The sequence below is a fragment of the Prosthecomicrobium pneumaticum genome (assembly GCF_014199915.1).
In the GTDB taxonomy this organism is placed as follows: Bacteria; Pseudomonadota; Alphaproteobacteria; order Rhizobiales; family Kaistiaceae; genus Prosthecomicrobium; species Prosthecomicrobium pneumaticum.
Genome location: NZ_JACHOO010000003.1, coordinates 224099 through 277806, shown reverse-complemented (window position 1 = coordinate 277806; position 53708 = coordinate 224099). Strand labels below are relative to the sequence as shown.

The window sequence follows — 53708 nt, the reverse complement described above, 5'->3', positions numbered from 1 at the left end:
CGAGGGGCCGGTGGCGCCGGCTGTGCGCGCATCGGCGGCCGCGGCGGCATCGCCGGCTCGTCGGCGACCGGCGGCGGCGCGGCGCGGCGCTGTTGCGGCGGCGGAACGTCGATCGGCTCGGCGAGCGCCTCGGCGACCGCTGCGGTGGCGCGCACCCGGGCCGGCTGCGGGCCGACCGAGGTCACCGTCACCTCACGCTCGACCTTGCGGATCGCTTCCTCGAGTTCGAGGCGCTGGCGGGAGATTTCCGAGGTCGTCAGCGGCGGATCGATCGCCTTCAACTGGCCGATCAGGGCGTTGCGCGCCTTGTCGTAGACGGCGCGCCGGGTCTCGCCGGTGTTCCGCTCGAGCCCGGCGATCGCCTTCTTGAGTACCGCGTAATAATCGGTCATCGTCTCGTTCTGCTCGGTGATCCCTCGGCCGACCCGTCAAGGTCAGCCTTGGAAGGGATCCTGCACCAGGATCGTGTCGTCGCGCTCGGGGCTGGTCGACAGAAGCGCGACGGGGGCACCGATCAACTCCTCGATATGCCGGACATATTTGATCGCCTGAGCCGGCAGATCATTCCATGTCCTCGCACCTCGCGTCGAGTCCCGCCATCCTTCCATCGTCTCATAGATCGGCTCGACCCGGGCCTGCGCCGCCTGGGAAGCCGGAAGATAGTCGATCTCGCGTCCGTCGAGCCGATAGCCGACGCAGATGTCGATCCGGTCGAGCCCGTCCAGCACATCGAGCTTCGTCAATGCGATACCATGGATTCCGCAGGTGCGCACGGTCTGCCGCACGAGCACGGCGTCGAACCAGCCGCAGCGCCGTTTGCGGCCGGTCACCGTGCCGAACTCGTGGCCGCGCGTACCGAGGAACTCGCCGACATCGCCGGTCTGCTCCGAAGGGAACGGTCCCTCGCCGACCCGCGTCGTATAGGCCTTGGTGATGCCGAGCACATAGCCGACGGCGCCGGGACCGAGCCCGGATCCGGTCGCCGCCTGGCCGGCCACGGTGTTCGAGGAGGTGACGAAGGGATAAGTGCCATGGTCGATGTCGAGCAGGGCGCCTTGGGCGCCCTCGAAGAGGATGCGGTCGCCGGCGCGCCAGCGCGCGTCGAGCAGGCGCCAGACCGAGTCCATGAAGGGCAGGATGCGATCGGCGACCGAGGCGAGCTCGGCATGCAGCGTCGCAACCGAAACTTCCTCCTGACCGAAGCCGCGGCGGAGCGCATTGTGATGTGTCAGGAGGCGCTCGATCTTCCAGTCGAGCGCATCGAGATCGGCGAGGTCCATCAGCCGGATCGCGCGGCGGCCGACCTTGTCCTCATAGGCCGGGCCGATGCCGCGCTTGGTCGTGCCGATGCGGGTCGCCGCATTGCTCGATTCGCGGAACACGTCCAGTTCGCGATGAACGGAGAGGATCAGCGCCGCATTTTCGGCGATCCGCAGGGTCTGCGGGGTGATGGTGATGCCCTGCTCCTTCAGCCGGTCGAGCTCGGCGACGAAGGCGTGCGGGTCGACCACGACGCCATTACCGATCACCGACAGCTTGTCGGGACGCACGACGCCGGAGGGCAGCAGGCTGAGTTTATAGCTGACGCCGTCGATGACGAGGGTATGGCCCGCATTGTGCCCGCCCTGGAAGCGAACCACCACGTCGGCCCGCTCGGAGAGCCAGTCGACGATCTTGCCCTTCCCCTCGTCGCCCCATTGCGAGCCGACGACGACCACATTCGCCATGATGCCTCATGTCCTGAACGGCTGACCGCTTCGCAGGCCGGGCCGGCGGAGCGGGCGGACTATATAGGGGAGCCCTCCGTCGCGCGACCAGCTATTTACGAAATCTTGGCGTCATTCTGGCCGTGCGCGCAGAAGAGGCGCGATGCCACGCGATATCGCCCCGCACGGGTGCGAAAGGCGCCGCCCCGGCTGGCGAGGGGCGGCGCGACGGTCTATGACCGGGGCAACCGACGCCGATCGACGCATGAACCGACGCTGACATGATTCGCCGCCTGGCTCACTGGTTCTGGCAGCAGCCCTATCTGCTCCTGCCGCTCACCTTTCTCGCCTGGGCGATCAACATCGTGGTCGGACGGGCGATCGCCGGCCAGATTCCGCCGATCGCCCTCGCCCAGATCCGCTGGCTCGGCGCGTCCGCGATCGTCGTGCCGCTCGCCTGGCGCCATCTCCGGCAGGACTGGCCGGAGATCCGCCGCCATGCCGGGCTGCTGCTCGCCCTCGCGGCCTCCGGCATCGGCGTCTACAACACGCTCGCCTATGCGGCGCTGCAATATACGGAGGCTCTGAACGGGCTGCTCGTCCAGTCGGCCTTCCCGCTCGTCATCGGCCTGTGGTCGTTCCTGATCTTCCGCGACCGGCTGTCGGCGGCGCAGATCGTCGGCATCGTGCTGTCGCTCGCCGGCGTGGTGACGATCGTCTGCCGCGGCGATCCCGGCCTGATCGCCTCGCTCACCCTCAACCGCGGCGACGTGATGATGCTCGTCGCGGTCGCGGTCTACGCCCTCTATTCGACGCTCCTGAAGGCGCGGCCGGCGATCCATCCGCTGTCCCTCCTCGCCGTCGTGATGGCGGCGGGTGCGGCGATGATCCTGCCCTTCTGGGCCTGGGAGATCTCGACCGGCTATGTGATCCGGCCGACGCCCGTCACCTTCGCCGTGCTCGGTTTCGTCGTCGTCTTCCCCTCGACGCTCGCCTATCTGATCTTCAACCGCGGCGTCGAGCTGATCGGACCGAATCGCGCCGGCCCCTTCTTCCATCTCCTGCCGGTGTTCGGCTCGGCGCTCGCCATCCTGTTCCTGGGCGAGAGCCTGCGCTGGTTCCACCTCGCCGGCTACGCGCTCATCCTCGCCGGCATCGTGGTGGCGCAGCGCCGCGGAACGCCGCGCGAGGCTTGAGCTCGGCGCGCCCCGTTTCGCGCGGCACGCCTCGCCCCCGGGCACCCGTCGACCTCGCGAAAGCGAGGATCCATCATGGCGAGCGGCCCTCTGCGGAATGACGGGTGGCGAGGGCGGTCGCAGCACATCGACCGAGGCGATCGGGGAGGCCGGCAGACGGTCGGGATGACCAAACCCGGACACCGACCGGCCCGATTATGGATGCCGGCACGGAGGCCGGCATGACGGGTGGAGAGGGGGTTCGGAGACGGCGCAGCGGGCGGTCCGGGCGCGGCCTTCTCCCTGGCCCTTGCGCGGGAGGGTCGGGGTTGGGGTGAAGACGCCGAAGCGTCAGGCCCCGCCTCATCGAGAACACCCGTCACCCCGGCCTCCGTGCCGGGGCCCATATTCGTGACGCAGGGCGGCCCGAGCACCATCGCCACCCCGAACACCCGTCATCCTCGCGAAGGCGAGGATCCATCAAGCCGAGCCGTCCGCTGCTTCATGGCTTCCCGCCTGCGCGGGAATGACGGGTGGCGAGGACGGTCGCAGCACATCGACCGACGCGTTCGGGGAGGCCGGCATGACGGGTGGAGACGTTCCTCCGGAGAGACGTCTCCACCCGATCCCAGCAACGCCTCAGAAGGTCAGCCGCTTCGCCTGGACGACGCCCTCGAGCGCCGCCACCCGCTCGATGACGCTGTCGGAGATCGGCTCGTCGACCTCGACCAGCGCGATCGCGTCCTCGCCCGCGGCCTTGCGGCCGAGATTGAAGGTGGCGATGTTGATGCCTTCCTGACCGAGCAGGCTCGCGAAGCGGCCGATGAAGCCGGGCTTGTCCTGGTTGGTGATGTAGAGCATGTGGGGGCCGAGCTCGGCCTCCATGTTGATGCCCTTGATCTGGATGATGCGCGGCTTGGCATCGGCGAACACCGTGCCGGCGACGGAACGCTCCTGCCGGTCGGTGATGACGGTCAGGCGGATGTAGTTCTCATAGGCCCCGCGCTGCTCGCGCCGCACCTCTTCCACCGTGACGCCGCGCTCGCGCGCCATGGCCGGAGCGGACACCATGTTGACCGTCTGCAGCAGCGGCTTCAGCACGCCGGTCAGCGCCGCGGCCGTCAGCGCGCGGACGTTCATCTCCGCGACCTCGCCCTCATATTCGAGCCGGATGGCCTTGAGGCCCGTCTCGGTCAGTTGGCCGGCGAAGGAGCCGAGCAGTTCGGCGAGCTTGACGAAGGGGGTCAGCCGCGGCGCCTCCTCGGCCGAGATCGATGGCATGTTGAGCGCGTTCACGACGGCGCCCTTCATGAGATAGTCCGCCATCTGCTCGGCGACCTGGAGGGCGACATTCTCCTGCGCCTCGGTGGTCGAGGCGCCGAGATGCGGCGTGCAGACGACGTTGGGCAGCGCGAAGAGCGGGTTCTCCGTCGCCGGCTCGACCTCGAACACGTCGATGCCGGCGCCCGCCACCTTGCCCGACTTCAGCGCCTCGACGAGGTCGGCCTCGACGACGAGACCGCCGCGGGCGCAATTGATGATGCGCACGCCGTCCTTCATCGTCGCGATCGCCGCGGCATCGACGATGCCGCGCGTCTTATCGGTGAGCGGCGTGTGCAGGGTGATGAAGTCGGCCCGGCGGAAAAGCTGGTCGAGCTCGACTTTCTCGACGCCGAGATCGATCGCCCGCTCGTCCGACAGGAAGGGATCATAGGCGACGACGCGCATCTTGAGGCCGATCGCCCGGTCGGCGACGATCGAGCCGATATTGCCGCAGCCGATCACGCCGAGCGTCTTGCCGGTGATCTCGACCCCCATGAAGCGGTTCTTCTCCCACTTGCCGGCGCGGGTCGAGGCATCGGCCTCGGGCAGCTGACGGGCGAGCGCGAACATCATCGCGATGGCGTGCTCGGCGGTGGTGATCGAATTGCCGAAGGGCGTGTTCATCACGATGATGCCCTTCGCCGTCGCGGCCGGAATGTCGACATTGTCGACGCCGATGCCGGCCCGGCCGATGACGCGGAGATTCTTCGCCGCGGCGATCACCTTCTCGGTGACCTTGGTGTTGGAGCGGATCGCCAGACCATCATATTCGCCGATGATCGCGAGGAGCTTCTCCTTGTCCTTGCCGAGATCGGGCTGATAGTCGACGTCGAGGCCGCGATCCTTGAAGATCTGGACGGCCGTCTTCGAAAGCTTGTCGGAAATGAGAACGCGGGGTGCCATGGCGGCTCACCTTCTGTCTGGCTCGTCATGGCCGGGCTCGGCCCGGCCATCCACACCTTCGTCGATGCCGATCAGGTCGTGGATGCCCGGGCCGAGCCCGGGCATGACGGTGGAATGGGTGGGAAAGAACGAGGCGGCTACGCCGCCTTCTTGAGCGCGGCCTTCTGCGCGGCGAAGGCCCAGTCGAGCCATTCGGTCAGGATCTCGAGATCCGCCGCCTCGATCGTCGCGCCGGCCCAGATCCGAAGACCCGCCGGGGCGTCGCGATAGGAGGCGATGTCATAGGCGACGCCCGCCTTGTCGAGCGCGGTGGCGATCGCCTTGGCGAAGGCGGCCTGCGCATCGGCATCGAGCGCCTTCACCGCCGGATCGACCACGACGAGGCAGACCGAGGTGTTGGAGCGCGTCTTCGGATCGACGGCGAGGAAATCGACCCAGTCGGTCTTCCCGACCCAGTCGGCGAGCACGGCGAGATTGGCGTCGGCGCGCTTCTTCAGGCCCTCGAAACCGCCGATCGACTGCGCCCAGGCGAGCGCGTCGAGATAGTCCTCGACCGCGAGCATCGAGGGCGTGTTGATCGTCTCGCCCTCGAAAATGCCGTCGATCAGCTTGCCGCCCTTCGTCATGCGGAAGATCTTCGGCAGCGGCCAGGCGGGCTTGTAGGTCTCAAGCCGCGCGACGGCGCGGGGGGAGAGGATCAACATGCCGTGCGCGGCCTCGCCGCCCAGCACCTTCTGCCAGGAGAAGGTGACGACATCGAGCCTGTCCCAGGCGAGGTCCTGCGCGAAGGCCGCCGAGGTGGCGTCGCAAATGGTGAGACCGGCACGGTCGGCGTCGATCCACTCACCGTCCGGCACACGCACGCCCGAGGTCGTGCCGTTCCAGGTGAAGACGACGTCGCGGTCGAAATCGACCTGGTTGAGATCCGGCAGCTTGCCGTAATCGGCCTTGAAGGTGCGGACGTCCTCGAGCTTCAGCTGCTTGACGACGTCGGTGACCCAGCCCTCGCCGAAGGATTCCCAGGCGAGCAGGTCGACGCCGCGGGCGCCCAGGAGCGACCAAAGCGCCATCTCGACGGCGCCGGTGTCGGAGGCGGGCACAATGCCGATCCGGTAATCGGCCGGCACGCCGAGCACCGCGCGGGTGCGCTCGATCGCGTCCTTGAGCTTCGTCTTGCCGATTTTCGCCCGGTGCGAGCGGCCGAGCGCCGCGTCCTTCAGGGCTTCGAGGCTCCAGCCCGGGCGCTTGGCGCAGGGGCCGGACGAATAGTTGGCGTTCGCCGGCCGGCGGCCGGGCATGGCGAGATTCGTCATCTGTCTACCCTCTCAGATAGGCGCCCTTCGGTGGGGAAGGGTGTCCCGCCGTCGCGTCTACGCCCGGCCGGGAGGGAAGTCAACGACGCTGCGGGAGGGATGCGCGGGCGAGGTGCGGCCCCTTCCTCAGGTGCTCAGCACGATCTTGCCGATATGGCTGCCGCCCTCCATCCGGCGATGCGCGGCGGCGGCCTCGGTGAGCGGAAAGGTCGCATCGATCACAGGCGCGACGGCGCGCGCCGCGAGGAGCGGCCAGACCTTCGCCTCGAGCGCGGCGGCGAGGCCGGCCTTGAAAGCGACCGGCCGCGGCCGGAGGGTCGAGCCCGTATGGGTGAGCCGCTTCACCATCAGGCGGGTGAAGTCGACGGTCGCGGTCGAGCCCTCGAGGAAAGCGATCTGGACGATCCGTCCATCCACCGCCGCCGCCTCGTAATTGCGGCCGACATAGGCGCCGCCGACCATGTCGAGGATCACGTCCGCCCCCTTGCCGCCGGTCTCCGCCTTCAGCCGGGCGACGAAATCCTCCGTGCGATGGTTGAAGGCGGCCGTCGCGCCGAGCGTCACGCAGGCGGCACACTTCTCCGCCGATCCGGCGGTCGCATAGACCGTGGCGCCGAAGGCGCGGGCGAGCTGGATCGCCGTCGTGCCGATGCCGGACGTGCCGCCATGGACGAGCAGCGTCTCGCCGGCCGCGAGGCCGCCGCGTTCGAAGACGTTGTGCCAGACGGTGAAGAAGGTCTCGGGCAGCGCCGCCGCCTCGACCATCGAAAAGCCGGTCGGCAGCGGCAGCGCATTGCTCTCGTGCACCACGGCATATTCGGCGTAGCCGCCGCCCGGCAGCAGCGCGCAGACCGCGTCCCCGGTCGCAAAACGGCCGGCGCCCGGGCCGTGCCCGGCGACGAGGCCGGCGATCTCGAGCCCGGGGATGTCGACGGGTGCACCCTTCGGCGGCGGGTAGCCGCCCTGCCGCTGCAGCACGTCCGGCCGGTTGACGCCGGCCGCCGCCACCCGCACCAGGATCTCGCCCTCGCCGGGCTGCGGCACGGGCCTGCGCTCGGGCACCAGCACCTCCGGACCACCGGGCTGCCGGATGACGATCGCGGTCATCGTGGAAACGCTGTCGTTCGCCGTCGGATTCATCTGCGCTTCACTCGCCTCTCAACGCTCCCTGCCGATCTTGCTAGTCTCGACGGAAGGGTCCGGCCGCCCTGTCGTCTCGCCGGCGAGCCGGGCCGAACGATCGAGGAGAAGGACAATGGGACTGTTCGACGAAGAGACGCCCGTCCGGCGGAAGGCAACCCACACGATCGGCGAGGATCTGTCCAGCCTCTCCGTCGACGAGCTCGGCGAGCGGATCGCCCTGCTCGAGGCCGAGATCGCCCGCGTCACGGCCGCCCGCGCCGCCAAGGCCGCCTCGCGCGACGCGGCCGCGGCCTTCTTCCGGCGCGAGTGAGGCCGGCCGTCAACCCTTCGTTAACCGGTTCGGCCGTTCCATGGTCGCGGTTCCGGCGTCCCGGCGAACCGCGATCGCCGGCCGGACCGGCCTCCCAGCCGACTTCGACGAGCCGCCTCGCGCGGCTCGCTTCTTGAGCGCGTTGCGGTGCACGACCGAGCGCCCGCAACCGGCCGGAGCTTGCGCGGCCGGCGGCGGGGTGATTCCATGCGGTCCGAGTCCGGACCGCGCCTCGCGGCTCCGCCGGACAGGGGATGCCCGCATGACCGACGAGGCCGCACCTCACGACACGCCGGCGCCGATCGCTTTCGGCCCGCGCTACGCCCATTCCGAGGTGTTCAAGGCGCTGTTCCGCGAAGGGATGAGCCTGGTCGAGGAGACCGCCGCCTATCTCGACAGCGACGGCCGGACCGAATCGCGCGCGCTCCCCCGAGCCGCGTCGCTTTCCTACGCCACCGAATCGATGCGGCTGACGACCCGGCTGATGCAGATCGCCTCATGGCTGCTTCTGCAACGGGCGGTGAACGAGGGCGACATGACGCTCGAGCAGGCCGGCGCCGAAAAGACCCGCGTCCGGCTGCGCGGTGGCGTGGCGTCGCGCAGCGCCGCCTTCGATGCGCTGCCGGAGCGGCTGCGCGGCCTGATCGAGCGGTCCGCCCGTCTGCAGGAGCGCGTCGAGCGCCTCGACGAGGCGATCTACCGGCCGGGTCACGACCTGCCGCCGGCGGACAATCCTGTGCTCAGCCAACTCGGCCGCCTCGCCGATGCCTTCGCTCGCCCCTGACGGCGGCGAGGCGGGCAACAAAAAAGCCCCGGCGCGGGCCGGGGCTTGTCGAAGTCCGCTCGACCCGACGGCTCAGCCGCCGAGGAAGCCCTTGAACTTGTTGTTGAAGCGCGACAGGCGGCCGCCGCGGTCGAGCAGCTTCTGCTCGCCGCCGGTCCAGGCCGGATGGGTGTTCGGATCGATGTCGAGGTTGAGCACGGCACCCTCCTTCGAATAGGTCGAGCGGGTGAAATACTCGGTGCCGTCCGTCATCACCACCTTGATGGTGTGATAGTCGGGATGGATGTCCTTCTTCATCGCGATGATCCTTCGGCCGGACGATCGCGTCCGGCGAAGCCGAGGCGCGGCGGAAGCCAGGCCGTTTCGGCGGGTGTTCGGGGAAGCGGCCCCAAGGCGGCCGCACGTTCGGGGCGACGATATAGCCCAGCGCCGATCCCCACACAAGGGCCGCCGCCGGCTTGAACTGCGGCGTCGCGGCAGGCATTTAGCGTCCCGTCAAAGGGGGTGACGGCAGGATGGCGAACGAGGACACGGAGCGGACGGGAGGACGGGCGGCGAAGCTGCGGCCGCTCGCCATGCTCGTGCCCTATCTGCTGCGCCGCAAGGCGATGCTCGCCGCCGCCGGCGTGGCCCTCCTCCTCGCCGCAGGCGCCACCCTCGCCATTCCGCTCGCGGTCCGCCGGATGATCGATCACGGCTTCTCGGCGAGCGACGCGGCGACGATCGATTCCTACTTCCTCGCGCTCTGCGGCGTCGTCGCCGTGCTCGCTGCGGCGAGCAGCGCCCGCTACTACTTCGTCACCATGATCGGCGAGCGGGTGGTCGCCGACCTGCGCGCCGAGGTGTTTTCCCACCTCACCCGGCTCGGCATCGACTTCTTCGATGCCGCGCGGTCGGGCGAACTCGTCTCGCGGCTCTCCGCCGACACCACGCAGCTGAAGGCGGCGGCGGGCTCGAACGTCTCGATCGCGCTGCGCAATCTCCTCCTCTTCGTCGGCGCGATCGGGCTGATGGTGGCGACGAGCCCGTGGCTGTCGCTCCTCGTCGTCGCCGCGCTGCCGGTCGTCGTATTGCCGCTCGTCGCCTTCGGCCGGCGGGTGCGCGGCCGGGCGCGCGCCGCGCAGGATGCGCTCGCCGAGGCGACCGCCTTCGCCACCGAGGCGATCGGCGCGGTGCGCATCGTCAAGGCCTTCACCGCGGAGAACCGTGTCGCCGCCCGCTTCCGCGACGCCGCGGAGCTGGCCTATCGTACCGCCCGCTCGACCACCGCGGCGCGGGCGCTGCTGACCGGCTTCGGCATCTTCGTCGTCTTCGCCTCGATGATCATCGTGCTCTGGTCCGGCGCGCAGGACGTGCTGTCCGGCCGGATGAGCCCCGGCACGCTCGGCCAGTTCCTCTTCTACGCCGTGCTCGCCGCCGGGGCGCTCGGCGAGCTTTCCCAAGTCTGGGGCGAGATCGCCAATGCCGCCGGTTCCGCCGAGCGCCTTTCGGAGATTCTGCGCGAAACGCCGAGCGTGCGCGCACCAGCCCAGCCGGTCGCCCTTCCGACGCGGGTCAGGGGCGCAATCGCCTTCGAGGAGGTCTCCTTCCGCTATCCGGAGGGCGAGCGCGGCGCGGCGCTCACGGACATCTCGTTCCAGGTCGCGCCGGGCGAGCGGGTCGCGATCATCGGCCCGTCCGGCGCCGGCAAGTCGACCCTCTTCAACCTGCTCCTGCGCTTCTACGACCCCTCCGCCGGCCGGGTGACGCTCGAAGGCGTGGACCTGCGCCGTCTCGACCCCGCGGCGCTGCGCGACCAGATCGCCATCGTGCCGCAGGACACCACGGTGTTTGCCGCCACCCTCGCCGAAAACCTGCGCTTCGGCCGCCCGGATGCCGATGATGCGGCGCTCGCCCGTGCCGCCCGGGCCGCCCATGCCGACGAATTCATCGCCGGCCTGCCGCAGGGCTTCGACACGCTGCTCGGCGAACGCGGCATCGCGCTCTCGGGCGGCCAGCGGCAGCGCGTCGCGATCGCCCGAGCGCTGCTGCGCGAGGCGCCCATCCTGCTTCTCGACGAGGCGACATCGGCGCTCGATTCGGAGAGCGAGGTGGCGGTGCAGGCGGCGCTCGACACGCTGATGCGCGGCCGCACCACGCTCGTCATCGCGCACCGGCTCGCGACGATCCTGAAGGCCGACCGCATCCTCGTCCTCGACGACGGCCGGCTCGTCGAGGAAGGCACGCACGAGACGCTGATCCTGAAGAACGGGCTCTATGCCCGCCTCGCCCGGCTGCAGTTCCGCGCCGACGCCGCCTGAGCGGCCGGCCGGACGCCCTCCCGCCTCAACGCTCGGTGAGCTTCAGCTCGATGCGGCGGTTGCGGGCATAGACCTCGTCCGTGTCGCCCTGTTCGAGCGGCTGGAACTCGCCGAAGCCGGCTGCGACGAGATGGACGGGCTTGACCCCGCGATCGACCAGATAGCGCACCACAGAGATGGCCCGCGCGGCCGACAGTTCCCAATTGTTGCGGAAGCGGCCGGAGCCGGACAGCGGCCGTGCGTCCGTATGACCGTCGACGCGCAGCACCCAGGCGATCTCGGCCGGGATCTGCCCCTCGAGATCGACGAGCGCCGCGGCGAGCTTGTCCATCTCGGCGCGACCGGCCTCGTTGAGGTCGTCCGAACCCGACGGGAACAGCACCTCCGACTGGAACACGAAGCGATCGCCGACGACGCGGATGTCGTCGCGATTGCCGAGAATCTCGCGCAGCCGGCCGAAGAAGTCGGAGCGATAGCGCGACAATTCCTGGACGCGCTGGGCGAGCGCGACATTGAGCCGGCGACCGAGATCGGCGATCCGTGTCTGGCTCTCGCGGTCGCGCTGTTCGGAAGCGTCGAGGGCGTCCTCGAGCGCCGCGATCTGGCGGCGCAGCGCGGCGATCTGCTGGTTGAGGATCTCGACCTGCGACAGCGCCCGCTGGCTCACCACCTTCTCGTCGTCGAGCGCCTTGGTGATGATGGCGATCTGGCCGTCGGCGGCGCCGGAGGCGGCCGTCTGGCTTTCGAGCGCCCCGCGCAGCCGGTCGCGCTCGGCCTGCGCGGCCGACAGGCTCGCCTGCAGCTGCGCCAGGTCGGCGGCGCTCTCCTGCTTCGCCGCACGCTCCATGGCGAGCAGCTCGGTCAGCTCGGCGATCTGCGTGTTGAGCCGGTTGAGCACGGCGTCCCGGCCGGAGATCTCCTGGCTCTGGAAGAATTGCAGCAGCGCGAAGATCGACAGGAGGAAGACGAAGACGAGGAGAAGGTTCGAAAGGACGTCGACGAAGGCCGGCCAGAAATCGGCGCCTCCGGCGCGGCGGCGGCCCCGGGCGAGCGCCATGGCGCTATTCCCCCGCCGAGGTCTTCAGGGCTCTTGCGAGCGTCTCGAGCAGCTTCTGCGTCTCGCGCTGCTGCTCGGCCTGCGCCTCCACCCAGCCGCGCACCACCTGCTGCTCGGACCGCATGTGCTGCACGAGGCCCTGTATGCCCTCGGCGAGATTGGCCATGGCGGTGGTGGCGCGCTGCGTCGAGCCGCCGGCGCCGGCGCTGTTTTCCTGCACGGCGAGCGCCAGACGCTCGATCGCGATGCGCAGCTCCTCGCCGCTCGTGCCGCCCTCGGCGCCGCCGGCGATCGCCGCGGGATCGAGATCGGTGACGGTGGAGAGCCAGTCTTCGAGCGCGGTGTAGAACTTGTTCTGCGCCTGGCCGGCCTGGAGATCGAGGAAGCCGAGGATCAGTGAGCCGGCGAGGCCGAAGAGCGAGGACGAGAAGGCCGTGCCCATGCCGGACAGCGGCGCCTGCAGGCCGGCCTTCAGATCCTCGAAGATGACGCCGGTATCGCCGGAGCCGACATTCAGGGTGCGGATCGCCTCGGCGACGGCGCCGACGGTCTGCAACAGGCCCCAGAACGTGCCGAGCAGGCCGAGGAAGACGAGAAGGCCCGTCAGATAGCGCGAGGTGTCGCGGTCCTCGTCGAGCCGGGCCGAGATCGAATCGAGGATCGAGCGCATCGTCTGCGTCGACACCGCGACCCGGCCGAGCCGGTCGCCGAGAATCGCCGCCATCGGCGCGAGCAGCACCGGCGCCCGATCGGGATCGGCGGGTCCCTCGGCATGCCGGAAGCCGTTCACCCAGCGCACCTCCGGATAGATGCGGACGACCTGCCGGAAGGCGAGCGCGATACCGATCGCGAGCGTCGCGAGAATCACGCTGTTGAGCGCCGGATTGGCGAGGAAGCTCTGGTAGATCTGCCGGTAGAGGATCAGCGCGACGAAGCCCGCGATGATCAGGAAGATCACCATGCGGACCAGATAGGCGGTCGGCGTCGCGAGCTTGTAGGGGTCGTAGTCACGCACCATGGATGGCCGCCGCCTGAGGCTTCATGCTTCGCACACCCTCGTGTCTAGCGTGATTTGCCGGGCGAAAGAAACCGCCAAATGGGGCGCCGGCGCGGCGGCGCCTCAACTCGCGCGGGCGGCAGCCGGCGGCGTAGCGCGCTGGAGGAGGGCGAGCAGCTGGCGCTGGATCGCCTCATTGCCGGCGACCACCTCGCCCGAGGTCAGCATGCTGTCGCCGCCCACCATATCGGTGACGAAACCGCCCGCCTCCCGCAGGATCAGAAGACCTGCGGCGATGTCCCAGGGATGCAGCCCGGTCTCCCAGAATCCGTCGAAACGGCCGGCCGCGGTCCAGGCGAGATCGAGCGCCGCGGCGCCGGCGCGGCGGACTCCCGCCACTTCCGCCATCACCGCGGCGAGGGTGCGCAGATATTTGCCGTGCTCGCCATGGCCGACGAAGGGAATGCCGGTGCCGATCAGCGCGTCGGGCAATTCGCTGCGGACCGCGACGCGCAGGCGCCGGTCGTTCATGAAGGCGCCGCCGCCCTTCTCGGCGAGGAAGAGCTCGTTCATCACCGGGTTGAACACCACACCCGCGACGATCTGCCCCTCCCGCTCGAGCGCGATCGAGATCGCGAAGATCGGGATGCCGTGCAGGAAATTGGTGGTGCCGTCGAGCGGATCGATGATCCAGCGATGGCTCTTGTCCGGCCCTTCGACCGCGCCGGTCTCCTCGCAGAGGAAGCCATAGCCCGGCCGGGCGCGCGACAATTCGGCGATGAGGGTCTGTTCCGCCTTCTTGTCGGCGGCGGAGACGAAGTCGCCCGGCCCTTTTCGCGACACCTGCAGGTTTTCGACTTCGCCGAAATCGCGCGCCAGCGTGCGGCCGGCCTTCATCGCGGCGGCAACCATCACGTTGAGGAGAGCGGAACGGGCCATCGATACGGATCCTGATCGGGCGAAAGGCGGCCTTCGGAGCACGAATGCGCCGAGGATGCAAGCGCCGCCTCCGATCGGAGCGTCAGCCGCGCCTTCCCCACCCGTATCGCATCACCGCGCGGCACGACGCCGCGCCCGAGGAATGCGGCCGGAACCAGCCCGGCCGCGCTCCGGCTCAGGCCGCCTCGCGCTCCAGCTCCGGCGTCCAGGCGCCGCCCGCGGCGAGACCGTTCATCCGGGCGCGGTGCAGGAAGGCGCGCTGGCCGGCGGCGACGTTCTCCGGCTTGCCGCCCCAGGCCTTGATGGCCGCCGCCTGCAGGGCGCGGCCGTAGGAGAAGGTGAGCGCCCAGGGCAGGGGCCCGGCGGCGTTCATCAGCGACAGGTGCTCGGTCGCCGCCTCGTCGCTCTGGCCGCCCGAGAGGAAGGCGATGCCGGGCACCGCGGTCGGCACGGTCTGCTTCAGGACGACGAGCGTCTTCTCGGCGACTTCGGCGGCGCTCGCCTGGTTCGGACAGTCCTTGCCGGCGATCACCATGTTCGGCTTCAGGATGATGCCGGTCAGATCGACCCTGGCGGCATCGAGCGCGGCGAAGACGGCGTGCAGCGTCGTGCGGGTCACGGCGGCGCAGCGGTCGATGTCGTGCGTCGCCTCTTCGCCGTCCATCAGCACTTCCGGCTCGACGATCGGCACGATGCCGGCTTCCTGACAGAGCGCGGCATAGCGGGCGAGCGCGTCGGCATTCGCGACGATCGCGTAATCGGTCGGCTTGCCCTCGCCGATCGCGATCACGCCGCGCCATTTCGCGAAGCGGGCACCGAGCGCGTAATACTCCGCGAGCCGCTCGCGCAGCCCGTCGAGCCCTTCGGTGATCGTCTCGCCCGGGTAGCCGGCGAGCGGCTTCGCGCCCGCGTCGACCTTGATGCCGGGGATCGAGCCGGCCGCCTTGATGATCTCGACGAGGGGCGTGCCGTCCCGTGCCGACTGGCGGATCGTCTCGTCATAGAGGATGACGCCCGAAATGTGCTCCCGCATCGCCGTATCGGCGCGGAACAACATCTCGCGGTAGTCGCGCCGGCTGTCGGCGGTCGAGGCGAGGCCGATCGTGTCGAAGCGCTTCTTGATCGTGCCCGAGCTCTCGTCCGCGGCGAGGATGCCCTTGCCCCGCGCGACCATGCGGCGCGCGATGTCCTGAAGGGTCTCGGTCATGGCGTCTCGGCTCCTCTCGGCTGTACCGTGGCTGCTGCAATGCAGCGCAAGCAGCGGCCGAACACAACACCCTCAAACCGATTAAGTGCCTGCCTTGACTTTATTTTTCCGTCCGAATTTTGGTTCGGACGGAGCCGCGGCGAAAGGCGCGCCGTCTAGGTGCTCTTCTTCAGCACCTCGACCCCCGGCAGCGCCTTGCCTTCCAGCCATTCGAGGAAGGCGCCGCCCGCCGTCGAGATGTAGCTGAAGTCGTCGGCCGCGCCGGCCTGGTTGAGAGCCGCCACCGTGTCGCCGCCGCCGGCGACCGAGAGCAGCTTGCCGGCCTTCGTCCGCTCGGCCGCATGGCGGGCCGCGGCGACCGTCGCCCGGTCGAAGGGGGTGAGTTCGAACGCGCCGAGCGGGCCGTTCCAGACGAGCGTCGCGGCATCGTCGATCGCGGCGCGGACGCGGTCGATCGACAGTTCGCCGGCATCGAGGATCATGCCGTCCTCCGGGACGGCCTCGACGCCATAGGTGCGATGCGGCGCATTCGCCTCGAAATGCCAGGCGACGACCGCGTCGACCGGCAGGATGACGGCGCAGCCGGCGCGCTCCGCAGCGGCGAGGATGCGGCGGGCGGTGTCGGCGAGATCCTTCTCGCAGAGCGACTTGCCGACATTGTAGCCCTGCGCGTGCAGAAAGGTGTTGGCCATGCCGCCGCCGATGACGAGAGCCTGGACCTTGGTGACGAGGTTTTCGAGGAGGTCGATCTTCGAGGACACCTTGGCGCCGCCGACGACCGCGATCACCGGCCGCTTCGGGCTGCCGAGCGCCTTGTCGAGCGCCTCGAGCTCGGCCTGCATCGAGCGGCCGGCATAGGAGGGCAGATGGTGGGCGAGGCCTTCGGTCGAGGCGTGCGCGCGATGCGCGGCGGAGAAGGCGTCGTCGACATAGACATCGCCGAGCTCGGCGAGCTGCGCGGCGAAGATCGGATCGTTCTTCTCCTCGCCCTTGTGGAAGCGGGTGTTCTCGAGCAGCAGCACGTCGCCCGGCGCCATCTTGGCGATCGCGTCGGCGGCGTCGTGGCCGATGCAGTCATTGGCGAAGGCGACCCGCTTGCCGAGCAGCGTCTCGAGCGCCGGAACGACGGGCGCGAGCGACATCTCCTTGACGCGCTCGCCCTTCGGCCGGCCGAAATGGGCGAGCAGGATCGCCTTGCCGTCCTTCTCGACGATCTCGCGGATGGTCGGCAGCACCGCCCGGATGCGGGTGTCGTCGGTGACGACGCCGTCCTTCACCGGCACGTTCAGATCGACGCGGACAAGCACCCGCTTGCCCTTGAGGTCGGCGGTGTCGAGGGTCTTGAAGGTCATGGCACGGTCCGTGTCAGAGCGAAGACGATCGCCGACCCGGCACCCCAGGTCGCGATCACAGCAATGATGAGCATCCACCAGGTCGGAAGCGTGCGGAGATGCCCCCGCATCTCGGCGATCTCCGCCTTCAACCCGGCGTAATCGGCGGCCTTTGGTGCCTGACGAAGCTCGGCCTTGATCTCGGCGAGCGAAAGCTCCGCCGAGCGCATGATATTCTCCATGCGCCCCACCGCGTCTTCCAGTCGAGCGACCCGTTCCTCAAGCATGGGATTCCCCGGTCCACCACCATCCGGCGGCTGTCGTTCTCCGGGGAACTCTACAACGTTACTCATGGGCGATCACCTCGCCATAGAGCGAAGCGTCCGCACCCTCGAGCGTCGCCTCGGCGAACTGTTCGAGATGACCGCAGGTGATGCACACCAGCGTGACGAGTGGCTGGCTGATCTTGGTGTCGATCGCCGCGAAGGGTTGTCCCTCGCGGCGAAGCCACGTGCGCAGTCCGGCGTCCGGCTGCTCCAGAATGGCGAACTCCCGGCCGCCGCAGGCGCCGCAGGCGAGACCCGGCGCCCGCTCGACGACGAGCCGCGCCAGTCGTCGGGCGCCCTCCTCGTCGGTTCCGCGGATGCGCAGGTCGCCCACCGCGTCCTCGCCTCAGATCGTCGCGGCGAAAGCGACGGCGGTGTCGCTCATCCGGTTCGAGAAGCCCCATTCATTGTCGTACCAGGTCAGGATGCGCACGAAGGTCCCTTCGAGCACCTTGGTCTGGTCGATCGCGAAAATCGAGGAATGGGCGTCGTGGTTGAAGTCGCGCGAGACGAGCGGCTCCTCGGTGTAGCCGAGAATCCCCTTCAGCGGGCCTTCGCTCGCTGCGGCCTTGATCGCGGCGTTGACCTCGTCCTTCGAGGTGGCGCGCTTCGCCACGAACTTGAAGTCCACGACCGAGACGTTCGGCGTCGGCACGCGGATGGAGGTGCCGTCGAGCTTGCCCTTCAGTTCCGGCAGGACGAGGCCGACCGCCTTCGCCGCACCCGTCGAGGTCGGGATCATCGACAGCGCCGCGGCGCGGGCGCGGTAGAGATCCTTGTGCATCTGGTCGAGGGAGGGCTGATCGTTGGTGTAGGAGTGGATCGTCGTCATGAAGCCGTGATCGATGCCGATCGCATCGTTGAGCACCTTCACGACCGGCACGAGGCAGTTCGTCGTGCAGGAGGCGTTCGAGATGACGAGATGGTCCTTCGACAGCTTGTCGTGGTTGACGCCGTAGACGACCGTCAGGTCGGCGCCGTCCGACGGCGCCGAGACGAGCACGCGCTTGGCACCCGCGGTCAGATGCGCCGCCGCCTTGTCGCGCGCGGTGAAGATGCCGGTGCATTCGAGCGCGATGTCGACGCCCATCGCGCCGTGCGGCAGGGTGGCGGGATCCTTGATCGCGGTGACCTTGATCGGCGCGCCGCCATTGATGGAGATCGCGTCGCCCTCGACCTTCACTTCGGCCGGGAACTTGCCGTGGATCGAATCGTAGCGCAGCAGGTGGGCATTGGTCTCGACCGGGCCGAGATCGTTGATCGCCACCACCTCGATGTCGGTCCGGCCGGACTCGACGATCGCACGCAGGACGTTGCGCCCGATACGGCCGAAGCCGTTGATTGCGACCTTCACAGCCATCTTGCCATCTCCTTCGCGGGCGCCGATGCGCCTCGAATGCGGCCGGAACGCCGGCCTCGAAATCCTACCGGTTGGCCTTCAGCCGGGTGAGCGCGGCGTCCGCCGCCGCCTCGGCGGTGATGCCGAAATGCTTGTAGAGGGCCTCGGCCGGCGCGCTGGCGCCGAAGCTCTTCATGCCGATGAAGACACCGTCCTCGCCGATCAGCCGCTCCCAGCCGAATCCGACCGCCGCCTCGATCGCCACGCGGACCTTCGAGCCCTCGAGGATCGAGGCGCGATAGGCCTCGTCCTGCTCGAAGAACAGCTCGAAGGACGGCACCGAGACGACACGGGCGGAATAGCCCTCCGCCTCGACGAGCGCCTTCGCGGCGATCGCGATCTCGATCTCCGAGCCGGTAGCGAACAGCGTCACCTCCGCCTCGGCCGGGCCGGCGAGCACATAGGCGCCCCTCGCCGAAAGGTTCTCGGCGACATGCTCGGTGCGCACCGCCGGCAGATTCTGCCGCGACAGGGCGAGGATCGACGGCCGGTGCGGGCTCTCGAGCGCGATCTGCCAGCATTCGAGCGTCTCGACCGAATCGGCCGGCCGCATCACGAGGAGGTTCGGCATCGCCCGCAGCGCGGCGAGATGCTCGACCGGCTGATGGGTCGGTCCGTCTTCGCCGAGGCCGATCGAATCGTGCGTCATCACGTAGATGACGCGGTTGTGCATCAGCGCGGAGAGGCGGATCGCCGGACGGGCATAGTCCGTGAAGGTCATGAACGTGCCGCCATAGGGGATCAGCCCGCCATGCTGGGTAATCCCGTTCATCGCCGCCGACATGCCGAACTCGCGGATGCCGTAGCGGATGTAGCGGCCCGAATAGTCGCCCGGGACGACGTCCTTCTGCGCCTTGGTCTTCGTATTGTTGGAGGGCGTCAGGTCGGCCGAGCCGCCGGCGAGCTCGGGCACCACCTTGGTCAGCACCTCGAGCGCGTTCTCGGAGGCCTTGCGGGTCGCGACCTTCGGCTTCGCCTCGGCGAGCGCCTGCTTCGCCGCGACGACGGCCGCATCGAGCCCCTCCGGCAGCGCGCCGCTCATCCGGCGCTCGAACTCGGCGCGCTTCTCGGCGGGAAGAGCGGCGAGCCGCTCCTGCCAGGCCTGCCGCGCCGCGACGCTGCGCGCCTGCGGGGCACGCCAGGCGGCGTAGACGTCGTCCGGGATCTCGAACGGCGGATAGGCCCAGCCGAGCCGTTCGCGGGCACCGGCGATCTCCTGATCGCCGAGCGGCGAGCCGTGCGCGGAATGGCTGTCGGCCTTGGTCGGCGCGCCATAGCCGATCACCGTCTTGCACGCGATCATCGACGGCCGGTCGGAGGCGCGCGCCCGCTCGATCGCCGCGGCGACCGCCTCGGGGTCGAGCCCGTCGACCCGCTCGGCGTGCCATCCCGATGCCTGGAACCGCGCCACCTGGTCGACCGAAGTCGACAGATCGGTATGGCCGTCGATGGTGATGCCGTTGTCGTCGAAGAGAACGATCAGCTTCGCGAGCCTGAGATGCCCGGCGAGGTCGATCGCCTCGTGGCTGACGCCTTCCATCAGGCAACCGTCACCGGCGATGACATAGGTGTAATGGTCGACGATCTCCTCGCCGAACTCGGCGGCGAGCATGCGCTCGGCGAGCGCGAAGCCGACCGACATGGCGAGGCCCTGGCCGAGCGGGCCGGTGGTCGTCTCGACGCCCTTCGTCAGGAAGTTCTCCGGATGGCCCGGCGTCTTCGAATCGAGCTGGCGGAACGCCTTCAACTGCTCGATCGGCAGCTCTTCCGAGCCGAGCAGATGCAGGACCGAGTAGAGCAGCATCGAGCCGTGGCCGGCCGACAGGATGAAGCGGTCGCGGTCGGCCCAGCGGGGCTCGGCGACATCGTATTTCATGAAGCGGGTGAACAGCACCGTGGCGACGTCGGCCATGCCCATCGGCATGCCGGGATGGCCGGAATTCGCCTTCTGCACCGCGTCCATGGCGAGCGCACGGATGGCGTTGGCCATGCGGTGGTGGTCGAGAGGTTCTGTCATCGCGGCCCTTCCGAAGCCGGAGCCGCCCGCCATCCGAGGGGCCGCGACCGGCTCTGTTGATGTTCCGGTTTCTCCCGCCGCCCGGTTGGCGGAAAAGGCAGGCGACCTTTATCAGGTCGCCTGCCCCTGTCAATTCGGAGCCCGCCCGAACGCGCCGGTTGCGGCCCCCGGCCCGGCATTGACGGGCTCTCGGCCGGCCGCCTAATGTCGCCCTCGCGCCCCGCGGGACGAGTCCCGCCCGGCGGACCCGTTTGGCGCATGGCGAGAGGGAGGCATGACGTCGCCGATCGACAATGCGCTCCGCCGGCTCACCGGCGCCCTCGACCTGCTCGAGGCGGCCGTCGAGAGCCGCATCGATGCCGGCCGCAAGATCGATGAGCTGGAGAGCGAGCTGCAGAAGCTCGGGCTCGACCGTTCGCGTCTCGCCCAGGCGGTCGATTCGGCCGAAGCCCGCTCGGTCCGCCTCGAAGACGCCAACAAGGACGTGTCGCGCCGGCTCGTCACGGCGATGGAGACGATCCGCGGCGTGATCGAGAAGCACGAGGGCTGAGGAGAGCCGCCGATGGCCCAGGTGAGCGTCACCATCAACGGCAAGATCTACCGCATGGCCTGCGACGACGGCCAGGAACACCATCTCGAGGCGCTCGCCCGGCGCGTCGACGGCACGATCGACCAGCTCCGTCAGGCCTTCGGCGAAATCGGCGACCAGCGGCTCACCGTGATGGCGGCGATCACGCTGAGCGACGAGCTCGCCGAGGCGCAGCGGCGCATCCGCCGGCTGGAGACCGAGATCGCCGGCGTCAACGACACCAAGGTGGCCATCGCCACCCGCTATGAGGACGCCGAGACGGCGGTCGCGCGGGCCGTCGACAGTGCCGCGCAGCGCCTCGAGGGTCTCGCCCAGCGGCTGTCGCTCGCCGTGCCGCGGGCGCTCGACTGAAGGCGGGGGACGAACGCCTTCGCCTCTCGCCATCGCCGCGCCGGTCCCCTATATTCGTTCCCGGCGAGGCTGCGCGGTGCGACAGGACATCACTATCCCCGGGGCCTTATCGATCCGAACGGGAGCTGTTCCTGACCGAGCCCGTGGGCTCGGGCAAACGGCGCCCACCTACGCTGTAGGTTCCCGGGATCGATCGCTCCATCGGCCGAGGTGGCTTCGCCAACCCCTCTCTCCCGCTCCGCGATGACGGCGGTCGCCGCGACGCCCGCCGCGCGGAAGCAGGCCTTGCGCATCGCCGCGCTCGGCCGGCGCGACCGGCTCGATGCCGGCCATCGCGCTGCCGCCGCCGCCGCCGTGGTGCGGCACGCGCTCGCACTCGCCCCGCTCGCCGGGGCAGCGACCGTCTCCGCCTATCACCCGATCCGCAGCGAACTCGATCCCGGACCGCTCGTCGCTGCACTGCGGGCGGGCGGCGCGTCGATCGCCCTGCCCGTGCTCGTCGATGCCGAGACGATGCGGTTCCGCCTGTGGGACGAGGGCGAGCGGCTGGTGCCGGCCGGCTTCGGCACGCTCGGCCCTCCGGCGGGCGCCGCCGAGGCGCGACCGGATGCGCTCCTCGTGCCGCTCGCCGCCTTCGACGGGAGCGGCTTCCGCATCGGCTATGGCAAGGGCCATTACGACCGGGCGATCGCCGCCTTCCACGCCGCGGCGCATCGGCCCTTCCTGGTCGGCCTTGCCTTCGCGGCGCAGGCGGTCGACAAGATTCCGGCCGAGCCGCACGACATCCCGCTCGACGCGATCGTCACCGAGGATGGCGTGATCGTGCCGGCGGGTTCGGGACGAATGACGGAGGCGTGATCCCTTGCGACTGCTCTTTCTCGGCGACATGGTCGGCCGCGCCGGTCGCAATGTCGTGGTCGAGCGCCTGCCCGGCCTCGTCGAGCGCTGGCGGCTCGATTTCGTCGTCGTCAACGGCGAGAACGCGGCCGGCGGCTTCGGCATAACCGAGGAGATCGTGCAGCAGACGCTCGACGCCGGCGCCGACGTGATCACCACCGGCAACCACGCCTTCGACCAGAAGGAGGCGCTCGTCTTCGCGGCCCGGCAGGACCGTTTCCTGCGCCCCGTCAATTATCCGCCTGGTACGCCCGGCCGCGGCGCCTTTCTCTACCCCGCCCGCAACGGCGCCCGCGTCCTCGTCGTCAACGCGATGGGCCGGGTGTTCATGGACCAGCTCGACGATCCCTTCGCGGCGATCGACCGGGAGCTCGCCGCCTGCCCCCTCGGCGAACAGGCGGACGCGGTGCTGATCGATTTCCACGCCGAGGCGACGAGCGAGAAACAGGCCTTCGCCGCCTATGTCGACGGCCGGGCCACGGTGGTCGTCGGCACGCACACCCACGTGCCGACCTCCGATCACCGCATCCTGCCGGGTGGCACCGCCTATCAGTCCGATGCCGGCATGTGCGGCGACTACGAATCCGTGCTCGGCATGGAGAAGGACGAGCCGATCCGCCGCTTCGTCACCAAGATCCCCTCCGCCCGCTTCGCCCCGGCGATGGGCCCGCCGACGCTGTGCGGCCTCGCGGTCGATGTCGACGAGAGGACCGGCCTCGCTGTGATGGTCGCGCCGGTGCGGCTCGGCGGCGTGCTCTCTGAAAGCTGGCCGCAGGCCTGGGAGCCCGCCTGAGGCGCGCCCCTCCCCTTCCCGCCGTCCTCCTTTCGCCATAAGGCTGTGCGCCCGATCGCGCCCGAGAACAGCCATGGCCAAAACCGCACCGACCCCTTTCGGACGCCTCGTCCTCGTCACGCCGCCGCGCGCGGACCTCGACGCCTTCCTGCCGGCGCTCGATGCCGCGCTCGGCGCCGGCGATGTCGCATCGCTCATCGTCGCGCCCGATCTCGCCGCCCCGGCCGACCTGCAGGCCGCGGCGGCCCGCATCGTGCCGATCGCGCAGCGGCACGGCGCCGCGGTGATCCTGCCGGACGATACCCGCCTCGTCGGCCGCACGGGGGCGGACGGCGTGCAGATCGGCAGCGGCCTCGCCGACCTGAAGCTCGCGATCGAATCGCTGCGGCCGGAGCGGATCGTCGGCGCGGCCGGCATCACCACGCGTCATCAGGCGATGGAGATCGGCGAGGCGGATCCCGACTATCTCTTCTTCGGCCGGCTCGACGGGGACACCGGCCCGGCGATCCACCCGAAGAGCTTCGATCTCGCCGCGTGGTGGTCGGCGCTCTTCGAAATCCCGGCGATCGTGATGGGCGGTGCGACCATCGGATCGGTCGCCGAGGCGGTCGAGGCGCGGATCGAATTCGTGGCGCTGCGCCGCGCCGTCTGGGAGCACGCCGAAGGTCCCGCCGCGGCGGTCGCCGAGGCGATCCGGACGATCGCCGCGCATCAGCCCGAGACTGCGGGATGAGGCGCGCCGCCGCCCTCTGCCTCGCCGCTGTGACGGCGACGCTGCCGGTATCCGCCGGTGCGCAGGCCTTCGATGAAGGCACGGCGGTCGGCGAGACCCATATCCCGATCGCCACCGATCCGCCCGCTCCTCCGTCCGCGCCCGCTGCGCCGGCAGCCGCAGTCGCGCCGGCAGCGCCCGCCGGCGCGCCCCGGGCCGAACCGGCGCCGGTGTCGACCATCCCCGTGCCGGCCCCGGCAGCGCCCGCGGTGCCGAGGGAAAGTTCCCGCTCCGCCGCCTCTTCGGCCGGAGCGGCGTCCGCCCCGCCCGGATCCGGCACACCGCCTGCGCCCGTCTTCCAGCCTGCCGAACGCCCGACGGTGCCGCCGCCGACCGCCGGCAGGCTGCCCGATGCCGAAGCCTTCGCGGCCGCGGCAGCGGCGCTCGCCGGGGCCGAACCGGACCTCGCCTTCGGCGCCTATCAGCGCGGCTATTATCTCACCGCCTTCCAGCTCGCGCTCGGCCGGGCGCAGCAGGGCGATCCCGCGGCGCAGACGCTCCTCGGCCTGCTCTATGAACAAGGGCTCGGCGTGAAGCGGAACAACGAGGCTGCCGCGTCCTGGTATGCGCAGGCGGCCCGGCAGGGCGACCCCGCCGCCCAGCTCGCCATGGGCCTCCTCTATCTCGACGGCCGCGGCGTGCCGAAGGACCGCGAGAAGGCGGCCCGTGCCTTCGAGCTCGCCGCCAAGCAGAACCGGCCGGAAGCGCTCTACAATCTCGCTTTGCTCCATCTCGAAGGGCAGATCCGGCCGCACGATATGGCGAAGGTCGTCGATCTCCTGACCCGCGCCGCCGATCTCGGCAACGCCGAGGCGGACTATGCGCTCGCCCAGCTCTCGATGAACGGCAATGGCGTGCCGCAGGACCAGGCCGCCGCGACCGAACGGCTCGCCCGCGCGGCGAAGGCCGGCCATGTGCCGGCGATGGTCGAATATGCGATCCGGCTCTTCAACGGCAAGGGAACCGCGGCCGATCCGGAGGCCGCGGCCGGCTGGTTCCGGCGGGCCGCGCGGGCCGGCAATCCGGTCGCGCAGAACCGTTATGCACGGCTCCTCGCCGCCGGCCGCGGCGTGCCGGCCGATCCGGTCGAGGCCGCGAAATGGCACATGCTCGCGGTCCGCGCCGGCGCGCCCGACGCCTGGCTCGACCAGTTCGTCGCCGGCCTGCCGCAGAACGAGCGGGACAAGGCGAACCTTGCCGCCGAGCGCTGGCCGGCCGGGGGCTGAGCCTTCCCTTCGCCGGGGCGCTTGCCTATAAGCGGGCGACAGATCCGAGACGGACCGAAGAGACCATGGCCGGACATTCACAGTTCAAGAACATCATGCACCGCAAGGGTGCGGTCGACGCCAAGCGCTCCAAGATCTTCGCCAAGCTCGCCCGCGAGATCACCGTGGCCGCGAAGATGGGTCTGCCCGACCCGAAGATGAACGCGCGTCTGCGGCTCGCCATCCAGAACGCCCGCGCCGAGAACATGCCGAAGGACAATGTCGAGCGCGCCATCAAGAAGGCGATCGGCAACGACACCGAGAACTATGACGAGATCCGCTACGAGGGCTATGGCCCCGGCGGCGTCGCCGTCGTCGTCGAGGCGCTGACCGACAACCGCAACCGCACGGCGAGCGCGGTCCGGTCCTATTTCACCAAAGCGGGCGGCGCCCTCGGCGAAACCGGCTCGGTCTCCTTCATGTTCGACCATGTCGGCCAGATCACCTACAAGCCCGGCGCCGGCTCGGCCGACAAGGTGCTCGACGCGGCGATCGAGGCCGGTGCCGACGACGTCGTCAGCGACGCCGAGGGCCACGTCATCACCACCGGCTTCGAGGCGATCGGCGAAGTGTCGAAGGCGCTCGAGGAGACGCTCGGCGAGGCCGAGCAGGTGAAGGCGATCTGGCGGCCGCAGAACCTCGTTCCCGTCGACGAGGAAAAGGCGGCGAGCCTCCTGAAATTGATCGACAATCTCGAAGAGGACGACGACGTCCAGGCCGTCTACACCAATTTCGAGGTGTCGGACGAAGTGCTGCAGAAGCTCACGGCCGCCTGACCGGAAGCGGCGAGTCCGACTTCACCGTCCGGATGGCGAAATTCGAGCGGATGTCCTCGACCATCGGCAGCACGAGCAGCTTGTCGGTGAGGAAGCGCTCATAGGCGGCGAGGTCGTCGACGACGACCTCGGCCTGGAAATCCGCCTCGCCCGAGAGCATGTGGCAGGCGACGACCTCCGGCAGCGCGGCGAGCGCCTCCTGCAGGCCGACGGCGTTCTCGCGATTGTGCTTGCCGACCTTGATCGCGACAAAGACGGTCAAGGACAGGCCGAGCGCGGCGCGGTCGATCACCGCGCGATAGCCGGCGATCACGCCGGCCTCCTCGAGACGCCTGACCCGCCGCAGGCAGGGCGACGCCGACAGGCCGACCTCCTCGGCGAGATCGACATTGGCGATCCGCGCGTCGCGCTGCAGCGCCCGCAGGATGCGCAGGTCGATCGGATCGAGCTCGATGCGCGCCATCTCATCCCCCGGGTTGGCGGGGAGAGCGGCAGAAGCCGCCTCGCAACCGCCATTCGGAGGCACGGTATTGCGCGAACGCCCTTGCGTCGAGCGGAATACGCAAGGACCTGCGCCGCGCCTCCGGCCTAGGATCGGTTCGATCCCTGAGGTTCCCGCCATGGCCGCGACCCACCCCGCCCTCTCCACAGCCGCGCCCGCGGCGCCCGCCGCACCGGTGCTTCTCGGCATCGCCGCCGCGCTCGTCACGGTGTCGATCTGGGCGCTGTGGATCGTCGGCATGCGCGCCGCCTCCGTCGGTGGATTGCCGCTCGGCTGGCTCGGCCTGATGCGCTTCGGCCTCCCCGCGCTGATCCTGCTGCCCGCCTGGGGCCGGTTCGGTCCGCTGCCGAAATCCGTGCCGAAGACGACGCTGGCGCTGATGGTGCTCGGCTCCGGCGCGCCCTTCTTCCTCATCGTCGCCGCGGGAACCGGCTATGCGCCGGCGGCCGAGGTGGGCGTGCTGCTGCCCGGCACGATGCCGCTCTTCGTCGCCCTCTTCGCCGCCCTTTTCTTCGGCGAGCGGCTGTCGGCGGACCGGCTCGGCGGCTTCGTGCTGATCTTCCTCGCCATGGCGCTGATCGGCGGCGGCGCCGTCGCCGCCGGTGCCGGCTACGGCCGGCTGCTGCTGCCGCTCGGCGCGGCGCTGTGGGCGGTCTATACGCTGGCGCTGCGGCGCTCGGGTCTGCCCCCGCTCGCTGCGGCCGGCATCGTCGCCTTCTGGTCGGCCCTCCTCCTCCTGCCGCTCGCGGCCTATGAAGGCGTCGGCCCGATCCTCGCCGCCGCGCCCGGCCTCCTCTTAGCGCAGTTCGTCAGCCAGACCCTTCTCTCCGGCCTCCTCGGCCTCGTCGCCTATGGCCATGCCGTCCGCCGGCTCGGCGCGACCCGGGCGGCCGCCTTCTCCGCCCTCGCCCCGGCGCTCGCCGCACTCTTCGCCGTGCCCTTGATCGGCGAATGGCCGAGCGCCCTCGCCGTCATCGGCATCGGCGCGGCGGTGGTCGGGGTCGGCCTGGCGAGCGGCGCGCTCGGCCGCCGCGGCACGGCGCTTCCCAAGCGGGGCGCCGCGGCCTAAGCCATCGAGGATGGACACGATTCGCATTCTCGGCCTCGACCCCGGCCTCAGGCGCACCGGCTGGGGCCTCGTCGAATGCCGCGGCAATTCGCTCTCCTTCGTCGCCGCGGGCACCGTGAAGGCGCCGCTCGACGGCGAACTGGCGCACCGCTTGGTCGCCCTCCACGCCGGCATCACGGAAGTGGTCCGGTCCTACGCCCCCGACGAGGCGGCGGTCGAGCAGACCTTCGTCAACAAGGACGCCGGCGCCACGCTGAAGCTCGGCCATGCCCGCGGCATCGCCCTGCTCGTGCCGGCGCAGGCCGGCCTCGCCGTGGCGGAATATGCCCCCAATGCGGTCAAGAAGGCGATCGTCGGCGCCGGTCACGCCGAGAAGGGCCAGATCCGGCTGATGGTCCGCGTCCTGCTGCCGCGCGCCGAGTTCGACACCGACGACGCGGCCGACGCGCTCGCCATCGCCATCACCCACGCCCACCACCGCCAATCGGCGCCGGCCCGGCTCGCGGCGCTGATGCGCTGAACGGCCCTCGCTTGCCGATGTTTCCCAATTGTTCTAGGTCTGGGGCGCTCGGTGCGACTTCGGGAGACCGCCATGCGCATGACATCGAAGGGTGAGGTCACGATCCCCGAGGAGATCCGGGAACGCGCCGACCTGCGCCCCGGCGACGAGGTCCATTTCACCTTCGAGGACGGCAAGATCGTGCTCCACCCGGGTCCGCCGGGCGAGAAGCCGGGTCCGACGCGCGGGGAGCGTCTCGTTGCGGCGATCGCCGGGACCGCCACCGCCAATCGGGATCTCTCGACCGACGAGCTCATGAAGCTGCTCCGCGGCGATGACTGACACGCTCGTCGACACCAACATCTTGCTCGATGTAGTGGGGCGCGATCCGTCCTGGTTCGAATGGTCGCGCCTCAGCCTTGCCAAGGCGGCCGATGTCGGCTGGCTGGTCGTCAATCCGGTGGTCTACTCCGAACTCGCTGGAAAATACCGCAGCCGCGATGAACTCGACGAGATGCTCGATCAGCCGGGCTTCCGGCGCGAACATCTCTCGCGGGACGCCGCCTTCGCGGCCGGCGTGGCCTATGTGCAGTATCGTCGCAACGGCGGCGCGCGGACATCGCCCTTGCCCGATTTCTTCATCGGCGCGCATGCGGCGACGCGCGGCTATCGTCTCCTGACCCGCGACCGGGGCTATTACGCCCGCTATTTCCCGACCGTCGCGATCATTTCCCCGGAGCCCCTCTCGTGATCGGCAAGCTCAAGGGCGTGATCGATTCCTATGGCGACGACCATGTCGTCCTCGACGTGCAGGGCGTCGGCTATCTCGTGCATTGCTCGACCCGCACGCTGCAGGCGCTGCCCCGCCCCGGCGAGGCGGCGGCGTTGTCGATCGAGACCTATGTCCGGGAGGACATGATCCGCCTCTACGGCTTCGCCACCGATACCGAACGCGAGTGGTTCCGCCTTCTCATGACCGTGCAGGGCGTCGGTGCCAAGGTGGCGCTCGGCGTGCTGGGCGTGCTGAAGCCCGCCGAGCTCGCCTCGGCGATCGCCCTCCAGGACAAGGCGCAGATCGCCCGCGCGCCGGGCGTCGGACCGAAGGTCGCCGGCCGCATCGTCGCCGAACTGCGCGACAAGGCGCCCGCCTTCACCGGTGCCGATCCGGCCGTCGTGTCGCTGCAGGCCGATCTCGCCGAGGCGCGCGCGCCGCGGCCGGTTGCCGATGCGGTGTCGGCGCTCGTCAATCTCGGCTATCCGCAGGTCCAGGCGGGCGCGGCCGTTGCCGCCGCTGCGAAATCGGCCGGCGAGGACGCGACGACCGAGACGCTGATCCGCCTCGGCCTCAAGGAACTGGCGCGATGAGCGCGACCCCACCTGCCGCCCTGCCGCCCGAACGCGACCCGGCCGGGCCGCCCGGCCCGCCGCCGGTGCGTCCCCCCTCGCTGCTCGGCTTCCTCGTCACGCTCGCGGTGTTTGCTCTTCTCGGCCCGCCGATCGGCGGATTGGTGATCATCGTCGCGCTGTTTCTCGGCCTTTCGAACGGCATGTCGGAGCCCGAACACGTCGCGGCGATCATCGTGGTGCTCGCCGCGAGCTGGTGGATGGCCTATCCCCTCGGCGTGGTGCCGGCGCTTCTCGCCGGCCTCGCCATCGGCCTCAAGCGGCTGTGGGGTGGCGGTGCGGGCCTCGTCTTCACGCTCGCCACCGGCCTCTTCATCGGGCTGGTGATCGCCTTCGGCGTCGCCGATCTCGGCGGCGACCCCGCCCTGCACGACCTCGCGATCGGCATCGTCGCCGGCTCGACCATCGCGACGTTCTTCTGCTGGCTGCTGACCGGCGGCATCGGCCGCGCCGCCCGGCTCGCCCGCACCGCCGAGGCGCGCCGATGACCCCGCCCCGTCTCGTCTCCTCCGAGAAGCGCACCGACGACGAGGATCGCTCGCTGCGGCCGCAGGTGCTCGGCGATTTCGTCGGCCAGGCGCAGGCGCGCGCCAATCTGTCCGTCTTCATCGAGGCGGCGCGCGCCCGCACGGAGGCGCTCGACCACGTCCTCTTCGTCGGCCCGCCCGGCCTCGGCAAGACGACGCTCGCGCAGATCGTCGCGCGCGAGCTCGGCGTCAATTTCCGCGCCACCTCGGGGCCGGTGATCGCCAAGGCCGGCGATCTCGCGGCGCTGCTCACCAATCTCGAGGAGCGCGACGTTCTCTTCATCGACGAGATCCACCGCCTCAATCCGGCGGTCGAGGAGATCCTCTATCCGGCGATGGAGGATTTTCAGCTCGACCTGATCATCGGCGAGGGTCCCGCGGCACGCTCGGTGCGCATCGACCTCGCCAAGTTCACGCTGGTCGGCGCGACCACTCGCCTCGGGCTGCTGACGACGCCGCTGCGCGACCGCTTCGGCATCCCGGTTCGGCTGCAATTCTACACGGTCGACGAGCTCGAACACATCGTCGGCCGCGGTGCCCGTATTCTCGGCATCGGCATGACGCCGGACGGCGCGGCCGAGATCGCCCGCCGCTCCCGCGGCACGCCGCGCATCGCCGGCCGCCTGCTGCGCCGGGTGCGCGACTTCGCCGTCGTCGAGGGGGACGGCACGGTGACGCGAGCGGTCGCCGACCGGGCGCTCAGCCGGCTCGAGGTCGATTCGATCGGCCTCGATTCGCTCGACCGGCGCTATCTCGAGACGATCGCGCTCTCCTTCGGCGGCGGCCCCGTCGGCATCGAAACGATCGCGGCGGCGCTCTCCGAACCGCGCGACGCGATCGAGGAGATCGTCGAGCCCTTCCTGATCCAGCAGGGCTTCGTGCAGCGCACGCCGCGCGGCCGGGTGCTGACGCCGCACGCCTTCCGCCATCTCGGCCTCGCCGTGCCGCCCGGCGCCGGCACGCCGCTGCCGCTGTTCGACGACGAGACGTGAGACGCGGCCCGGCCCGATCGGCCAGCACCGCTCGACGGCGCGCCGGCCGACCCGCCGGCAAGGTTGCGGTTGGCCCGCCGCGGTCGGATCGCTACATTGACGCGACGGCGGCAAGCCCGGCCGGCGAGGACGGACCCCGCCCCTCCGGCATCGCTCGGCCACACATCGGGAGAGCCTCATGGCGACGGCGCACCGGAAGCCGGACGTGCAAAGCCCGGACCTGCGAAACGAAGGTCTCTACGAATCCGACTTTCACGCCTGGACCGAGACTCAGGCGGCGCTGATCCGCGCGGGGCGGGTCGGCGAGCTGGATCTTCCCAACATCCTCGAGGAGATCGAAAGCTTGGGCCGGGGGGAAAGACGCGAGCTCGTCAATCGGCTCACCGTTCTGATCACGCACCTGCTGAAATGGCAGTTTCAGCCGAAACGCCGCTCCAGAAGCTGGCTTGGGACGATCGTCGAGCAGAGACGGCGGATCGCGCGGCATGTTCGCGAGAACCCCAGTCTCGGGCCGTTCCTTCGCGAGGCCATGGATCTCGCCTTCGAAGATGCCGTCGCGATTGCCGCCGCGGAAACCGGCCTCGATCGGGCGCTCTTCCCCGCGAGCCTTCCCTTCACCTTCGACCAGCTCGTCGATCCCGATTTCCTTCCCGGCGACCTCTGACACTCCCGTGACCTCCGACCTCCCCGCCTCCGGCCGTCTCGCCGATGGCCTGCATCGCCTGCCGGTCCGCATCTATTTCGAGGACACGGACTTCACCGGCATCGTCTATCACGCCTCCTATCTGCGCTTCCTCGAGCGGGGGCGAACCGACTTCCTGCGCGTCCTCGGCATCCACCATTCCGATCTCGATGCCGGTGCCCATGGCGAGCCGCTCGCCTTCGTCGTCCGCCGGATGACGCTCGACTATCTGCGCCCGGCCCGCATCGACGACGTGATCCTCGTCGAGACGCGGCCTGCGGCGATCACGGGCGCGCGGATGGAGGTGGCACAGCGCATCCTCCGCGACGACACGGTGCTGATCGAGGCGGCTGTCACCGTGGTGCTCGTCGGCCGCGACGGCCGGCCGCGCCGGGTGCCGAAGGCCCTCGCCGAGCGGCTGGCGGCCGCAGCGCATTAACCATCGGTCAACCCTAACAGACCTATAAACCGGGCGTCGTGCTGCATCGCGGGAAACCGCCGGACGAGCCCTCAATTCGACAAATTTGAAGGCGAATTCACCGGCCTACACCATCCGCCGGCCCGGCGTTTGCATGGGGAGCCGCCTGCTGGCTCGGCCCACGGGCCGCCATGGCGGGGACGAAGTCGAAGAGGTCTGACGCGCATGGATCCGGTCGCATTGGGCCAGGCGGCGCTGGATGCGCCCGCCGGGTCGCTGTCCTTCATGTCCCTGTTCATGCAGGCGCACATCGTCGTGAAGCTCGTGATGATCGGGCTGATCGTCGCCTCGGTCTGGAGCTGGGCGATCATCGTCGACAAGTCGCTGCTCTACAGCCGCGTCAAGCGCCAGATGGACCGTTTCGAGAAGGTGTTCTGGTCCGGCCAGTCGCTCGAGGATCTCTACCGCTCGCTCGCCAACCGGCCGGGCAGCGCGCTCGCCGCCATCTTCGTCGCCGCGATGCGGGAATGGAAGCGCTCCTTCGAGACCGGTGCCCGCTCGCCGATCGGTCTGCAGACCCGGATCGACAAGGTGCTCGACGTGACGATCGCGCGCGAGACCGAGCGGCTCGAAAGCCGGCTGCTCTTCCTCGCCACCGTCGGCTCCGCCGGCCCGTTCATCGGCCTGTTCGGTACGGTTTGGGGCATCATGACATCCTTCCAGGCGATCGCGGCCTCGAAGAACACCTCGCTCGCGGTGGTGGCGCCCGGCATTGCGGAGGCGCTGATGGCGACGGCGCTCGGCCTCCTCGCCGCCATTCCCGCGGTCATCGCCTACAACAAGCTGTCGAGCGCCTCCTCGAAGATCGCCGGACGCATGGAGGGCTTCGCCGACGAGTTCTCCGCCATCCTGTCCCGCCAGATCGACGAAAGGGCCTGACATGGGAGCCGCCACGATGGGCGGCGGCAGGGGCGGCCGCTCCGGCCGCCGCCGGCGCCGCGCCAATGTGATGAGCGAGATCAACGTCACCCCCTTCGTCGACGTGATCCTCGTGCTCTTGATCATCTTCATGGTGTCGGCGCCGCTTCTGACCGCCGGCGTGCCGATCACCCTGCCGGAGAGTTCGGCGAAGCCGCTCTCGGCGGACAAGGATCCGATCTCGATCACCATCGACAAGGACGGCCGCGTCTTCATCCAGGAGACCGAGGTTCCGGTCGACGAAGTGGTGCCGAAACTCGAGGCGATCGCCAAGACCGGCTATGACGAGCGGATCTTCGTGCGCGGCGACACCGACGCCGTCTACGGCACGGTGATGAAGGTGATGGGTGCCATTTCGGGCGCCGGATACCGCAATCTGGGCCTCGTCACGGTCGGTTCGGACGGCTGACGCCGATGCGCGCCGGATTGGTCACCTCGGTAGCCGGCCATGTGCTCCTGGTCGTCTGGGGCCTCGTCTCCTTCCAGGGGACGAAGCCGCTCGACGCCTCGCAGATCGAAGCCATTCCGGTATCGGTGGTGCCGATCGACGAGGTGACGAGCCTCGACAAGGGCAAGAAGACGGCCGAGGTGAAGGAGAAGCCGGCGCCGAACGACCCGACGCCGAAGGAGGCCGAAAAATCGACCCCCGCGCCGAAGCCCTCCCAGCGTCCCACCCCCCCGCCGCCTCCGCCCGCCGCGGAGCCGCCGCCTCCGCCACCCGAGCCCGAGCCGACGCCGGAACCGCCCAAACCCGAGCCGCCCAAGGCCGAACCGCCGCCCGAGCCGCCCCCGCCGGAGCCGACGCCCGAACCCGCGCCGACCGAGGCCGCCGAGGCACCGAAGCCGCAGACCCCGGCACCGAAGCCGCGCGTCAAGCCGCGCCCGCCGCGGCCGGCCGAGGTCGCCGAGAAGCCGAAAGAGATCGAGCGCCCCCGCACGCCGCAGCAGCAGGCGCCCGAGACCAAGGACGACGCCTTCGACCCGGACCGGATCGCGGCCCTGCTCGACAAGCGCGAGCCGACCGGCTCGACCGCGCGCTCCGACCAGCCGGCGAGCTTCGGCGCGTCGGAGGCGGTCAATCCGTCCGCCCGCCTGTCGCAGAGCGAACTCGACGCGCTGCGTTCGCAGGTGCAGCGCTGCTGGAACGTGCCGATCGGCTGGACCGACCCGCGCGAGGTGACCGTCGTCATCCGCTTCCGCCTCAACGAGGACGGTTCGGTGAACGGCACGCCGCAGGTGATCGAGTTCCCGGCCAGCCAGTACGGCCAGGTTTCCGCCGAAAGCGCCATCCGCGCCGTGATGCGCTGCGGCCCCTATCAGCTACCCGCCGAGAAATACGACCAGTGGAGCGAAGTGCAGATGCGGTTCTCGCCGCAGGGATGAGATTGACGGACGCGGCCGACTGCGTCCACTTGTCGCCCAATTCCTCCCTCATCGAGCGCTTCAGGATCCGAGGAGCCATCACCATGACCGCATCCGCCCTTGCGAGAGGGATCGTCGCCAGGCGGCGGCCGGCCCGGCGCGGCGCGCTCCGCACCGCCGTGCTCTGCCTCGTCGCCGCCCTCCTCTCGGTGGTGGCCGGCGGCCGGCCGGCCTTCGCGCTGATCGAGCTCGACGTCACCCAGGGCAGCATCCAGCCGCTGCCGATCGCCATTCCCGCCTTCATCGGCGGCGGCGGCGAGGATGCCCAGCTCGCGGCCGACATCTCGCAGGTGATCTCGGCCAATCTGCGCCGTTCCGGCCTCTTCGCGCCGCTCGATCCCGCCTCCTTCATCGAGCGCATCACCTCCGCCGACCAGACGCCGCGCTTCCAGGACTGGCGCGTCATCGACGCGCAGGCGCTCGTCACCGGCGCGGTGATCCGCCAGCCGGACGGCAGGCTGCGCGCCGAGTTCCGGCTCTGGGACGTCTTCGCCGGCGAGCAGATGACCGGCCAGCAATTCTTCACGACGCCGGACAACTGGCGCCGCATCGCCCACATCATCTCCGACGCGATCTATGAGCGTCTGACCGGCGAGAAGGGCTATTTCGACACCCGCATCGTCTTCGTCGACGAGTCCGGCCCCAAGGACCGCCGGGTCAAGCGCCTCGCCATCATGGATCAGGACGGCGCCAATCCGCGCTATCTGACCCGCGGCAACGATCTCGTGCTGACGCCGCGCTTCAATCCGACCTCGCAGGAAATCACCTACATGGCCTATACGGCCGATCAGCCGCGGGTCTATCTGCTCAACATCGAGACCGGGCAGCGCGAGGTGGTCGGCGAGTTCCCCGGCATGACCTTTGCCCCGCGTTTCTCGCCGGATGGGCAACGCGTCGCGATGAGCCTGCAGGACGGCGGCAACGCCAACATCTACGTCCTCGACCTGCGCTCCCGCCGCACCACGCGGCTCACCAACACGGCGGCGATCGACACCAGCCCGTCCTATTCCCCCGACGGCGCCCGCATCACCTTCACGTCGGATCGCGGCGGCTCGCAGCAGATCTATGTGATGGGCGCCGACGGCTCGAACCCGCAGCGCATCTCCTTCGGCGAGGGCACCTATTCGACACCGGTCTGGTCGCCGCGCGGCGACCTGATCGCCTTCACCCGGCAGTATCAGGGCAAGTTCGCGATCGGCGTGATGAAGCCGGACGGTTCGGGCGAGCGCGTGCTGACCGAGGGCTTCCACAATGAAGGCCCGACCTGGGCGCCGAACGGCCGGGTGCTGATGTTCTTCCGCGACACGCCGGGTCCGAATGGCGGCCCGCAGCTGTGGTCGGTCGACTTGACCGGCTACAACGAATACCGCGTGCCGACGCCGGCCTTCGCCTCCGATCCGGCCTGGTCGCCGCTGATGAACTGAACGGGCGCGGCCCGATTTGGCACAGGCCGCTCGCACGGCGGAAGCCACGGAAATGTGCCGGCGGGGACACGATTCCGCCGGCTTTCCGCGCTTTTGAAGGCATGCGGCGCAGATCCGATGCGGGTCGCGGAGAGCCGTTAACCTTCGCTCAACCATGTCTCTCAACCGGTGCTTAACCAAGCGCCTGTTATGAGCGTCCCCCATGTCCGGGTATGGTGGACAAGGAGTCATCTCGATGAACGCAATTCGATCGGTTTCGCAGGGTGGGCGCTACGCGCTCCTCATCGCCGCTGCCCTGATGCTCGCCGCCTGCGCCAGCAAGCCGGGCGCGGACGCTGCGGGCGGCCTCGGCGGCGGGGCCCTCGGGGCCGGTGGCGCCGCCACCCCGGGCAGCGCGCAGGATTTCGTCGTCAATGTCGGCGACCGCGTCTTCTTCGAAACCGACCAGACGGAAGTCTCGTCGGCCGGCCGCGTCACGCTCGACCGCCAGGCGCAGTGGCTGCAGCAGTATCCGCGCTACACCGTGATCGTCGAAGGCCATGCCGACGAGCGCGGCACGCGCGAATACAATATCGGTCTCGGCGCCCGCCGGTCCTCGAACGTCAAGAACTATCTCGTTTCGCGCGGCATCAATCCGAGCCGGATCCGCACCATCTCCTACGGCAAGGAGCGCCCGGTCGCGGTCTGCAACGACATCTCCTGCTGGTCGCAGAACCGCCGCGCGGTGACGGTGCTCGACAACGCCGGCAGCTGAGCCACCCGCACCCGGACGGCGCGGATCGCGGCGGCCTTGCGGCCGCCGCTTTCGTTTCGGCGGCACGGTGCGTCAAATTTTCGTCGGAACTGCCGCCGACAATGTTAGGACAACCGCAGGGCGGATCCGAGCCGCCGCGGCCTTTGAGAACGGATCAGAGATGAAGCGATCGATCGTCTTCCTCGCGGCCGGCTTCGTCGCCCTCGCGACCTTTGCGGGCACCGCGGATGCCGGTCTGTTCGACCGCCTGCGCGGCCGCGACGGGCAGCCGCCTCAGGATGTCGGCAGCGCGCCCGCCGCGCAGTCGTCGAGTTCGGCCGAGGCGCAGTTCACCCTGCGGATCGAGCGGGTCGAGGACCAGATGCGGCTGCTCACCGGCCAGGTCGAGGAGCTGCAGCACCAGGTCCGTCAGCTGCAGGACCAGCTGAAGCGGCAGCAGGACGACGTCGAGTTCCGCCTGCAGCAGCTGGAAGGCGGCGGGGCCGCCCGTCCGCCGCAGCGCCGCGGCGAGGCTCCGGCGCACACGCCCGCCGCGCCGCCGCGGGCGGAGGCCGCCGCCTCGGCGCCGCCGCGCACCGCCGCCGCACCGACGCCCGCCCAAGGCGACGCGATCGGCTCGGTGATCGATGGCGGGCCGGGCTCGGGCGACGATCTCGGCCTCGAGCCGGTCGCGCCCGGCGGTCCCGGCACACCGCCGCGCGACCTCGGCACGCTGACGCTCGACCCCAATGCGGCGCCGCCCGCCGACGCCGGCGGTCCGATCGACCTCTCCGCGCTCGGCGCGGGCGCCGCCGCCCAGCCGGTGCGTCCCGAGGCGCCCGCCCCGACGGGCAATGCCCGGGGGGACTACGAGAACGCCTACAATCTCGTCCTGTCCGGCGATTACGCCCTCGCCGAAACCTCGTTCCGGACCTTTCTCGCGAGCTATCCCGATGACGGCCTCGCCGGCGACGCGCAGTACTGGCTCGGCGAGAGCCTCTATCAGCGCGGCGAGCTGCGCGACGCGGCGGACGAGTTCCTGACCGGCTACAAGCGCTATCCGCAGAGCGACAAGGCGCCCGACATGCTGCTGAAGCTCGGCCTGTCGCTCGCCGGCCTCAACCAGCGCGACGCCGCCTGCGCCACCTATGCGCAGACCCTGAAGCAGTATCCGAAGGCGACCAGAGCGCTCGTCGACCGGGTGCAGGCCGAACAGAAGCGTGCGAGCTGCTGACCACCGGCCGATCGACGACGCCACGCTCGCCGCGCTCTTCGCGCCGCTCGCCGGCCATCGCCGGCTCGCCCTCGCCGTTTCCGGCGGCCCCGATTCGCTCGCCCTCCTCGTCCTCGTCGATCGCTGGGCACGGAGCGGCGCCGCCCCCGCCGACCTCCTCGTCCTGACCGTCGACCACGCGCTGCGCGCCGGCTCCGCCGCCGAGGCCGCCGCGGTCGCCGCCTTCGCCGCCAGGCTCGGCCGTGCCTGCCGGGTGCTCGTGCGTCGGGGCCCCGCCCCCACCGCCGACATCGAGGCCGCCGCCCGTGCCGCGCGCTATCGCCTGCTCGCCGATGCGGCCCGCGCCGACGGCGCCGAAGCGCTCGTCACCGCCCATCACCGCGACGACCAGGCCGAGACCTTCCTGCTGCGGCTCGCCCGCGGCTCCGGCGTCTACGGCCTCGCGGCCATGCGTCCGGAGAGCCTTCACAACGGCCTGCCGCTCCTCCGCCCCCTCCTCGACCTGCCGCGCGCCCGGCTGCGCACGGCGCTCGACGGCGTCACGCTGCCGCCCGGCCTGCCGGTCGAGGATCCGCACAATACCGATCCCCGCTTCGCCCGCGCCCGGCTGCGCGCGCTGATGCCGCGGCTCGCCGCCGAGGGGTTCGACGCCGCCCGCCTCGCCGCGACGGCGCAGGCGCTCGGCCGTGCCGCCGATGCGCTGGAAGCGGTCGCCGACCGGCTGATCGCCGGTCATGTCGCGGTCGACTTCGCCGCCGCCGTCGCGCTCGATGCGGCCGCCTGGGCGGAAGCGCCGGACGAGATCGGGCTACGCGTGCTCGCGCGGATCCTGCGGGCCGCCGGCGGCGGCGCGGTGGTGCCGCGGCTCGACCGGCTCGAACGGCTCGATGCGGCGATGCGCGCGGCCCTCGCCGGCGCGCCGCTCTCCCGCACGCTCGCCGGGCTGCACGTCGAGCACGGGAACGGTGTCTTCCGCTTCTCCCGCGAAGCCGGCCGGGCGGGCCTTTCGACGCAGCCGGTCGCCGGTCGATGCGAGCTGGTCTGGGACGGCCGCTTCGCGATGGCCATCGATGTGCCGGAAGGGCTCGCCGGCCCGACCCTCGGCCCGCTCGGACCCGATGGCCGCCGGGCGCTCGCCGGCCTTCTGCCCGCCGCACCGCGCCGGGCGATCGAGACCCTGCCGACGCTGCGCCTTCGAGAACGCATCCTCGCGGTCGGCGGCCTCGGCGTGCTCGCCGGCGGGGAGACCGCGGCCTTCGCCTTCGAAGCGCGCCCGATCGTCGCCGCGCGGCTCGCGGAACGCCCCCCGGAGACGGGTGTTTGACCCGAAGACAGCCTCGCACATCCTATTTTCCGCAAGATCACGCGGAATGCTCGGCTTCACTTCACCGGCCCGTCCACCTATCTTAGAGGCCAACAGGGGCTTCGGCCCCAACGCTCAGGGATCGCGATGAACCCGAACTTCCGCAATTTCGCCCTGTGGGTCATCATCGGCCTGCTTCTGATCGCGCTGTTCAATCTGTTCCAGGCGCCGGGTCCGCGCATCTCGGGCAGCGACATCACCTATTCCCAGTTCCTTTCGGAAGTGGAGGGCGGCCGGGTCCGGCAGGTGACGATCTCCGGCCAGCAGATCACCGGCGCCTTCAACGACAACACCCAGTTCCAGACCTACGCGCCGGACGATCCAGACCTCGTCAAGCGGCTCGAGGCGCGCAACGTCACGATCGCGGCGAAGCCGCTGACGGACGGCGGCACCTCGCTGATCGGCGTGCTGATCTCCTGGTTCCCGATGTTCCTGATCCTCGCCGTCTGGATCTTCTTCATGCGGCAGATGCAGGGCTCCGGCGGCAAGGCGATGGGCTTCGGCAAGTCGAAGGCGAAGCTCCTCACCGAGGCGCATGGCCGCGTCACCTTCGAGGATGTCGCCGGCATCGACGAGGCGAAGGAAGACCTGCAGGAAATCGTCGAATTCCTGCGCGATCCGCAGAAGTTCCAGCGCCTCGGCGGACGGATTCCGCGCGGCGTGCTGCTCGTCGGTCCGCCGGGCACCGGCAAGACGCTGACCGCGCGCGCCGTCGCCGGCGAGGCGAACGTGCCCTTCTTCACGATCTCGGGCTCCGACTTCGTCGAGATGTTCGTCGGCGTCGGCGCGAGCCGTGTCCGCGACATGTTCGAGCAGGCGAAGAAGAACGCGCCCTGCATCATCTTCATCGACGAGATCGACGCGGTCGGCCGGCATCGTGGCGCCGGGCTCGGCGGCGGCAATGACGAGCGTGAGCAGACGCTCAACCAGCTGCTCGTCGAGATGGACGGTTTCGAGCCGAACGAAGGCATCATCATCATCGCCGCGACCAACCGGCCGGACGTGCTCGACCCGGCGCTGCTGCGCCCCGGCCGCTTCGACCGGCAGGTCGTCGTCCCCAATCCGGACGTCGTCGGCCGCGAGAAGATCCTGAAGGTTCACGCCCGCAAGGTGCCGCTCGCGCCCGATGTCGACCTCAAGGTGCTCGCCCGCGGCACGCCCGGCTTTTCGGGCGCCGACCTGATGAACCTCGTCAACGAGGCCGCGCTGATGGCCGCCCGGCGCAACAAGCGCATGGTGACGATGGCGGAGTTCGAGGACGCCAAGGACAAGGTGATGATGGGCGCCGAACGGCGCACCCTCGTGATGACGGAAGACGAGAAGCGGCTGACCGCCTATCACGAGGCCGGCCACGCCATCGTCGCGTTGAACGTTCCGGCGACCGACCCGGTGCACAAGGCGACGATCATCCCGCGCGGCCGCGCCCTCGGCATGGTCATGCAGCTTCCCGAGCGCGACAAGCTCTCGATGAGCTATCAGCAGATGACCTCGCGCCTCGCCATCATGATGGGGGGCCGCATCGCCGAGGAGATGATCTTCGGTGCCGAGCGGGTCACCTCGGGCGCCGCCTCGGATATCGAGCAGGCGACCCGGCTCGCCCGCGCCATGGTCACCCGCTGGGGCTTCTCGAAGGAGCTCGGCACGGTCGCCTATGGCGAGAACCAGGAGGAGGTGTTCCTCGGCCACTCGGTGTCGCGGACCCAGAACATCTCCGAGGAGACCTCGCAGAAGATCGACGCCGAAATCCGCCGGCTGGTGGAGATGGGTCTCGAGGAGGCGCGCCGCATCCTGACCGAGAAGCACGCCGATCTCGAGACGCTCGCGCAGGGCCTGCTCGAATACGAGACGCTGTCGGGCGAGGAGATCCGCGGCCTGCTCGCCGGCAAGCCGCCGCTGCGCGATTCGGGCGACGATCAGCCGCCGACCCGCGCCTCGGTCGTTCCGGTGACGAAGGGCCGGCCGAAGGGCGACGAGCCCGAACAGGGCCTGGAGCCCCAGCCTCAGGCCTGATCGGCCCACCCACCGTCACGACCGCTTCGCCGCCCGCGCCCTCCGCGCGGGCGGTTTCGTTTCCGGCCGGCCTCAGGCCATGCCGAGCGCGTTCTTGTAGAGTTCGAGGATCGCCTCCTCCTCCTCGCGCTCATTGGCGTCCTTCTTGCGGAGCGCCACGATGCGCTTCACGGCCTTGGTGTCGTAGCCGCGGCCCTTGAGCTCCGCATAGACATCCTTGATGTCGTCGGCGATGCCCTTCTTCTCCTCCTCGAGCCGCTCGATGCGCTCGACGAACTGGCGCAGTTCCGCAGCGGCGACGCCGCCGGGGTTGGAGGTCTCGTCGGCCATGAATGGAAATCCTCTGTTCGGCGAACCGGTCGGCGTGAGTGCCCGATCGCGGCCCCTCGGTCAATGGTCCGGGCGGCGGGCGGCGAAGGCGGCCTGCGCGTCGGCGCTCGCCTCCTTCTGGTGGAGCGCCCGCCATTCGTCATAGGGCATGCCATAGACGACCTCGCGCGCCGCCGCCTTGTCGAGGGGGAGGCCGCGCTCTGTGGCGGCGTCCTGGTACCAGTTGGCGAGGCAGTTGCGGCAGAAGCCGGCGAGGTTCATCAGGTCGATGTTCTGCACGTCGCTGCGGCTGGCGAGATGGGCGAGGAGGCGCCGGAAGGCGGCCGCCTCGAGCGCGGTGCGGGTCTCGTCGTCGATGTCCATGATCGTCCTCTCTAATCGTCCCGCGGCGTCACCGGCCCGCTGCGCGAGCCGAACCAGCGCCGCTCGGCGAGGTCCGGCGCGAAGCGGATCGCGGCGAGCGCCGCGGCGATCCGCGCCACCCAGGCGGCGACGCCGTCCGCCTCCGCAACGAGGTCCTGCCGCAGCTCGATGAGCGCGTTAGGCAGGCCGCGCCGGGTCGCGTGGCGATAGAGCACATCGCCGGCGAGCGCTCCGTCATAGGGCTCGTTGTCGCCGACCGCCATCGTGCCGTCGGCGCCGAGCGCATCGACGAGCGGCCGGGCGAGGCGCGGATCGGCGTCCCACAATATGCCGGCGTGCCAGGGCCGCGGCACGCCCTTCCACACCGGCGTGAAGGAATGGATCGAGACGATCGAGGGCACCCGGCCGCTGCCGAGCGCGGCGCGCACGGTGCGGCCGATCGCCTCGTCATAGGGCGTCCAGAACCGCGCGATCCGGCGCGTCCGCTCTTCCGCATCGGCCCGCGCATTGCCGGGCACAACGGCGCCGTCGGAGAGCCGCATCAACAGCGTCGGATCGTCCGTGCCGCGATTGGGATCGATGACGAGGCGCGAGAAGCGCGACAGGACGGCCGGCGCCCCGAAACGGGCGGCGAGCCCGCGCGTCACCGCTTCCGCACCGATGTCGAAGGCGATGTGGCGGCGAAACTCGGCCGCCGGCAGGCCGAGATCGCCATAGTCGGGCGGCACGATCGCGGTCGCGTGGTCGCACAGAAAGACGAGCCCCGAACCGGCGTCGCCGGCGAGGATCTCGAAGGCCTCCGCATGCTGCGCCATGACCGGCACGGCCGGGGGATCGGCGGCGCCGCGGCCGGCGGGTTCGAAACGGTCGAGCATGGCGCGGATGATAGTGACGGCGCGGCGGCGCTGCCATAGGAATGTGGACCCCAATCCGGACGTCCCCCTTGGCCTCATCGCCCGCCTCTTCGCCTGCTGCCGCGCCGGCCGCCGGCCACTCCGCCCTCCCCTTCCTCGCGCTGGTGCTCGGCGCCGTGGCGATGGGCATCTCCCCGGTCTTCGTCCGGCTCGCCGATATCGGACCGTTCGCCAGCGCCTTCTGGCGCGTCGCCGGCGCCCTGCCCGTGCTCGCCGTCTGGGCGTTCGCCGAGGCGCGGCATGCCGGACGGCCGGCGGCCTCGATCCTGCGCTTCGACGGCGCGGTGCTCGCCGCGGGCCTTTTCTTTGCCGGCGACCTCTTCTTCTGGCACCTCGCGATCATGAACACGACGGTCGCGAACGCCACCTTCCTCGCGACGATGATGCCGGTCTGGGTGGTGCTCGGCTCGGCGCTCGTGCTCAAGGAGCGCGTCGGCGGGATGGTGCTCGTCGGGCTCGCCTTCTGCCTCGGCGGCGCGGCGGCGCTCGTCGGCGCGACGATCGGCTTCGCCCCGGAGCGGCTCGCCGGCGACGTCTACGGCATCGTCACCTCGGCCTTTTTCGGCGCCTATGTGCTCGCCGTGCGCCGCGCCCGGGCGCGGCACGGCGCCGCGGCGATCACCTTGATGTCGACCCTCGTGACGAGCATCGTCCTCCTCGCCGTCGCGCTCGCGCTCGAGGATCGCATCCTGCCCGCGAGCCCCGCCGGCTGGGCGGCGGTCGCCGCGCTCGCCTTCGTCAGCCATTCCGGCGGCCAGGGCCTGCTCGCCTTCGCCCTCGGCCACCTGCCCGCCGCCTTCTCCTCCCTCGTGATCTTCCTCGAGGCGATCGCCGCGGCGCTGTTCGGCTGGCTGTTCCTCGCCGAGCCGATCGGCATCGCCCAGGCCGCCGGCGGCGCGCTGATCCTCGTCGGCATCTATGTCGCCCGGCCGAGGCGTACGACATGAGCCCCCCGCGGGGCGTCATGATGATGCCGCGTTCGCCCTTGAAAACCGCGGCATCGTGCGGTCGGCGCGGCCCGCCCCGGGCGGTCTCGCGGTTGACAGCGCGAAAGGGGTAACGCCATAAGTCTTCGAAATTTGTATCAACGGTTCATGACCGCATCGATCCGATTCGGCAGCAAGCTCACATCAGGCGCCGGGGCGGCGATGATCGCCGCGTTCGCCTTTCTTGCCTTTCCCGTCACGCCGGCCCACGCCGATCTGCGTCTGTGCAACAAGACGACGAGCCGCGTCGGCGTCGCCATCGGCTATAAGGAGCGGCAGCGCTGGACCACCGAAGGATGGTGGAACGTCGCCGCCAACACCTGCGAGACGCTCGTCTCGGGTACGCTGGTGTCACGCTATTATTACGTCTATGCGGTCGACTACGACCTGGGGGGCGAATGGAGCGGGAAGTATACAATGTGCACCCGCGACCGCATGTTCACGATCGAGGGGATCGAGGACTGCATCGCTCGGGGTTATGATCGCGCCGGCTTCTTCGAGGTCGACACGGGTGAACAGACGAGCTGGACGGTCCAGTTGACCGAGCCGACACAGCAGGGGAACGGGGCCCGATGAGACGTTCGCGTAAAGTGAAGATTCTGGCGACGCTGGGACCCGCCTCCTCGGAGAAGGCGACCATCACCGCCCTGTTCCATGCCGGGGCGGACGTCTTCCGCATCAATATGAGCCACACGCCGCACGACAAGCTGCGTGAGCTGGTGCGCACGATCCGTCAGATCGAGAGCGAGGTCGGCCGGCCGATCGGCATCCTCGCCGATCTGCAGGGTCCGAAGCTGCGGCTCGGCACCTTCACCGACAAGGCGGTCGACATCATCGTCGGCCAGCAATTCGTCCTCGATTCGGACCCGACCCCCGGCAATGCCGAGCGCGTCTTCCTGCCGCATCCGGAGATCCTCGAGGCGCTGCAACCCGGCCATCGGCTGCTGATCGACGACGGCAAGGTGCGCATGCGCGTGCTGTCCTGCGACGGCAAGCGGGCGGTGACGACGATCGAGGTCGGCGTCAAGGTCTCCGACCGCAAGGGCGTCAGCGTCCCCGACACGACGATCGGCACCGGCGCGCTGACCGAGAAGGACCGCTCCGATCTCGACGCCGCGCTCGAGGCGGATGTCGACTGGATCGCCCTGTCCTTCATCCAGCGCCCCGAGGACGTCGCCGAGGTGCGCAAGATCACCCGCGGCCGCGCCGGCGTGATGTCGAAGATCGAGAAGCCGCAGGCGGTCGCCCGCATCGACGAGATCATCGAGATCTCGGATGCGCTGATGGTCGCGCGCGGCGATCTCGGCGTCGAGATGCCGCTCGAGAAGGTGCCGGGCATCCAGAAGCAGCTGACCCGCGCCGCCCGCCGCGCCGGCAAGCCGGTGGTCGTCGCCACCCAGATGCTCGAATCGATGATCACCGCCCCGGTGCCGACGCGCGCCGAGGTGTCGGACGTCGCGACCGCGGTGTTCGAGGGCGCCGACGCGATCATGCTCTCGGCGGAAAGCGCCGCCGGCGCCTTCCCCGTCGAGGCCGTGTCGACGATGGACCGCATCGCCCAGGAGGTCGAGCGGGACGCGCTGCACAAGAACATCATGCACGCCCAGCGCACCGAGCCCGAGGCGACCGGCGCCGACGCGATCTCCGCCGCCGCGCGCCAGATCGCCGAAACGCTCAATCTGGCGGCGATCTGCTGCTACACCTCGTCGGGCGGGACCGGACTGCGCGCCGCGCGCGAACGGCCCGAAATGCCGATCATCGCGCTGTCGCCGGTCGTCAACACGGTGCGCCGCCTGTCTCTCGTCTGGGGACTGCACTGCGTGCTGTCGGAGGACGCGCGCGATCACGACGACATGGTCGACCGCGCCTGCCGCGTCGCCCACGAAGCCGGTCTCGCCAAGCCCGGCCAGCGGGTCATCATCACCGCGGGCGTTCCGCTCGGCACGCCCGGCGCTACCAACATGCTGCGCATCGCCTTCGTCGGCAGCGACGGCCGCTCGGGCGTCTGAAGCCGAGGCCCGCGCGTTCAGTGCGGCGCGCGCCATCGGGCGAGCGCCGCACGGCATTCCTCCTCACAGACGCGGCAGGCCGCCGCGCCATGGGCGCAGGGGTCCGAAGCGTCGGCGTGACGGCCGCATTCTTCCGCGCAGGCACGGCAGGCGGCGGCACAGGTGGCGATCAACGCCGTCAGCATCGCTTGGCTCGCCTCCGTCCGCCAGCGGCCCGACAAAGCCGTGGCCCGGCAGATCGCGGCACAATCGAGCGCGAGCCGGCCGCAGCGCCCCAGCCGGTCATCGCCTGCCAGACAAGCATCGGCACAGGCGCCACACCGGGCGGCGCAGGCGAGGCAGACGGCGATCAGCCGCTCGAGCGAATCGTCGCCCGCCTCGGGCGCACGACCGGTCGCCCCTTCGGGATGTTCCGCGTACATGATGGCCCCCTCGCCCCTGTTGCATCGCAACAAGGCGCAGCCGCGGACAAGGTTCCCTGACGCGAGGGGGAAGTCTTCGTTATGGTAAAGGCGGGTTCGCCCGCGCAGGGCGCGGCGACCGCGTCCGCCCTCCGGCGGCCGGGGCAGCCTCTCCGGCCACCCGTCGCCCCCGTCTCAGGCGGACGAGGCGCTACCCTGGGTGCGGCGCATGCCGTCCTGCGCCGGGCGGTAGTTCGGCTTCAGCGTCACGGCGCGGGCATAGGCGTTGAACGCCTTGCCGGGCTCGCCGAGCTTCTCGAGCGCGATCGCCTGATTGGTCCACGCCTCGGCGGAGTTGCGGTCGCGCTTGATCGCCTCGTTGAAATCGTCGAGCGCGGCCTTGTAATCGGCGATCGCCAGATAGGACAGGCCGCGCGCATTGAACGTGTCGAAGGCGTTCGGCGCATAGGTCATCGAGGCGTTGAAGTCGGAGATCGCGTCCTCGTGCCGGCCGACCTGCTGATAGAGCGAGCCGCGGTTGAAATAGCCGCGGGGATCGACGGGATTGAGCTCGATCGCCCGGCTGTAATCATTGAGCGCGAAGTCGAGCTGGCCGGACGAGCGATAGAGATTGCCGCGGCCGACATAGGCGTCGGCATAGTCCGGGTTGATCTGAATGGCGGCGTTGTAGTCGGCGAGCGCGAGCGGATCGCGGCCGAGCCGGCGCTGCACCAGCGCGCGGTTCGAATAGGCCTGATAGAAGGACGGGTTGAGTTCGATCGCCCGGCTGAAATCGGCATAGGCTTCTTCGAACCGGCCGGAACGGCCGAGCGCCGTGCCGCGGACATTGTAGGCGGTGGCGTCGTTCGGATTGCGCTGCACCACTTCGGTCAGCGAGGCGAGATTGACTTCCGAGCCGGTACCGGCGCTGTCGGTCTCTCCCGGCGCCTCGAAATCGTGCAGGCTCGACTGGGTCGACTGGCAGGCGGCGAGGGCGAAGGCCGCGACGGCGAGCAGCACGAAGGCCATCGGCTTGCGTTCGCCCGGAGCGCCGGAACCGACACCACGGGGCGCGGAAGCTCTTCGCCGCTCGATCATCGTCAATGCCGCTCCATAATCCTCACGGCAGCCCGGCGCTGGGCCACCCGCCCACATGCGCGGACGTCCACGACGAAAAGGGCGACGGAACGTCACCGTTCCATCACCCTCGACATCAAGCCCGCAAACCCGGCGAAACAAGGGCATGCCGCCGGGAGATCGCCTCGATCAGCGCTTGGTCTTCGCCGGCGCGGCGATCGCGCCTTCGCGCTGGGCGCGCTTGCGGGCGCGGCGGATCGCCTCCGCCTTCTCGCGAGCGCGCTTCTCGGAGGGCTTCTCGTAATGGCCGCGGAGCTTCATCTCGCGGAAGATACCCTCGCGCTGCATCTTCTTCTTGAGCGCCTTGAGGGCCTGGTCGACATTGTTGTCGCGAACGAGTACCTGCACGCCGTGCGTCCTATTCTGAGCCGGGTCGATCTGGGTTCGGTGCGGTCGGCGAGGGGGCGAGCCCAATGGCTCGCGGTCGATCCGACCTCGAATCTGGCGCTCCAATACCAGACGGGGCGGCGGTCTGTCAAAGGCAAGCACCCGCCGGACGCTGTGCAGCTCTGCTGACGGCAGGCTGTCAGCAGCGTGTCGCTAGGCTTTCCTCCGTGCCCGATCCGGGCCGAGGAGAAGACATCATGGCCGAGACCACCCCGCGCAACGTCGTCGTCTGGTTCGAAATCGCGAGCCTTGACTTCGATCGCGCCGTCGCCTTCTACGAGACGATCTTCGCAACGACGCTCCGACGGGAGGACATGGGCGCCATGCGGCTCGCGATCTTCCCCTATGAGGGGACCGGCGTCTCCGGCGCGATCGTCGGCTCGGCGCAGCACGCGCCGGGTCCGGGCGGCACGCTCGTCTATCTCAATTGCGACGGCCGGCTCGACGCCGTTGTCGGGCGGGTCGAGGCGGCCGGCGGCAGGCTGCTGAGCGACAAGGTCACGCTGCCCGCCGATATGGGCGCCTTCTTCATCGTCGGCGACACCGAGGGCAATGTCGTCGGCCTGCACGCCGCGGCCTGAGCGATGCGCCGGGCCGACCGCCTGTTCGAGATCGTCCGCCTGATGCGGGGCGATCGGGCGGTCAAGGCGGCGGCGCTCGCCGAACGGCTCGAGGTCTCGGTCCGCACCATCTACCGGGATGTGGCGGACCTGCAGGCCTCGGGCGTGCCGATCGACGGCGCGGCCGGCGTCGGCTACCTGCTCAGGCCCGGCTACACCCTGCCGCCGATCATGTTCACGCCGAAGGAGATCGAGGCGCTCATCGTCGGCGCCCGCATGGTCGAGGCCTGGGCCGGCGCCGGCCTGTCGCGGGCGGCCCGCGAGGCGCTGTCGCGCATCGCCGCCGTCGTGCCCGGCGAGCGGATGGCGGCGGCCGAGCGGATCGCCGTCTATGCGCCGGGCCGCCGGCTCGATCCCGCGGTGCGGGCGCGGCTCGATACGATCGCCGCCGCGATCGATAGGCGGCGGCGCATCCGCTTCGACTACTGCTCGCTCGCCGGGGCTCCGTCCTCGCGCACGGTACGGCCGCTCGCCCTGCATTTCTGGGGCGGCGTCTGGACGCTCGAGAGCTGGTGCGAGCTGCGGGTCGCCTTCCGGGCGTTCCGCGTCGAGCGCATCACGATCCTCGATGCCGAGGGCGAGCCCTTCCCGGTCGAGCCGGGCCGGGAATATTCCGACTTCATCGCCGGGCTCGAGGCCCTCTGCCCGCAGGCGGAGGGCCGGCCGTGATCCGGGCGGCAGCGCCGCCCGGCGGCGGAACTCAGTAGGCGTCGTCCTCGTCGTCCTCGACCGGCCCTTTCAGCGACTTGAGCTTGGCGAACACCGCCTCGGCGTCCAGTTCGTCGTCGTCGCGGCGGCCGGACCGCATCGCTGCCGCGGCGAGCGCGTCGGCCGCCGTCGTCTGCTCGGCCGACAGCAGCGTCGCGCCCTCCACCTCGCGCGGCGGCGCGTTCTTCGAGGCGCGCTCGACTTCGAGGTCGAGGTCGATCTGCGAGCAGAGGCCGAGCGTCACCGGATCGCTCGGCGTCAGATTGGCCGAGTTCCAGTGCTGCCGGTTGCGGATCGAGTCGATCGTCGGCTTGGTCGTGCCGACGAGCCGCATGATCGCGGCGTCCTTCAGCTCGGGATGGTTGCGCAGCAGCCAGAGGATGGCGTTCGGCCGGTCCTGGCGGCGCGACACGGGCGTGTAGCGCGGGCCGCGGCGCTTCTGCGCCGGCACGCGGACCTTCGTCTCGGCCATTTTGAGGCGATATTTGGTGTCGCGCTGACCGCGCTCGATCTCCTCGCGGGTGAGCTGGCCGGTCGAGACCGGGTCGAGGCCCTTGATCGCCTGCGCGGCCTCGCCATCGGCGATCGCCTTCACCTCGAGCGGATGCAGCCGGCAGAACTCGGCGATCTGGTCGAAGGACAGCGCGGTGTTCTCGACCAGCCAGACGGCGGTCGCCTTCGGCATCAGAGGGGTGGCGGACATAATTCTCTCCTGGTCGCCCGCCCGGCTGGCCTGCCGGACAAGCGCATTCGATCGGGGAATGCGGGAATAGACCCTATATAGCGCCGCGGAGCCGGTTAATCAAACCGCCCGTCGATCGCCCCCTTCGTGCCGCCCGCCGGCCGCCTATTGCAGGTCGTAGCGGACGGCCAGCTTGACGTCGTGCGAGGTCAGGTCCCGAAACTCCATCGGATTGTCGACGGCGTTTGTGCCGGTATAGGTGACGAGATCGCCGCTCGCCGCCCCGCCGAGATCGAGATAGCGGTAGGCGAGTTCGAGCGTCATGCGGTCCGAGACCTGCCAGGCGAGACCGGCATGCAGCGCCCAGGCGAGATGCCATTCGCCGTGATCGTCTCCGAAGGCGAGCCCGCTGTTGACGATGTTGACGTCGGTGAAATCGTTGATCCGATTGTAGGAGGCCCCGATGCCGGCGCCGACGAAGGGGGTCACAGGTCCGAACCGGCCGAGATCGACATAGAGATTGGCGAGGAAGGTATATTCCTCCTTCCATGCCGTGTAGTCGTCGTCGAAGGCGAAGCTGCCGCCCGTGTCGAGGATCACGTCGCGGCCGTCGAAGTCCGAGCGGAAGCGGTATTCGGCGGTGAGATCGGTGCGAAGCGCGTCGTTCCAGCGATAGCCGATGCCGAGGCCGATGAAGGGCGCGGGGGAGAAATCCCTCTCGGTCGGGATCACCGCGCCGATCGCCGGATCGTCATAGAGGACGTTGTAGAGGCTGCCGACGCGCTGCGCCGTGTAGCCGATGTCGCCGCGCAGATACCAGCCGGAGAAGGACGGGACCGGCGCCGGCCGATCGAGATCGGCCGCCGCCACCGGCAGGGCCGCCATCGCGAGAAGCCCCGCCGCGAGAAACACCCCACCGCAATGGCGGGAGAGCGGGCGTGCCATCGGTTCGTCCCTTTCAGCGGTTTCGGCCCGGGGCCGGCTCTGAAAAGGCAGATTGACCGCAGCGACTTAAGAACGGCTTAACCACGCCGCTTGACCATCGCACGCGGCGCGGCCCTCAGGCCGCGACGTCCTGCAGCGCGCCGATGATGTCGTCGACCACCGCTTCGACGAGGCCGTGATCGTCGCCCTCCGCCATGACCCGGATCAGCGGCTCGGTGCCGGAAGGCCGGATCACCAGACGGCCGCTGCCCGACAGCCGCGCCTCTCCCTCATGAATGGCCGCGATCACGGTCGCCGCCTCGAGCGGCCGCCCGCCCTTGAAGCGGACGTTCTTCAGGATCTGCGGCACCGGCTCGAAGCGGCGGCAGACCTCCGAGACCGGCCGCCCGGTGCGCCGCACGACGGCGAGCACCTGCAGCGCCGCGACGAGGCCGTCGCCGGTCGTCGAGAAATCCGACAGGATGATGTGGCCGGACTGTTCGCCGCCGACATTGAAGCCGTGCGCCCGCATGTGTTCGACGACATAGCGATCGCCGACCTTGGTGCGGTGGAGCGACAGGCCATGGCCGCCGAGATAACGCTCGAGCCCGAGATTGGACATCACCGTGGCGACGATGCCGGGCGCCGAAAGCCGTCCGTCCTCGGCCCAGGATTGCGCCACCACCGCCATCAGCTGGTCGCCGTCGACGACCTCGCCCCGTTCGTCGACCAGGATGACGCGGTCGGCGTCGCCGTCGAGGGCGATGCCGATATCGGCGCGCACCTCGTGCACCTTGCGGCGCAGCGCCTCGGGGGCAGTCGAGCCGACATCACGGTTGATGTTGAAGCCGTCCGGCTCGACACCGATCGAGATCACCTCGGCGCCGAGCTCCCACAGCACCTCCGGCGCGACGCGATAGGCCGCGCCGTTCGCGCAGTCGATGACGATCCGCAGACCGGTCAGGTCGCAGGATTTCGGCATGGTCCGCTTGGCGAACTCGATATAGCGGTCGCGCACGCCGTCGATGCGCCGGGCGCGGCCGAGCGCCGCCGATGCGGCGAGCTGCGGCTTCAGATCCTCCTCGAGCAGCGCCTCGATCCGAGCCTCGGTCTCGTCGGAGAGCTTGTAGCCGTCCGGCCCGAACAGCTTGATGCCGTTGTCCTCATAGGGATTGTGCGAGGCGGAGATCATCACGCCGAGATCGGCGCGCAGGGAGCGCGTCAGCATCGCGACGGCGGGCGTCGGCATCGGGCCGAGCAGGAACACGTCCATGCCGGCCGCGGTGAAGCCGGCGGTCAGAGCCGGCTCGATCATATAGCCCGACAGCCGGGTGTCCTTGCCGATGACGACACGGTGGCGATGGCCGCCGTTCTTGAAGGCGAGGCCGGCGGCGATGCCGACCTGGAGCGCAATGTGCGGCGTGATCGGATCGCGATTGGCGGTGCCGCGGATTCCGTCCGTGCCGAAGAACTTGCGCGCCATCATTCCCTCTGCGGTTGCCGCGACGCCGACCTCGCATTTTCTACCATGAGCTTGACGGGCGAAGGTTCAAAAATGATGAGCGGCGGAAATGCCCGGCGCACGGTCGACCGCCCTCCCCGCGCCGAGGCCGCTGCGAGGCCGGCCGGACCGGCAAGGGAGGGAACCGCGTGCGCATGTCCCTCCCCGCTCCGTCAGGCCGCGAGTTCGCCGAGCCGCGCTTTCAGCCAGTCGATTTCGTCCGCCGTCAGCGTGTGGCCGAGCCCGGGATAGATCCGCTCCTCGACCAGGCCGCCGCGCGCCCGCATCACCGCCGAGCTCGCCTTCACGCGCGCGAGCGGGATGTGGAAATCGACGTCGGAACAGCCGAGGAACACCGGCGTGCCGGCGAGATCGCCGGTATCGTGCCGCGCCTCGCCCTCCGCGCCGATCAGGCCACCGCTCCACGCGGCGACCGCGCCGAAGCGGCGCGCATGGCGCGCGGCGTAATCGAGCGTCAGGCAGGCGCCCTGCGAGAAGCCGGCGAGCGCCACGCGCTCGGCCGGGACGCCGGCCGCCGCCAGATCCGCGACGAGCCCGTCGAGCACGGCGAGGGCGGCCGAGAGATAGGGCTCGTTCGCCGCGGTCGGCTCGATGAAGCGCTGCGGATACCAGACGCCGCCACCGGCGTCCGGAGCGAAGAAGGCGACGTCCGGAACATCGAGATGCGGCGCGAGGCCGATGATGTCCCGCGCGTTCGAGCCGCGGCCGTGCACGAGGATCAGCGCGGCGCGCGCCTTCTCGAGCGGCGCGCCGGCGGCGAGCACGGGCCGGCCGCCATGCGGCGCCGGCCCCCTGGTACGGGTGATCGTCATTTCGGCTCCTAGAGCGGCTTGAGGTTGCGCTCGATCGAGGCCCGCCGGCCCTCGAGGAAGGGCGGCAGGGAGAGGCTCTCGCCGACGGTGGCGAGCGGCTCGTCGACCGTGAAGCCGGGGATGTCGGTGGCGATCTCGAACAGGATGCCGTTCGGCTCGCGGAAATAGAGCGACCGGAAATAGTGCCGCTCGACCTCGCCGCTCGACGGCACGCCGAAGCTGCGTACCCGGTCGGCCCATTCCGTCAGCGTGTCGTAGTCGGGCGTCCGGAAGGCGACATGGTGCACGCCGCCCGCGCCCTGCCGCTCCTGCGGCAGATCGCGCTCGACGACCACGTGCAGTTCCGCCGCCGCCCCGCCCGGCCCCATCGAATAGACGTGCACGGTCTTGTCCGGCGCGTCGGGGAAGGGATAGGTGCCGGTCTTCTCCATGTTCATCACCCGCGTCAGCACCGCCTCGGTCGGGTCGAGCCGCGGCACGGAGAGCGTCATCGGCCCGAGGCCGCGGATCTGGTGCTCGGCCGGAACCGGGCTGCGGTCCCAGGGTTCGCCGGTGCCAACACCGCCATCGTCGACAAGGAGCAGCCGCTGGCCCTCGGGATCCTCGAAGGCGAGGCTCGCCCGGCCGTTCCGCTCATGGACAGCGCCCACCGTCGCACCGGCCGCTTCGAGCCGGGCGCGCCAATAGTCGAGCGCCGCACCGTTGACGCGCAGGCCCGTGCGGGCGACCGCATGCGTGCCGCGCCGGTTCGGTGGTACCGGCCAGTCGAAGAAGGTGACGTCCGAGCCGGGATTGGCGGCGCCGTCGCCATAGAAGAGGTGGTAGGCGCTGGTGTCGTCCTGGTTGACGGTCTTCTTGACCAGCCGCATCCCCAGCACGTCGGTGTAGAACCGGCGATTGCCCGACGCATCCGCCGTGATCGCCGTCAGATGATGCAGTCCGCCGAGAGAGAGGGCCATGGGAGGAGGTCTCCTGGAATTCGC

General features: G+C 69.9%; 60 protein-coding genes and 1 other RNA gene (1 of these 61 cut by a window edge). 34 read left to right on the top strand and 27 right to left on the bottom strand.

The window, feature by feature from the left end:
- Together GGQ63_RS08405 and GGQ63_RS08400 are read right to left on the bottom strand one after the other, a co-directional pair.
- Window positions 1–392, bottom strand: partial view of a hypothetical protein gene (locus GGQ63_RS08405; protein ID WP_183854627.1) — the 5' portion only. 1333 nt of this gene lie to the left of the window's left edge; only the first 392 of its 1725 coding nucleotides appear in the window; it begins with the start codon at window positions 390–392; its stop codon lies beyond the left edge, outside the window.
- A 42-nt stretch (window positions 393–434) separates the two neighbouring features.
- Window positions 435–1727, bottom strand: a complete 1293-nt coding sequence (locus GGQ63_RS08400; protein ID WP_183854625.1) for an adenylosuccinate synthase — start codon at window positions 1725–1727, stop codon at window positions 435–437.
- A 260-nt stretch (window positions 1728–1987) separates the two neighbouring features.
- On the opposite strand from GGQ63_RS08400, the gene GGQ63_RS08395 reads away from it, so the two are divergent.
- The gene (locus GGQ63_RS08395; protein WP_183854623.1) at window positions 1988–2902 is read left to right on the top strand and encodes a DMT family transporter; all 915 of its coding nucleotides are present in this window, start codon (window positions 1988–1990) and stop codon (window positions 2900–2902) included.
- Window positions 2903–3520: 618 nt separating this feature from the next.
- Here the strand turns inward: GGQ63_RS08395 and serA are convergent.
- The 3 genes from serA to GGQ63_RS08380 all read right to left on the bottom strand — a co-directional run bounded on the left by serA (window position 3521) and on the right by GGQ63_RS08380 (window position 7560).
- On the bottom strand, window positions 3521–5107 hold the full coding sequence (gene serA, locus GGQ63_RS08390; RefSeq protein WP_183854621.1) for a phosphoglycerate dehydrogenase: 1587 nt from the start codon (window positions 5105–5107) through the stop codon (window positions 3521–3523).
- 137 nt (window positions 5108–5244) lie between these two features.
- Window positions 5245–6420: a phosphoserine transaminase gene (locus tag GGQ63_RS08385; protein WP_183854619.1), complete on the bottom strand. Its 1176-nt coding sequence runs from the start codon at window positions 6418–6420 to the stop codon at window positions 5245–5247.
- A gap of 126 nt (window positions 6421–6546) precedes the next feature.
- Window positions 6547–7560: an NAD(P)H-quinone oxidoreductase gene (locus GGQ63_RS08380; protein WP_246429687.1), complete on the bottom strand. Its 1014-nt coding sequence runs from the start codon at window positions 7558–7560 to the stop codon at window positions 6547–6549.
- Window positions 7561–7675: 115 nt separating this feature from the next.
- On the opposite strand from GGQ63_RS08380, the gene GGQ63_RS08375 reads away from it, so the two are divergent.
- Together GGQ63_RS08375 and rcdA are read left to right on the top strand one after the other, a co-directional pair.
- The gene (locus tag GGQ63_RS08375) at window positions 7676–7873 is read left to right on the top strand and encodes a DUF1192 domain-containing protein (RefSeq protein ID WP_183854617.1); all 198 of its coding nucleotides are present in this window, start codon (window positions 7676–7678) and stop codon (window positions 7871–7873) included.
- A 262-nt stretch (window positions 7874–8135) separates the two neighbouring features.
- Window positions 8136–8657: a protease adaptor protein RcdA gene (gene rcdA / locus GGQ63_RS08370; protein WP_183854615.1), complete on the top strand. Its 522-nt coding sequence runs from the start codon at window positions 8136–8138 to the stop codon at window positions 8655–8657.
- 72 nt (window positions 8658–8729) lie between these two features.
- Here rcdA and rpmE read toward each other — a convergent pair whose 3' ends face one another.
- Window positions 8730–8954, bottom strand: a complete 225-nt coding sequence (gene rpmE / locus GGQ63_RS08365) for a 50S ribosomal protein L31 (RefSeq protein ID WP_183854613.1) — start codon at window positions 8952–8954, stop codon at window positions 8730–8732.
- 218 nt (window positions 8955–9172) lie between these two features.
- Between rpmE and GGQ63_RS08360 the strand changes: the two genes are divergently transcribed.
- Window positions 9173–10957 (top strand): ABC transporter transmembrane domain-containing protein, encoded by a 1785-nt coding sequence (locus tag GGQ63_RS08360; protein WP_183854611.1) that lies wholly within the window; start codon window positions 9173–9175, stop codon window positions 10955–10957.
- A gap of 25 nt (window positions 10958–10982) precedes the next feature.
- Here the strand turns inward: GGQ63_RS08360 and GGQ63_RS08355 are convergent, their stop codons facing one another.
- The 9 genes from GGQ63_RS08355 to tkt all read right to left on the bottom strand — a co-directional run bounded on the left by GGQ63_RS08355 (window position 10983) and on the right by tkt (window position 20230).
- Window positions 10983–12014 (bottom strand): peptidoglycan -binding protein, encoded by a 1032-nt coding sequence (locus GGQ63_RS08355; protein ID WP_183854609.1) that lies wholly within the window; start codon window positions 12012–12014, stop codon window positions 10983–10985.
- A 4-nt stretch (window positions 12015–12018) separates the two neighbouring features.
- On the bottom strand, window positions 12019–13032 hold the full coding sequence (locus tag GGQ63_RS08350) for a flagellar motor protein MotA (protein ID WP_183854607.1): 1014 nt from the start codon (window positions 13030–13032) through the stop codon (window positions 12019–12021).
- Between the two features lie 102 nt (window positions 13033–13134).
- A complete protein-coding gene (locus GGQ63_RS08345) occupies window positions 13135–13950 on the bottom strand; it encodes an inositol monophosphatase family protein (protein ID WP_183854605.1) in 816 nt (271 codons plus the stop codon).
- Between the two features lie 175 nt (window positions 13951–14125).
- Window positions 14126–15157, bottom strand: coding sequence for a class I fructose-bisphosphate aldolase (locus GGQ63_RS08340; RefSeq protein ID WP_183854603.1), 1032 nt, complete (start codon window positions 15155–15157; stop codon window positions 14126–14128).
- A 155-nt stretch (window positions 15158–15312) separates the two neighbouring features.
- Window positions 15313–16509 carry a phosphoglycerate kinase gene (locus GGQ63_RS08335; RefSeq protein ID WP_183854601.1) on the bottom strand — a complete coding sequence of 399 codons (1197 nt, stop codon included), beginning with the start codon at window positions 16507–16509 and terminating at the stop codon, window positions 15313–15315.
- Window positions 16506–16775 carry a hypothetical protein gene (locus tag GGQ63_RS08330; RefSeq protein WP_183854599.1) on the bottom strand — a complete coding sequence of 90 codons (270 nt, stop codon included), beginning with the start codon at window positions 16773–16775 and terminating at the stop codon, window positions 16506–16508. The genes GGQ63_RS08335 and GGQ63_RS08330 overlap by 4 nt, the downstream gene beginning before the upstream one ends.
- A 58-nt stretch (window positions 16776–16833) precedes the next feature.
- The gene (locus GGQ63_RS08325) at window positions 16834–17148 is read right to left on the bottom strand and encodes a hypothetical protein (RefSeq protein WP_183854597.1); all 315 of its coding nucleotides are present in this window, start codon (window positions 17146–17148) and stop codon (window positions 16834–16836) included.
- 12 nt (window positions 17149–17160) lie between these two features.
- The gene (gene gap / locus GGQ63_RS08320; protein ID WP_183854595.1) at window positions 17161–18174 is read right to left on the bottom strand and encodes a type I glyceraldehyde-3-phosphate dehydrogenase; all 1014 of its coding nucleotides are present in this window, start codon (window positions 18172–18174) and stop codon (window positions 17161–17163) included.
- A 64-nt stretch (window positions 18175–18238) separates the two neighbouring features.
- A complete protein-coding gene (gene tkt, locus GGQ63_RS08315; RefSeq protein WP_183854593.1) occupies window positions 18239–20230 on the bottom strand; it encodes a transketolase in 1992 nt (663 codons plus the stop codon).
- Window positions 20231–20504: 274 nt separating this feature from the next.
- On the opposite strand from tkt, the gene GGQ63_RS08310 reads away from it, so the two are divergent.
- The 8 genes from GGQ63_RS08310 to GGQ63_RS08275 all read left to right on the top strand — a co-directional run bounded on the left by GGQ63_RS08310 (window position 20505) and on the right by GGQ63_RS08275 (window position 25673).
- Window positions 20505–20780: a DUF4164 domain-containing protein gene (locus GGQ63_RS08310; RefSeq protein ID WP_183854591.1), complete on the top strand. Its 276-nt coding sequence runs from the start codon at window positions 20505–20507 to the stop codon at window positions 20778–20780.
- Window positions 20781–20792: 12 nt separating this feature from the next.
- Window positions 20793–21170 carry a cell division protein ZapA gene (locus GGQ63_RS08305; RefSeq protein ID WP_183854589.1) on the top strand — a complete coding sequence of 126 codons (378 nt, stop codon included), beginning with the start codon at window positions 20793–20795 and terminating at the stop codon, window positions 21168–21170.
- Between the two features lie 63 nt (window positions 21171–21233).
- Window positions 21234–21391, top strand: a non-coding RNA gene (ssrS, locus tag GGQ63_RS08300) — 6S RNA.
- A 22-nt stretch (window positions 21392–21413) separates the two neighbouring features.
- Complete coding sequence (locus tag GGQ63_RS08295) at window positions 21414–22028, top strand: 5-formyltetrahydrofolate cyclo-ligase (protein WP_183854587.1); 615 nt, start codon at window positions 21414–21416, stop codon at window positions 22026–22028.
- A 4-nt stretch (window positions 22029–22032) separates the two neighbouring features.
- Window positions 22033–22860 (top strand): TIGR00282 family metallophosphoesterase, encoded by an 828-nt coding sequence (locus GGQ63_RS08290; RefSeq protein WP_183854585.1) that lies wholly within the window; start codon window positions 22033–22035, stop codon window positions 22858–22860.
- Window positions 22861–22933: 73 nt separating this feature from the next.
- A complete protein-coding gene (locus GGQ63_RS08285) occupies window positions 22934–23593 on the top strand; it encodes a thiamine phosphate synthase (protein ID WP_183854582.1) in 660 nt (219 codons plus the stop codon).
- Window positions 23590–24858, top strand: coding sequence for a tetratricopeptide repeat protein (locus tag GGQ63_RS08280; protein ID WP_183854580.1), 1269 nt, complete (start codon window positions 23590–23592; stop codon window positions 24856–24858). The genes GGQ63_RS08285 and GGQ63_RS08280 overlap by 4 nt, the downstream gene beginning before the upstream one ends.
- A 65-nt stretch (window positions 24859–24923) precedes the next feature.
- On the top strand, window positions 24924–25673 hold the full coding sequence (locus tag GGQ63_RS08275; protein WP_183854578.1) for a YebC/PmpR family DNA-binding transcriptional regulator: 750 nt from the start codon (window positions 24924–24926) through the stop codon (window positions 25671–25673).
- On the opposite strand, the gene GGQ63_RS08270 is transcribed toward GGQ63_RS08275, so the two are convergent.
- Window positions 25660–26136 carry an Lrp/AsnC family transcriptional regulator gene (locus tag GGQ63_RS08270; protein ID WP_183854576.1) on the bottom strand — a complete coding sequence of 159 codons (477 nt, stop codon included), beginning with the start codon at window positions 26134–26136 and terminating at the stop codon, window positions 25660–25662. The genes GGQ63_RS08275 and GGQ63_RS08270 overlap by 14 nt on opposite strands.
- Window positions 26137–26293: 157 nt before the next feature.
- Between GGQ63_RS08270 and GGQ63_RS08265 the strand changes: the two genes are divergently transcribed.
- From GGQ63_RS08265 to ftsH, 17 genes are all read left to right on the top strand, one after another.
- Window positions 26294–27244, top strand: coding sequence for a DMT family transporter (locus tag GGQ63_RS08265; protein WP_183854574.1), 951 nt, complete (start codon window positions 26294–26296; stop codon window positions 27242–27244).
- Window positions 27245–27254: 10 nt separating this feature from the next.
- The gene (gene ruvC, locus GGQ63_RS08260) at window positions 27255–27764 is read left to right on the top strand and encodes a crossover junction endodeoxyribonuclease RuvC (protein ID WP_183854572.1); all 510 of its coding nucleotides are present in this window, start codon (window positions 27255–27257) and stop codon (window positions 27762–27764) included.
- Between the two features lie 72 nt (window positions 27765–27836).
- Window positions 27837–28085: an AbrB/MazE/SpoVT family DNA-binding domain-containing protein gene (locus GGQ63_RS08255; RefSeq protein ID WP_183854570.1), complete on the top strand. Its 249-nt coding sequence runs from the start codon at window positions 27837–27839 to the stop codon at window positions 28083–28085.
- On the top strand, window positions 28078–28494 hold the full coding sequence (locus GGQ63_RS08250; protein WP_183854568.1) for a type II toxin-antitoxin system VapC family toxin: 417 nt from the start codon (window positions 28078–28080) through the stop codon (window positions 28492–28494). Before GGQ63_RS08255 ends, GGQ63_RS08250 begins: the two co-directional genes overlap by 8 nt.
- Window positions 28491–29108, top strand: a complete 618-nt coding sequence (gene ruvA / locus GGQ63_RS08245; RefSeq protein ID WP_183854566.1) for a Holliday junction branch migration protein RuvA — start codon at window positions 28491–28493, stop codon at window positions 29106–29108. Before GGQ63_RS08250 ends, ruvA begins: the two co-directional genes overlap by 4 nt.
- Entirely contained in the window at window positions 29105–29635 is a 531-nt protein-coding gene (locus GGQ63_RS08240; protein ID WP_183854564.1) for a hypothetical protein, read from the top strand. The genes ruvA and GGQ63_RS08240 overlap by 4 nt, the downstream gene beginning before the upstream one ends.
- Window positions 29632–30666 carry a Holliday junction branch migration DNA helicase RuvB gene (ruvB, locus tag GGQ63_RS08235; protein ID WP_183854562.1) on the top strand — a complete coding sequence of 345 codons (1035 nt, stop codon included), beginning with the start codon at window positions 29632–29634 and terminating at the stop codon, window positions 30664–30666. Before GGQ63_RS08240 ends, ruvB begins: the two co-directional genes overlap by 4 nt.
- A gap of 178 nt (window positions 30667–30844) precedes the next feature.
- Window positions 30845–31330: a DUF29 domain-containing protein gene (locus GGQ63_RS08230; protein WP_183854560.1), complete on the top strand. Its 486-nt coding sequence runs from the start codon at window positions 30845–30847 to the stop codon at window positions 31328–31330.
- A gap of 7 nt (window positions 31331–31337) precedes the next feature.
- Window positions 31338–31787 carry a tol-pal system-associated acyl-CoA thioesterase gene (gene ybgC / locus GGQ63_RS08225; protein ID WP_343061114.1) on the top strand — a complete coding sequence of 150 codons (450 nt, stop codon included), beginning with the start codon at window positions 31338–31340 and terminating at the stop codon, window positions 31785–31787.
- 219 nt (window positions 31788–32006) lie between these two features.
- Complete coding sequence (gene tolQ, locus GGQ63_RS08220; protein ID WP_183855390.1) at window positions 32007–32705, top strand: protein TolQ; 699 nt, start codon at window positions 32007–32009, stop codon at window positions 32703–32705.
- A 1-nt stretch (window position 32706) separates the two neighbouring features.
- Window positions 32707–33153, top strand: coding sequence for an ExbD/TolR family protein (locus tag GGQ63_RS08215; protein WP_183854556.1), 447 nt, complete (start codon window positions 32707–32709; stop codon window positions 33151–33153).
- Between the two features lie 5 nt (window positions 33154–33158).
- Window positions 33159–34127: a cell envelope biogenesis protein TolA gene (locus tag GGQ63_RS08210; protein WP_183854555.1), complete on the top strand. Its 969-nt coding sequence runs from the start codon at window positions 33159–33161 to the stop codon at window positions 34125–34127.
- A gap of 83 nt (window positions 34128–34210) precedes the next feature.
- Window positions 34211–35590 carry a Tol-Pal system beta propeller repeat protein TolB gene (tolB, locus tag GGQ63_RS08205; protein WP_183854553.1) on the top strand — a complete coding sequence of 460 codons (1380 nt, stop codon included), beginning with the start codon at window positions 34211–34213 and terminating at the stop codon, window positions 35588–35590.
- Window positions 35591–35825: 235 nt separating this feature from the next.
- Window positions 35826–36344: a peptidoglycan-associated lipoprotein Pal gene (gene pal / locus GGQ63_RS08200; protein ID WP_183854551.1), complete on the top strand. Its 519-nt coding sequence runs from the start codon at window positions 35826–35828 to the stop codon at window positions 36342–36344.
- Between the two features lie 160 nt (window positions 36345–36504).
- The gene (ybgF, locus tag GGQ63_RS08195) at window positions 36505–37557 is read left to right on the top strand and encodes a tol-pal system protein YbgF (protein WP_183854549.1); all 1053 of its coding nucleotides are present in this window, start codon (window positions 36505–36507) and stop codon (window positions 37555–37557) included.
- Entirely contained in the window at window positions 37544–38881 is a 1338-nt protein-coding gene (tilS, locus tag GGQ63_RS08190) for a tRNA lysidine(34) synthetase TilS (RefSeq protein WP_183854547.1), read from the top strand. Before ybgF ends, tilS begins: the two co-directional genes overlap by 14 nt.
- A 126-nt stretch (window positions 38882–39007) precedes the next feature.
- Complete coding sequence (ftsH, locus tag GGQ63_RS08185) at window positions 39008–40930, top strand: ATP-dependent zinc metalloprotease FtsH (protein ID WP_183854539.1); 1923 nt, start codon at window positions 39008–39010, stop codon at window positions 40928–40930.
- Between the two features lie 72 nt (window positions 40931–41002).
- Here the strand turns inward: ftsH and GGQ63_RS08180 are convergent, their stop codons facing one another.
- From GGQ63_RS08180 to GGQ63_RS08170, 3 genes are read right to left on the bottom strand one after another with little or no spacing between them, the layout of a single operon-like run.
- A complete protein-coding gene (locus GGQ63_RS08180) occupies window positions 41003–41260 on the bottom strand; it encodes a DUF2312 domain-containing protein (RefSeq protein ID WP_183854530.1) in 258 nt (85 codons plus the stop codon).
- A 60-nt stretch (window positions 41261–41320) separates the two neighbouring features.
- Window positions 41321–41623 carry a DUF1244 domain-containing protein gene (locus tag GGQ63_RS08175; RefSeq protein WP_183854528.1) on the bottom strand — a complete coding sequence of 101 codons (303 nt, stop codon included), beginning with the start codon at window positions 41621–41623 and terminating at the stop codon, window positions 41321–41323.
- An 11-nt stretch (window positions 41624–41634) separates the two neighbouring features.
- Window positions 41635–42438, bottom strand: a complete 804-nt coding sequence (locus GGQ63_RS08170) for an N-formylglutamate amidohydrolase (protein ID WP_183855388.1) — start codon at window positions 42436–42438, stop codon at window positions 41635–41637.
- Between the two features lie 128 nt (window positions 42439–42566).
- Here GGQ63_RS08170 and GGQ63_RS08165 point away from each other — a divergent pair, with 128 nt between their 5' ends.
- The 3 genes from GGQ63_RS08165 (at window position 42567) to pyk (ending at window position 45532) form a co-directional block, all read left to right on the top strand.
- Window positions 42567–43484 carry a DMT family transporter gene (locus GGQ63_RS08165; RefSeq protein ID WP_246429686.1) on the top strand — a complete coding sequence of 306 codons (918 nt, stop codon included), beginning with the start codon at window positions 42567–42569 and terminating at the stop codon, window positions 43482–43484.
- A gap of 201 nt (window positions 43485–43685) precedes the next feature.
- Window positions 43686–44099 (top strand): DUF1036 domain-containing protein, encoded by a 414-nt coding sequence (locus GGQ63_RS08160; RefSeq protein ID WP_246429712.1) that lies wholly within the window; start codon window positions 43686–43688, stop codon window positions 44097–44099.
- The gene (gene pyk, locus GGQ63_RS08155) at window positions 44096–45532 is read left to right on the top strand and encodes a pyruvate kinase (RefSeq protein WP_183854522.1); all 1437 of its coding nucleotides are present in this window, start codon (window positions 44096–44098) and stop codon (window positions 45530–45532) included. The genes GGQ63_RS08160 and pyk overlap by 4 nt, the downstream gene beginning before the upstream one ends.
- Window positions 45533–45549: 17 nt before the next feature.
- On the opposite strand, the gene GGQ63_RS08150 is transcribed toward pyk, so the two are convergent.
- The 3 genes from GGQ63_RS08150 to rpsU form a co-directional block, all read right to left on the bottom strand.
- The gene (locus tag GGQ63_RS08150) at window positions 45550–45954 is read right to left on the bottom strand and encodes a four-helix bundle copper-binding protein (protein WP_183854520.1); all 405 of its coding nucleotides are present in this window, start codon (window positions 45952–45954) and stop codon (window positions 45550–45552) included.
- A 174-nt stretch (window positions 45955–46128) separates the two neighbouring features.
- Window positions 46129–47031: a tetratricopeptide repeat protein gene (locus GGQ63_RS08145; protein ID WP_183855386.1), complete on the bottom strand. Its 903-nt coding sequence runs from the start codon at window positions 47029–47031 to the stop codon at window positions 46129–46131.
- Window positions 47032–47199: 168 nt separating this feature from the next.
- A complete protein-coding gene (gene rpsU, locus GGQ63_RS08140) occupies window positions 47200–47418 on the bottom strand; it encodes a 30S ribosomal protein S21 (protein WP_183854518.1) in 219 nt (72 codons plus the stop codon).
- Between the two features lie 236 nt (window positions 47419–47654).
- On the opposite strand from rpsU, the gene GGQ63_RS08135 reads away from it, so the two are divergent.
- Both GGQ63_RS08135 and GGQ63_RS08130 read left to right on the top strand, forming a co-directional pair.
- On the top strand, window positions 47655–48038 hold the full coding sequence (locus GGQ63_RS08135) for a VOC family protein (protein WP_183854516.1): 384 nt from the start codon (window positions 47655–47657) through the stop codon (window positions 48036–48038).
- A 3-nt stretch (window positions 48039–48041) separates the two neighbouring features.
- Window positions 48042–48746 (top strand): helix-turn-helix transcriptional regulator, encoded by a 705-nt coding sequence (locus tag GGQ63_RS08130; RefSeq protein ID WP_183854514.1) that lies wholly within the window; start codon window positions 48042–48044, stop codon window positions 48744–48746.
- A gap of 31 nt (window positions 48747–48777) precedes the next feature.
- Here GGQ63_RS08130 and GGQ63_RS08125 read toward each other — a convergent pair whose 3' ends face one another.
- The 5 genes from GGQ63_RS08125 to GGQ63_RS08105 all read right to left on the bottom strand — a co-directional run bounded on the left by GGQ63_RS08125 (window position 48778) and on the right by GGQ63_RS08105 (window position 53684).
- Window positions 48778–49488 (bottom strand): DUF1013 domain-containing protein, encoded by a 711-nt coding sequence (locus tag GGQ63_RS08125; protein ID WP_183854512.1) that lies wholly within the window; start codon window positions 49486–49488, stop codon window positions 48778–48780.
- A 144-nt stretch (window positions 49489–49632) separates the two neighbouring features.
- Entirely contained in the window at window positions 49633–50412 is a 780-nt protein-coding gene (locus tag GGQ63_RS08120) for an outer membrane protein (RefSeq protein ID WP_183854510.1), read from the bottom strand.
- A 115-nt stretch (window positions 50413–50527) separates the two neighbouring features.
- Window positions 50528–51874: a phosphoglucosamine mutase gene (gene glmM / locus GGQ63_RS08115; protein ID WP_183854508.1), complete on the bottom strand. Its 1347-nt coding sequence runs from the start codon at window positions 51872–51874 to the stop codon at window positions 50528–50530.
- Between the two features lie 191 nt (window positions 51875–52065).
- Window positions 52066–52725, bottom strand: coding sequence for an alpha/beta hydrolase (locus tag GGQ63_RS08110; RefSeq protein WP_183854506.1), 660 nt, complete (start codon window positions 52723–52725; stop codon window positions 52066–52068).
- Window positions 52726–52733: 8 nt separating this feature from the next.
- Window positions 52734–53684: a ring-cleaving dioxygenase gene (locus tag GGQ63_RS08105; protein ID WP_183854504.1), complete on the bottom strand. Its 951-nt coding sequence runs from the start codon at window positions 53682–53684 to the stop codon at window positions 52734–52736.
- Window positions 53685–53708: the final 24 nt, after the last annotated feature.

Bases quoted from the DNA above. Each gene is read 5' to 3' on its own strand.
- GGQ63_RS08400 (WP_183854625.1), bottom strand. From the start codon at position 1,727: ATGGCGAATGTGGTCGTCGTCGGCTCGCAATGGGGCGACGAGGGGAAG.
- GGQ63_RS08395 (WP_183854623.1), top strand. From the start codon at position 1,988: ATGATTCGCCGCCTGGCTCACTGGTTCTGGCAGCAGCCCTATCTGCTC.
- serA (WP_183854621.1), bottom strand. From the start codon at position 5,107: ATGGCACCCCGCGTTCTCATTTCCGACAAGCTTTCGAAGACGGCCGTC.
- GGQ63_RS08385 (WP_183854619.1), bottom strand. From the start codon at position 6,420: ATGACGAATCTCGCCATGCCCGGCCGCCGGCCGGCGAACGCCAACTAT.
- GGQ63_RS08380 (WP_246429687.1), bottom strand. From the start codon at position 7,560: ATGAATCCGACGGCGAACGACAGCGTTTCCACGATGACCGCGATCGTC.
- GGQ63_RS08375 (WP_183854617.1), top strand. From the start codon at position 7,676: ATGGGACTGTTCGACGAAGAGACGCCCGTCCGGCGGAAGGCAACCCAC.
- rcdA (WP_183854615.1), top strand. From the start codon at position 8,136: ATGACCGACGAGGCCGCACCTCACGACACGCCGGCGCCGATCGCTTTC.
- rpmE (WP_183854613.1), bottom strand. From the start codon at position 8,954: ATGAAGAAGGACATCCATCCCGACTATCACACCATCAAGGTGGTGATG.
- GGQ63_RS08360 (WP_183854611.1), top strand. From the start codon at position 9,173: ATGGCGAACGAGGACACGGAGCGGACGGGAGGACGGGCGGCGAAGCTG.
- GGQ63_RS08355 (WP_183854609.1), bottom strand. From the start codon at position 12,014: ATGGCGCTCGCCCGGGGCCGCCGCCGCGCCGGAGGCGCCGATTTCTGG.
- GGQ63_RS08350 (WP_183854607.1), bottom strand. From the start codon at position 13,032: ATGGTGCGTGACTACGACCCCTACAAGCTCGCGACGCCGACCGCCTAT.
- GGQ63_RS08345 (WP_183854605.1), bottom strand. From the start codon at position 13,950: ATGGCCCGTTCCGCTCTCCTCAACGTGATGGTTGCCGCCGCGATGAAG.
- GGQ63_RS08340 (WP_183854603.1), bottom strand. From the start codon at position 15,157: ATGACCGAGACCCTTCAGGACATCGCGCGCCGCATGGTCGCGCGGGGC.
- GGQ63_RS08335 (WP_183854601.1), bottom strand. From the start codon at position 16,509: ATGACCTTCAAGACCCTCGACACCGCCGACCTCAAGGGCAAGCGGGTG.
- GGQ63_RS08330 (WP_183854599.1), bottom strand. From the start codon at position 16,775: ATGCTTGAGGAACGGGTCGCTCGACTGGAAGACGCGGTGGGGCGCATG.
- gap (WP_183854595.1), bottom strand. From the start codon at position 18,174: ATGGCTGTGAAGGTCGCAATCAACGGCTTCGGCCGTATCGGGCGCAAC.
- tkt (WP_183854593.1), bottom strand. From the start codon at position 20,230: ATGACAGAACCTCTCGACCACCACCGCATGGCCAACGCCATCCGTGCG.
- GGQ63_RS08310 (WP_183854591.1), top strand. From the start codon at position 20,505: ATGACGTCGCCGATCGACAATGCGCTCCGCCGGCTCACCGGCGCCCTC.
- GGQ63_RS08305 (WP_183854589.1), top strand. From the start codon at position 20,793: ATGGCCCAGGTGAGCGTCACCATCAACGGCAAGATCTACCGCATGGCC.
- GGQ63_RS08295 (WP_183854587.1), top strand. From the start codon at position 21,414: ATGACGGCGGTCGCCGCGACGCCCGCCGCGCGGAAGCAGGCCTTGCGC.
- GGQ63_RS08285 (WP_183854582.1), top strand. From the start codon at position 22,934: ATGGCCAAAACCGCACCGACCCCTTTCGGACGCCTCGTCCTCGTCACG.
- GGQ63_RS08280 (WP_183854580.1), top strand. From the start codon at position 23,590: ATGAGGCGCGCCGCCGCCCTCTGCCTCGCCGCTGTGACGGCGACGCTG.
- GGQ63_RS08275 (WP_183854578.1), top strand. From the start codon at position 24,924: ATGGCCGGACATTCACAGTTCAAGAACATCATGCACCGCAAGGGTGCG.
- GGQ63_RS08270 (WP_183854576.1), bottom strand. From the start codon at position 26,136: ATGGCGCGCATCGAGCTCGATCCGATCGACCTGCGCATCCTGCGGGCG.
- GGQ63_RS08265 (WP_183854574.1), top strand. From the start codon at position 26,294: ATGGCCGCGACCCACCCCGCCCTCTCCACAGCCGCGCCCGCGGCGCCC.
- ruvC (WP_183854572.1), top strand. From the start codon at position 27,255: ATGGACACGATTCGCATTCTCGGCCTCGACCCCGGCCTCAGGCGCACC.
- GGQ63_RS08255 (WP_183854570.1), top strand. From the start codon at position 27,837: ATGCGCATGACATCGAAGGGTGAGGTCACGATCCCCGAGGAGATCCGG.
- GGQ63_RS08250 (WP_183854568.1), top strand. From the start codon at position 28,078: ATGACTGACACGCTCGTCGACACCAACATCTTGCTCGATGTAGTGGGG.
- GGQ63_RS08240 (WP_183854564.1), top strand. From the start codon at position 29,105: ATGAGCGCGACCCCACCTGCCGCCCTGCCGCCCGAACGCGACCCGGCC.
- ruvB (WP_183854562.1), top strand. From the start codon at position 29,632: ATGACCCCGCCCCGTCTCGTCTCCTCCGAGAAGCGCACCGACGACGAG.
- GGQ63_RS08230 (WP_183854560.1), top strand. From the start codon at position 30,845: ATGGCGACGGCGCACCGGAAGCCGGACGTGCAAAGCCCGGACCTGCGA.
- GGQ63_RS08215 (WP_183854556.1), top strand. From the start codon at position 32,707: ATGGGAGCCGCCACGATGGGCGGCGGCAGGGGCGGCCGCTCCGGCCGC.
- GGQ63_RS08210 (WP_183854555.1), top strand. From the start codon at position 33,159: ATGCGCGCCGGATTGGTCACCTCGGTAGCCGGCCATGTGCTCCTGGTC.
- tolB (WP_183854553.1), top strand. From the start codon at position 34,211: ATGACCGCATCCGCCCTTGCGAGAGGGATCGTCGCCAGGCGGCGGCCG.
- pal (WP_183854551.1), top strand. From the start codon at position 35,826: ATGAACGCAATTCGATCGGTTTCGCAGGGTGGGCGCTACGCGCTCCTC.
- ybgF (WP_183854549.1), top strand. From the start codon at position 36,505: ATGAAGCGATCGATCGTCTTCCTCGCGGCCGGCTTCGTCGCCCTCGCG.
- ftsH (WP_183854539.1), top strand. From the start codon at position 39,008: ATGAACCCGAACTTCCGCAATTTCGCCCTGTGGGTCATCATCGGCCTG.
- GGQ63_RS08180 (WP_183854530.1), bottom strand. From the start codon at position 41,260: ATGGCCGACGAGACCTCCAACCCCGGCGGCGTCGCCGCTGCGGAACTG.
- GGQ63_RS08175 (WP_183854528.1), bottom strand. From the start codon at position 41,623: ATGGACATCGACGACGAGACCCGCACCGCGCTCGAGGCGGCCGCCTTC.
- GGQ63_RS08170 (WP_183855388.1), bottom strand. From the start codon at position 42,438: ATGGCGCAGCATGCGGAGGCCTTCGAGATCCTCGCCGGCGACGCCGGT.
- GGQ63_RS08160 (WP_246429712.1), top strand. From the start codon at position 43,686: ATGATCGCCGCGTTCGCCTTTCTTGCCTTTCCCGTCACGCCGGCCCAC.
- pyk (WP_183854522.1), top strand. From the start codon at position 44,096: ATGAGACGTTCGCGTAAAGTGAAGATTCTGGCGACGCTGGGACCCGCC.
- GGQ63_RS08150 (WP_183854520.1), bottom strand. From the start codon at position 45,954: ATGTACGCGGAACATCCCGAAGGGGCGACCGGTCGTGCGCCCGAGGCG.
- GGQ63_RS08145 (WP_183855386.1), bottom strand. From the start codon at position 47,031: ATGATCGAGCGGCGAAGAGCTTCCGCGCCCCGTGGTGTCGGTTCCGGC.
- GGQ63_RS08135 (WP_183854516.1), top strand. From the start codon at position 47,655: ATGGCCGAGACCACCCCGCGCAACGTCGTCGTCTGGTTCGAAATCGCG.
- GGQ63_RS08130 (WP_183854514.1), top strand. From the start codon at position 48,042: ATGCGCCGGGCCGACCGCCTGTTCGAGATCGTCCGCCTGATGCGGGGC.
- GGQ63_RS08125 (WP_183854512.1), bottom strand. From the start codon at position 49,488: ATGTCCGCCACCCCTCTGATGCCGAAGGCGACCGCCGTCTGGCTGGTC.
- GGQ63_RS08120 (WP_183854510.1), bottom strand. From the start codon at position 50,412: ATGGCACGCCCGCTCTCCCGCCATTGCGGTGGGGTGTTTCTCGCGGCG.
- glmM (WP_183854508.1), bottom strand. From the start codon at position 51,874: ATGGCGCGCAAGTTCTTCGGCACGGACGGAATCCGCGGCACCGCCAAT.
- GGQ63_RS08110 (WP_183854506.1), bottom strand. From the start codon at position 52,725: ATGACGATCACCCGTACCAGGGGGCCGGCGCCGCATGGCGGCCGGCCC.
- GGQ63_RS08105 (WP_183854504.1), bottom strand. From the start codon at position 53,684: ATGGCCCTCTCTCTCGGCGGACTGCATCATCTGACGGCGATCACGGCG.